This window comes from Dyella sp. EPa41 (assembly GCF_016586165.1).
Taxonomy (GTDB): Bacteria; Pseudomonadota; Gammaproteobacteria; order Xanthomonadales; family Rhodanobacteraceae; genus Dyella.
Window position 1 is genome coordinate 1 of sequence record NZ_BCPR01000038.1, and the last position, 45,424, is coordinate 45,424.

At 66.9% G+C, this 45,424-nt stretch carries 42 protein-coding genes and 1 riboswitch; of the genes, 18 read left to right on the top strand and 24 right to left on the bottom strand.

The window, feature by feature from the left end; translation table 11 throughout:
- Nucleotides 1-484: 484 nt before the first annotated feature.
- Both JMF82_RS13035 and JMF82_RS13040 read right to left on the bottom strand, forming a co-directional pair.
- Nucleotides 485-697, bottom strand: a complete 213-nt coding sequence (locus JMF82_RS13035) for a hypothetical protein (RefSeq protein ID WP_201314999.1) — start codon at nucleotides 695-697, stop codon at nucleotides 485-487.
- A 119-nt stretch (nucleotides 698-816) separates the two neighbouring features.
- Nucleotides 817-1,014 (bottom strand): rubredoxin, encoded by a 198-nt coding sequence (locus tag JMF82_RS13040; protein ID WP_201315000.1) that lies wholly within the window; start codon nucleotides 1,012-1,014, stop codon nucleotides 817-819.
- Nucleotides 1,015-1,108: 94 nt separating this feature from the next.
- On the opposite strand from JMF82_RS13040, the gene thiE reads away from it, so the two are divergent.
- The 4 genes from thiE to JMF82_RS13060 all read left to right on the top strand — a co-directional run bounded on the left by thiE (nucleotide 1,109) and on the right by JMF82_RS13060 (nucleotide 4,581).
- Nucleotides 1,109-1,732, top strand: coding sequence for a thiamine phosphate synthase (gene thiE, locus JMF82_RS13045; RefSeq protein ID WP_201315001.1), 624 nt, complete (start codon nucleotides 1,109-1,111; stop codon nucleotides 1,730-1,732).
- 8 nt (nucleotides 1,733-1,740) lie between these two features.
- Nucleotides 1,741-3,027, top strand: a complete 1,287-nt coding sequence (hemL, locus tag JMF82_RS13050) for a glutamate-1-semialdehyde 2,1-aminomutase (RefSeq protein WP_201315002.1) — start codon at nucleotides 1,741-1,743, stop codon at nucleotides 3,025-3,027.
- Nucleotides 3,028-3,031: 4 nt separating this feature from the next.
- Nucleotides 3,032-3,637: an HAD family phosphatase gene (locus JMF82_RS13055; protein WP_201315003.1), complete on the top strand. Its 606-nt coding sequence runs from the start codon at nucleotides 3,032-3,034 to the stop codon at nucleotides 3,635-3,637.
- A 68-nt stretch (nucleotides 3,638-3,705) separates the two neighbouring features.
- Entirely contained in the window at nucleotides 3,706-4,581 is an 876-nt protein-coding gene (locus JMF82_RS13060; protein ID WP_201315004.1) for an ion transporter, read from the top strand.
- Nucleotides 4,582-4,780: 199 nt separating this feature from the next.
- On the opposite strand, the gene JMF82_RS13065 is transcribed toward JMF82_RS13060, so the two are convergent.
- From JMF82_RS13065 to JMF82_RS13100, 8 genes are all read right to left on the bottom strand, one after another.
- On the bottom strand, nucleotides 4,781-6,016 hold the full coding sequence (locus tag JMF82_RS13065) for an acetylornithine transaminase (protein WP_201315005.1): 1,236 nt from the start codon (nucleotides 6,014-6,016) through the stop codon (nucleotides 4,781-4,783).
- A gap of 781 nt (nucleotides 6,017-6,797) precedes the next feature.
- The gene (locus JMF82_RS13070; protein ID WP_201315006.1) at nucleotides 6,798-8,138 is read right to left on the bottom strand and encodes a sigma-54 dependent transcriptional regulator; all 1,341 of its coding nucleotides are present in this window, start codon (nucleotides 8,136-8,138) and stop codon (nucleotides 6,798-6,800) included.
- Between the two features lie 281 nt (nucleotides 8,139-8,419).
- Complete coding sequence (locus tag JMF82_RS13075; protein ID WP_201315007.1) at nucleotides 8,420-8,839, bottom strand: VOC family protein; 420 nt, start codon at nucleotides 8,837-8,839, stop codon at nucleotides 8,420-8,422.
- 29 nt (nucleotides 8,840-8,868) lie between these two features.
- Nucleotides 8,869-9,294, bottom strand: a complete 426-nt coding sequence (locus JMF82_RS13080) for an HIT family protein (RefSeq protein WP_236585460.1) — start codon at nucleotides 9,292-9,294, stop codon at nucleotides 8,869-8,871.
- 2 nt (nucleotides 9,295-9,296) lie between these two features.
- Nucleotides 9,297-10,115 carry an NAD(P)-dependent oxidoreductase gene (locus JMF82_RS13085; RefSeq protein WP_201315008.1) on the bottom strand — a complete coding sequence of 273 codons (819 nt, stop codon included), beginning with the start codon at nucleotides 10,113-10,115 and terminating at the stop codon, nucleotides 9,297-9,299.
- A 174-nt stretch (nucleotides 10,116-10,289) separates the two neighbouring features.
- On the bottom strand, nucleotides 10,290-10,892 hold the full coding sequence (locus JMF82_RS13090; protein WP_201315009.1) for an LON peptidase substrate-binding domain-containing protein: 603 nt from the start codon (nucleotides 10,890-10,892) through the stop codon (nucleotides 10,290-10,292).
- 138 nt (nucleotides 10,893-11,030) lie between these two features.
- Nucleotides 11,031-12,419 carry a UDP-N-acetylmuramate:L-alanyl-gamma-D-glutamyl-meso-diaminopimelate ligase gene (gene mpl / locus JMF82_RS13095; protein ID WP_201315010.1) on the bottom strand — a complete coding sequence of 463 codons (1,389 nt, stop codon included), beginning with the start codon at nucleotides 12,417-12,419 and terminating at the stop codon, nucleotides 11,031-11,033.
- Nucleotides 12,420-12,500: 81 nt separating this feature from the next.
- The gene (locus JMF82_RS13100; RefSeq protein WP_201315011.1) at nucleotides 12,501-13,085 is read right to left on the bottom strand and encodes an adenylate kinase; all 585 of its coding nucleotides are present in this window, start codon (nucleotides 13,083-13,085) and stop codon (nucleotides 12,501-12,503) included.
- Between the two features lie 226 nt (nucleotides 13,086-13,311).
- Here JMF82_RS13100 and JMF82_RS13105 point away from each other — a divergent pair, with 226 nt between their 5' ends.
- On the top strand, nucleotides 13,312-13,749 hold the full coding sequence (locus tag JMF82_RS13105; RefSeq protein ID WP_201315012.1) for a VOC family protein: 438 nt from the start codon (nucleotides 13,312-13,314) through the stop codon (nucleotides 13,747-13,749).
- Nucleotides 13,746-15,014, top strand: coding sequence for a 6-phosphofructokinase (locus tag JMF82_RS13110; RefSeq protein WP_201315013.1), 1,269 nt, complete (start codon nucleotides 13,746-13,748; stop codon nucleotides 15,012-15,014). Before JMF82_RS13105 ends, JMF82_RS13110 begins: the two co-directional genes overlap by 4 nt.
- Before the next feature lie 3 nt (nucleotides 15,015-15,017).
- On the opposite strand, the gene JMF82_RS13115 is transcribed toward JMF82_RS13110, so the two are convergent.
- The gene (locus tag JMF82_RS13115) at nucleotides 15,018-15,785 is read right to left on the bottom strand and encodes an alpha/beta hydrolase (RefSeq protein ID WP_201315014.1); all 768 of its coding nucleotides are present in this window, start codon (nucleotides 15,783-15,785) and stop codon (nucleotides 15,018-15,020) included.
- A gap of 167 nt (nucleotides 15,786-15,952) precedes the next feature.
- Here JMF82_RS13115 and JMF82_RS13120 point away from each other — a divergent pair, with 167 nt between their 5' ends.
- The 5 genes from JMF82_RS13120 (at nucleotide 15,953) to ppa (ending at nucleotide 22,367) form a co-directional block, all read left to right on the top strand.
- Nucleotides 15,953-16,342, top strand: coding sequence for an RcnB family protein (locus JMF82_RS13120; protein ID WP_201315015.1), 390 nt, complete (start codon nucleotides 15,953-15,955; stop codon nucleotides 16,340-16,342).
- 204 nt (nucleotides 16,343-16,546) lie between these two features.
- On the top strand, nucleotides 16,547-18,595 hold the full coding sequence (locus tag JMF82_RS13125; RefSeq protein WP_201315016.1) for a sodium-translocating pyrophosphatase: 2,049 nt from the start codon (nucleotides 16,547-16,549) through the stop codon (nucleotides 18,593-18,595).
- 174 nt (nucleotides 18,596-18,769) lie between these two features.
- Nucleotides 18,770-20,821 carry a prolyl oligopeptidase family serine peptidase gene (locus JMF82_RS13130; RefSeq protein WP_236585461.1) on the top strand — a complete coding sequence of 684 codons (2,052 nt, stop codon included), beginning with the start codon at nucleotides 18,770-18,772 and terminating at the stop codon, nucleotides 20,819-20,821.
- Between the two features lie 56 nt (nucleotides 20,822-20,877).
- Nucleotides 20,878-21,714, top strand: a complete 837-nt coding sequence (locus JMF82_RS13135; RefSeq protein WP_201315018.1) for a 2OG-Fe(II) oxygenase — start codon at nucleotides 20,878-20,880, stop codon at nucleotides 21,712-21,714.
- A gap of 116 nt (nucleotides 21,715-21,830) precedes the next feature.
- Nucleotides 21,831-22,367: an inorganic diphosphatase gene (ppa, locus tag JMF82_RS13140; RefSeq protein WP_201315019.1), complete on the top strand. Its 537-nt coding sequence runs from the start codon at nucleotides 21,831-21,833 to the stop codon at nucleotides 22,365-22,367.
- Between the two features lie 51 nt (nucleotides 22,368-22,418).
- Here the strand turns inward: ppa and JMF82_RS13145 are convergent, their stop codons facing one another.
- From JMF82_RS13145 to JMF82_RS13160, 4 genes are all read right to left on the bottom strand, one after another.
- Nucleotides 22,419-22,616 carry a hypothetical protein gene (locus tag JMF82_RS13145; protein WP_201315020.1) on the bottom strand — a complete coding sequence of 66 codons (198 nt, stop codon included), beginning with the start codon at nucleotides 22,614-22,616 and terminating at the stop codon, nucleotides 22,419-22,421.
- Nucleotides 22,617-22,673: 57 nt separating this feature from the next.
- Nucleotides 22,674-23,258, bottom strand: coding sequence for a ferritin-like domain-containing protein (locus JMF82_RS13150; RefSeq protein ID WP_201315021.1), 585 nt, complete (start codon nucleotides 23,256-23,258; stop codon nucleotides 22,674-22,676).
- A 224-nt stretch (nucleotides 23,259-23,482) separates the two neighbouring features.
- On the bottom strand, nucleotides 23,483-25,360 hold the full coding sequence (gene thiC, locus JMF82_RS13155) for a phosphomethylpyrimidine synthase ThiC (protein WP_201315022.1): 1,878 nt from the start codon (nucleotides 25,358-25,360) through the stop codon (nucleotides 23,483-23,485).
- Nucleotides 25,361-25,501: 141 nt separating this feature from the next.
- Nucleotides 25,502-25,596: riboswitch (TPP riboswitch) on the bottom strand.
- Nucleotides 25,597-25,677: 81 nt separating this feature from the next.
- Complete coding sequence (locus JMF82_RS13160; RefSeq protein WP_201315023.1) at nucleotides 25,678-26,328, bottom strand: TetR/AcrR family transcriptional regulator; 651 nt, start codon at nucleotides 26,326-26,328, stop codon at nucleotides 25,678-25,680.
- 98 nt (nucleotides 26,329-26,426) lie between these two features.
- Between JMF82_RS13160 and JMF82_RS13165 the strand changes: the two genes are divergently transcribed.
- The 3 genes from JMF82_RS13165 (at nucleotide 26,427) to JMF82_RS13175 (ending at nucleotide 28,942) form a co-directional block, all read left to right on the top strand.
- Nucleotides 26,427-26,762, top strand: coding sequence for a hypothetical protein (locus JMF82_RS13165; RefSeq protein ID WP_201315024.1), 336 nt, complete (start codon nucleotides 26,427-26,429; stop codon nucleotides 26,760-26,762).
- A gap of 165 nt (nucleotides 26,763-26,927) precedes the next feature.
- Nucleotides 26,928-27,587 (top strand): protein-L-isoaspartate O-methyltransferase, encoded by a 660-nt coding sequence (locus JMF82_RS13170; RefSeq protein WP_201315025.1) that lies wholly within the window; start codon nucleotides 26,928-26,930, stop codon nucleotides 27,585-27,587.
- A 26-nt stretch (nucleotides 27,588-27,613) separates the two neighbouring features.
- Nucleotides 27,614-28,942: a TolC family outer membrane protein gene (locus JMF82_RS13175; RefSeq protein WP_201315026.1), complete on the top strand. Its 1,329-nt coding sequence runs from the start codon at nucleotides 27,614-27,616 to the stop codon at nucleotides 28,940-28,942.
- Between the two features lie 71 nt (nucleotides 28,943-29,013).
- On the opposite strand, the gene waaA is transcribed toward JMF82_RS13175, so the two are convergent.
- Nucleotides 29,014-30,279, bottom strand: a complete 1,266-nt coding sequence (gene waaA / locus JMF82_RS13180) for a lipid IV(A) 3-deoxy-D-manno-octulosonic acid transferase (protein WP_201315027.1) — start codon at nucleotides 30,277-30,279, stop codon at nucleotides 29,014-29,016.
- Nucleotides 30,280-30,415: 136 nt separating this feature from the next.
- Between waaA and lpxL the strand changes: the two genes are divergently transcribed.
- Nucleotides 30,416-31,333, top strand: coding sequence for an LpxL/LpxP family Kdo(2)-lipid IV(A) lauroyl/palmitoleoyl acyltransferase (gene lpxL / locus JMF82_RS13185; RefSeq protein ID WP_201315028.1), 918 nt, complete (start codon nucleotides 30,416-30,418; stop codon nucleotides 31,331-31,333).
- A gap of 28 nt (nucleotides 31,334-31,361) precedes the next feature.
- On the opposite strand, the gene JMF82_RS13190 is transcribed toward lpxL, so the two are convergent.
- The 6 genes from JMF82_RS13190 to JMF82_RS13215 form a co-directional block, all read right to left on the bottom strand.
- The gene (locus tag JMF82_RS13190) at nucleotides 31,362-32,150 is read right to left on the bottom strand and encodes a glycosyltransferase family 2 protein (protein ID WP_201315029.1); all 789 of its coding nucleotides are present in this window, start codon (nucleotides 32,148-32,150) and stop codon (nucleotides 31,362-31,364) included.
- The gene (locus JMF82_RS13195) at nucleotides 32,147-33,418 is read right to left on the bottom strand and encodes an O-antigen ligase family protein (RefSeq protein ID WP_201315030.1); all 1,272 of its coding nucleotides are present in this window, start codon (nucleotides 33,416-33,418) and stop codon (nucleotides 32,147-32,149) included. The genes JMF82_RS13190 and JMF82_RS13195 overlap by 4 nt, the downstream gene beginning before the upstream one ends.
- A gap of 227 nt (nucleotides 33,419-33,645) precedes the next feature.
- The gene (locus JMF82_RS13200) at nucleotides 33,646-34,773 is read right to left on the bottom strand and encodes a glycosyltransferase (protein WP_201315031.1); all 1,128 of its coding nucleotides are present in this window, start codon (nucleotides 34,771-34,773) and stop codon (nucleotides 33,646-33,648) included.
- 96 nt (nucleotides 34,774-34,869) lie between these two features.
- A complete protein-coding gene (locus JMF82_RS13205) occupies nucleotides 34,870-35,076 on the bottom strand; it encodes a zinc-finger domain-containing protein (RefSeq protein ID WP_038623211.1) in 207 nt (68 codons plus the stop codon).
- Nucleotides 35,077-35,286: 210 nt separating this feature from the next.
- Complete coding sequence (locus tag JMF82_RS13210; RefSeq protein WP_201315032.1) at nucleotides 35,287-35,880, bottom strand: YceI family protein; 594 nt, start codon at nucleotides 35,878-35,880, stop codon at nucleotides 35,287-35,289.
- A 55-nt stretch (nucleotides 35,881-35,935) separates the two neighbouring features.
- Nucleotides 35,936-36,529 carry a malonic semialdehyde reductase gene (locus tag JMF82_RS13215; RefSeq protein WP_201315033.1) on the bottom strand — a complete coding sequence of 198 codons (594 nt, stop codon included), beginning with the start codon at nucleotides 36,527-36,529 and terminating at the stop codon, nucleotides 35,936-35,938.
- A gap of 135 nt (nucleotides 36,530-36,664) precedes the next feature.
- Here JMF82_RS13215 and JMF82_RS13220 point away from each other — a divergent pair, with 135 nt between their 5' ends.
- Nucleotides 36,665-37,642, top strand: a complete 978-nt coding sequence (locus tag JMF82_RS13220) for a mitochondrial fission ELM1 family protein (RefSeq protein ID WP_201315034.1) — start codon at nucleotides 36,665-36,667, stop codon at nucleotides 37,640-37,642.
- A gap of 30 nt (nucleotides 37,643-37,672) precedes the next feature.
- Here the strand turns inward: JMF82_RS13220 and glnE are convergent, their stop codons facing one another.
- Nucleotides 37,673-40,525 (bottom strand): bifunctional [glutamate--ammonia ligase]-adenylyl-L-tyrosine phosphorylase/[glutamate--ammonia-ligase] adenylyltransferase, encoded by a 2,853-nt coding sequence (gene glnE, locus JMF82_RS13225; RefSeq protein WP_201315035.1) that lies wholly within the window; start codon nucleotides 40,523-40,525, stop codon nucleotides 37,673-37,675.
- Nucleotides 40,526-40,734: 209 nt separating this feature from the next.
- Between glnE and JMF82_RS13230 the strand changes: the two genes are divergently transcribed.
- Both JMF82_RS13230 and JMF82_RS13235 read left to right on the top strand, forming a co-directional pair.
- Complete coding sequence (locus JMF82_RS13230) at nucleotides 40,735-42,624, top strand: LTA synthase family protein (RefSeq protein ID WP_201315036.1); 1,890 nt, start codon at nucleotides 40,735-40,737, stop codon at nucleotides 42,622-42,624.
- 223 nt (nucleotides 42,625-42,847) lie between these two features.
- Nucleotides 42,848-43,198, top strand: a complete 351-nt coding sequence (locus tag JMF82_RS13235; RefSeq protein WP_201315037.1) for a hypothetical protein — start codon at nucleotides 42,848-42,850, stop codon at nucleotides 43,196-43,198.
- A 90-nt stretch (nucleotides 43,199-43,288) separates the two neighbouring features.
- Here the strand turns inward: JMF82_RS13235 and JMF82_RS13240 are convergent.
- The coding region (locus JMF82_RS13240; RefSeq protein ID WP_201315038.1) for a TonB-dependent receptor at nucleotides 43,289-45,424 on the bottom strand (2,136 nt) is incomplete at its 5' end.

Consider the following 45,424-nt stretch of genomic DNA (forward strand, 5'->3'; position numbering starts at 1 on the left):
AAAAAAATTTGCTTTCGGGTTTTTGGAGGAACCCCGCGTCGGAGAGCGTCTCGACGGGGGAGGAAAATAATAGCGCCCCCATGAAACTCTGTGAAGGGGTGCCAGCGAACTTTTTTTCACTGCGATGACATGGCGAGCCGCCACTGCGCCCGCAAACGCCTATGTGCAGGCGTTTGCGATGACGTGGCAGCCCGCATGGTTATTGCTGTTCCTCGATATCGCGCCCGCACAGCACGGGCTTGAGGTGTGGTGGCGCCCTCCACGCAGATCCGCCAAGGAATCACGCCAACCGGGCGCGAACCCGCTGGAGACGCATCGCGCTAATTGCCCGTCGGGGAACGCCGCTTCTGCCTTCCGACAAGGCCAGGCACGGGTCCTGGACCGAGAGCACGCTTGTTCGCGGCACGTTGATGGGGCCAGGCGCGGGCGAACGAGCCATCGTGCAAGGCCGATTTCGCCCCGGCTGCCACGGGCCGGCCACACGCTAGGTGCCGAGGTTCCGTGCAGGCGCCGGTGTGAGGATCGGGGTGACGGTCGGCGATGAGCCCGCCATGGTGGATGCGGTGGGCGCGGCGCAGTGATTCGCGGCGGCCAGGTCGTGCCGGCAGGGGACGCCGACGTGGTACGGGACGAGCATGTCGGGACGGAGGTTTTCCAGGGCGTCCCAGTCGTCTTCGAACGGAATGAACTGCTGCATGGTGCTGCTCCTGCGTGGTTGCGCGCCGTCGTTGCCGGCGTGCAGGAGCTATCTAAGCAAACGGCCCGGTCCGTACGATGACGGAATCGGGCCGTTTGCGGGCAGCGCGATGAGCGAAATCAGTCGATTTCGATCATCTCGAAATCGTCCTTGGTCGCGCCGCAATCCGGGCAGGTCCAGGTGTCGGGCACGTCCGCCCAGCGCGTACCAGGCTCGATGCCTTCCTCGGGCACGCCCAGCGCTTCGTCATAGATGAAGCCGCAGACGACACACATCCACTTGCGAAAGGTCCCGGTTTCGTTGGTGCTCTGATTCATCGCTGGACTGCTTGATATGGAGAATAAGAGGCGCATTCTCGCAACTCCCCCGCCGATGCGAAAGCGTACGGCCCCGTTTTTCAGGATGGAACCGATGCATTCCCAACTCAGAGGCCGCGGCCTGTATGTGATCACCGACGGCCCGCGGCCGGACCTGCTCGAGGTCGTGGCGCAGGCCCTGGCCGGCGGTGCCTGCGTGCTGCAGTACCGCGACAAGACCGGCGATCAGGCGCGCCGCCTTGCCGAGGCACGCGCCCTGCGCGCGCTGTGCGCCGCTCGCGGGGTCCCGATGATCGTCAACGACGACGTGCAACTGGCCCGGGCCGCCGGCGCGGCGGGCGTCCATCTGGGCGAGGACGACGGCGGCATCGCCGCCGCGCGGGCGGTACTGGGCCCGGAGGCGATCATTGGCGTGTCCTGCTACGACTCCGCCGAACGGGCCGGCCAGTTGGCGGCGGCCGGTGCCGATTACCTCGCATTCGGCGCGTTTTTCCCCTCACCCACGAAGCCACATGCGCGGCGCGCGTCGTTCGAGCTGCTGCGACAGACCGCCGCGTTGGGACTGCCTCGGGTGGCGATCGGCGGCATCACGCCGGACAATGGCGGCTCCCTGATCGATGCCGGCGCGGACTATCTGGCCGTGATTTCGGCCGTGTTCGGCGACCCGGACGTACGCGGCGCCGCCGCGCGTTTCACCCAACTTTTCTCGACGCATTGAGTGCCACGATGACCACCAACCATGAGCTTTTCCTACGCGCGCAGCAGCTGATGCCCGGCGGCGTGAATTCACCGGTGCGCGCCTTCAAGTCGGTGGGCGGCGAACCGTTCTTCACGTCGCGTGCCGATGGCGCCTACCTGTGGGACGTGGAGGGCAAGCGCTATATCGACTACGTGGGCTCGTGGGGTCCGATGATCGTGGGGCACAACCATCCGCAGGTGCGCGAAGCGGTGGAGCGCGCGGTGAAGAACGGCCTCTCGTATGGCACGCCCTGCCCGGCCGAGGTCACCATGGCCGAGACGATCACGCGCCTGATCCCGTCGATCGACATGGTGCGCATGGTCAATTCGGGTACCGAGGCGACCATGTCGGCGATCCGCCTTGCCCGCGGCGCCACGCATCGCAGCCTGATCGTGAAGTTCGAAGGCTGCTACCACGGCCATGGCGACAGCTTCCTGGTGAAGGCGGGCTCCGGCGCGCTGACCTTCGGCGTGCCGACGTCGCCGGGCGTGCCCAAGGCGAATGCCGACCTCACGCTCACCCTTCCCTACAACGACATCGACGCCGCGGTGCGCCTGTTCGACGAGCACGGCCACGACATCGCCGGCCTGATCATCGAGCCGGTGGCCGGCAACATGAACTGCATCCCGCCGAAGGACGGCTACCTGCAGGCCTTGCGCGAGCTGTGCACTAGGCATGGCGTGTTGCTGATCTTCGACGAGGTGATGACCGGCTTCCGCGTCGCCCTGGGCGGCGCGCAGGCGTACTACGGCGTGACGCCGGACCTCACCACGTTCGGCAAGATCATCGGCGGCGGCATGCCGGTGGGCGCCTATGGCGGCCGGCGTGACCTGATGCAGCAGATCGCGCCGGCGGGTCCGATCTACCAGGCGGGCACCTTGTCCGGCAATCCGGTGGCGATGGCCGCGGGCCTGGCCATGCTGGAGCTGATCCAGGCGCCGGGCTTCCACGATCAGCTCGCCGCGCGCACGCGCCTGCTCACCGACGGACTGCAGGCGATCGCCGATGGTGAAGGCATTCCCTTCAGCACGAATCGCGTGGGCGGCATGTTCGGCCTGTTCTTCACCCGCGAGAAAGTGGAGAGCTACGCACAGGCAACCGCGGCGGATACGGCGATGTTCAACCGTTTCTTCCACGGCATGCTGGAGCGTGGCGTCTACCTCGCCCCGTCGGCGTTCGAGGCGGGTTTCGTCTCCAGCGCGCACAGCGAGCAGGACCTTGCCGACACATTGGAGGCGGCACGCGGTGCGATGAAGGCGGCGCGCGCGGCATAAACGCATGCTCCGCTGCGTGCTGTTCGACCTGGACGAGGTGCTGGTCGACTACGATCGTTCGATCCGCGTCGGTCGCCTGGCGCAGCTCATCGACAGCACGCCGCACGCGGTTCACGCGGCCATCTACGAATCAGGCATCGAGGATGCGGCCGACCGCGGCGAGCTGACGCCAGAGGCCTATCTCGACGCGCTGGGCGCGCGGCTCGGGCGTACGCTCGGCATCGATGCCTGGACCACGGCGCGCCGCGCGGCGACTCGGGCGCGCCCGGAAGTCCTCGCGCTGGCCCACCGCCTCGCCCAGCGGATGTCGCTGGCCTTGCTCACCAACAACGGCGTGCTGATGGCGCGGCAGCTGCCGCAGATCGTGCCGGCGCTGTTTCCCCTCTTCGCGGGCCGCGCCTTCGCTTCCGCGGAGTTCGGCGCGAGCAAGCCGGATCCGCGTGTCTATGGCGCCTGCCTGGAGCGCCTGGGCGAGCTGCCGGAGGCGACGCTGTTCGTCGACGACAACGAGGCCAACGTCCAGGGAGCGCTGCTGGCAGGCCTGCATGCGCACCACTACCGGGACCTGGCTGGCCTGAACGCCGCATTGGCCCGCTTCGGCCTGCCCTGATTGCTTCGGCGTGACGGCGTCGCCGGCCGCGGCGTTATGCTGGTGCCATCGCGCGTGGGGCCCACAACATGAGCGTGCAGCCACGGTTTCCGTTCGACAGCGCCATCGCACCGGCGGCCCGGCAGGGCTGGCGAGCGCGATGGTTCCACGTCATTTTCGGCCACGACGACACCGCCTCGCGCCTGTTCGACCTGGTGCTGATAGTGGCGATCCTTGCCAGTATCCTGGTGGCGGTGCTCGATACGGTCGAAGACCTGCACGCACGGCTGGGCCGCGCGTTCGCCTTGCTGGAATGGTTTTTCACCATCGCGTTTACCGTGGAATACGTGGCGCGCCTGCTGGTGATCTCGCAGCCACGCCGCTACGCCTTCAGCTTTTTCGGCATCGTCGACCTGGTGGCGGTGCTGCCCACCTACCTGACCCTGCTCGCGGCCGGAGGGCAGCACCTGATGGTGGTGCGCGCGCTGCGCATCCTGCGCGTGTTCCGCGTGCTGAAGATGACCCGCTACGTGAGCGAGGCGGACCTGCTTTGGTCCACCTTCCTGCGCGCACGGCCCAAGATCCTCGTGTTCTTCAGCACCATCCTCACTCTGGTGCTGATCTTCGGCGCGTTGATGTACCTGATCGAAGGGCCGGAAAACGGCTACACCAGCATTCCCCGCTCGATGTACTGGGCGGTGGTGACGATGACGACGGTCGGTTTCGGCGACATCACACCGCACACCACGCTGGGGCAACTGGTCACGTCACTGATCATGCTCCTGGGCTATTGCATCATCGCCGTGCCCACCGGCATCTTCGCGGCGGAATTGGCGAGCGGCATGCGCGAGGCCAGGCAACGAACCCGGGTTTGCGTGCACTGCGAACTCAAGGAGCACCAGCCCGACGCGCGCTACTGCCGCGGCTGCGGGGCGCCGCTGCCGACGGATGAGAGCAACGACTAGGCCGGGCGAAGCCAGCGATGCGGCATCCCGGCGGCGGTAACGATGCGCCGCCGCGGCTCCACGGGCCTCAACCATGCGGAGTTGCCCACGGGTGGTCGAATGGTTGCAGGAGGTCACCCGGTGCGCGGAAACCCGACGTCACGATGACGATACGAGTCGGCGGCCGCGCACGGGTTGCGCCCCCGCAGGGCAGGAGGGCTTAGCCTGCGAGGTAGGCGCGCAGCGCGGTTTCGAGGCGCGCGAGGCCTTCGGCGAGATCCGCGTCGGTGAGGTTGAGCGGCGGCACGAAGCGCAGCACGTCAGGGCCGGCCTGCAGCACCAGCAGACCGTGGGCGGCGGCGAAATCGAGGATGCTGCCGGCCTTGCCCTTGTGCGCATCCTTCAGCACCGCGCCCAGCATGAGGCCGCGGCCGCGCACTTCGTCGAACAGGTCCAGCGAGGCATGGATGCGCAGCAGTCCGCTGCGCAACGCCTGCGATTGACGCACCACGTTCGCCAGCAGTTCGGGCGAGGACAGCTTGCGCAGCGCCACGCGCGCCACGGAGGCGGCCAGCGGATTGCCGCCAAAGGTGGTGCCGTGCGCGCCGAACTGCATGATCTCGGCGACCTTGGGGCCCGCCAGCATGGCGCCGATGGGGAAGCCGCATCCCAGCGCCTTGGCGAGCGTGACGATGTCCGGCTGCACCTCGTCCTGCACGTAGGCGAACAGCGTGCCCGTGCGTCCCATGCCGCACTGGATCTCGTCCAGCACCAGCAAGGCGTCGTGCTGGTCGCACAGTTCGCGCACGCGCTTGAGGAAACCGGGAGCCGCCGGCAGCACGCCGCCCTCGCCCTGCACCGGCTCCAGCATCACGGCTGCCACGTCGCCCTGCGCGAACGCCTCTTCCAGCTGCGCGACGTCGTTGAAATCGAGATAGCGGAAACCGCCGGGCAGCGGCTCGTAGCCTTCCTGGTACTTGGGCTGCGCGGTGGCGGTGACGGCGGCCAGCGTGCGGCCGTGGAAGGAGCCACGGAACGTCACGATGACGCGCTTGCCCGCATCGCGGCCTTGCGCGGCGGCCCATTTGCGCACGAGCTTGATCGCGGCCTCGTTGGCCTCGGTGCCGGAATTGCACAGGAACACGCGCTTGGCGAAGCCGGAGGCCTCCACCAGTGCTTCGGCGAGGCGCAGCGGCGGCTCGCTGTAGAACACGTTGCTGGTGTGCCAGAGCTTGTGCGCCTGCGTGGTCAGCGCTTCGAGCAGATCCGGATCCTGGTGACCCAGCGCATTCACGGCGATACCGGCGCCCAGATCGATGTATTCGCGTCCTTCCGTGTCCCACACGCGCGAGCCCTTGCCGTGGTCCAGCACCACCTCGCGCGGTCGATACACCGGCAGCCAGTAGCGCTTGCCGAGATCGATCAGGGATGAGGCGGACGGGTCTTGCGCGTGCATGTCGTACTCCAGGCATCGTCCGGGACGCTGCCATGTGGGGATGGGGACCGGGTTCGGGGAACGCCGCGGCGTGGTGCGGCGCGCCACGCATCCTAAGCCCTGTGCCCTCGCTTTGCACGGACGATGGCCGGCAAACGGCGCCGCGCAAGTGTCAACTTCCCCTGTTCGCTGTAACCCGGGTGTTACACCTGCTCGAAAACCGCGCAGCGGTGCGGCCTGCCAGCCTTCGCGGGCGCGCAACCGCCCTCGTTGATGTAACGCGCGCAAGACGCCCTCGAACAGCGTTTGGCCTGCACATGGCCATTTAAGCCCCCTTTTTGAGGCATACACGTGGTTGGCACGGCGCTTGCTGCGCTTGTGGTGTACAGGCGGGAAGCCAGCTGCGAAGACAAACCGGGCACCGTGGCATGGATAACCACGGCGGCGGACAGTCGACGCTCTTGGATGGCCCGGAGCATCACCGGCGCAGCCATCGCAGCTGGCAAGGGAGCCTCTCCTTTCCACCATTTCGAACGGGCACGTGGTTCGACGATCTTCCGCCGCAAGGCGGTCATGAGGGCGGTAACCCGGCAACCCCTGTGGCCGGGGCACCAACGGAAGCCCCCGGCCCGACCCCTGCGGGCCGGGGGCCTTCCTTTTCTGGTCATGGTGTTCCATCGCGGAGTGAGCGGCGGGTGCTTGCGGGTCAGGTGGCCGGGCGGGCGCCCAACCAGCCACGTTGAGCGAGCATCCGCCGCTCACTCCGCGCGCCGGCGCGTGCACCGGTCATCCCCGCACAGGTTCAGCGCAGCTCGTCGAGGGCGAGCTGGTGTTTCTTGCACAGCCGGTAGATGGTCACGCGCGATACCTTGAGCCGCCGGGCGCATTCGCTGACATTGAAGCGACTCTCGCGCAGGCACGCGATCACCGCGTCCCGCTCGGCCGCCACCCGCGTGCTGCCCAGGCTGGAGCGGGCCGCCTGCTTGGTGAGCACGTCGGCGAGATCCAGATCACTCACGCTGATCAGCGGGTCCTCCGCCACCACCGCCGCGCGCTGCACGCGGTTGAGCAGTTCGCGCACATTGCCGGGCCAGGCGAAATCGAGCATCGCGCGGCGTGCGCTCGCGCTGAAGGCGCGGGCCCGGCTCGGATGCAACTCGCGGAAGGCATCGAGGAAGCGCTGCGCCAGCAACACCACGTCGTCTTCGCGCTCACGCAGCGCCGGCATGCGCAGGCGCAACACGTTGAGCCGGTAGTACAGGTCTTCGCGGAAACGGCCCTGCTCCACCGCTTTTTCCAGGTCGACATGCGTGGCCGCGAGCACGCGCACATCGAGCTTGATCAACTGGCTGCTGCCCACGCGCTCGAGCGTGCCTTCCTGCAGGAAGCGCAGCAGGCTGGTTTGCGCATCGGGCGGGAGGTCGCCGACCTCGTCGAGAAACACGGTGCCACCGGCCGCCGATTCGAAATGGCCGATGCGGCGCGCGTTGGCGCCGGTGAACGCGCCACGCTCGTGGCCGAACAATTCCGATTGCACGAGGTTGGGCGGGAGCGCACCGCAATTGATCGCCGCGAACGGACGGTCCGCGCGCGCCGACAAGCCATGCAGCGCCCGCGCCGCCACTTCCTTGCCGGTGCCGGTTTCGCCGGTGATCAACACCGGCAACTCGACCGGCGCGTACTTGCGGATGCTGGCGACGACCGCGCCGATGGCGGCACTGCGACCCGTTACGCCGATGTCGCTGGGTTCGGCCGCGCGTGGCTGGTCGCCACCGATGCGCGCCAGCGCTTCAACCAGCCGGTCGACGTCCACGGGGGTGGCGAAGTATTCGATGCTGGCTTCGAGCACGCGATCGATCAGCGGCTCGTGCCCGGGCATTTCAGGGGGAATCAGCGCCACCCAGGGCAGCCAGGGGTGGTCGGCCATCAGGTGGGCCATGGCCTGGATCGAGGCGGGGTCGCCCTGCCTCAGGTCCGCCAGCGCCACGACGGTGTCGTTGTTGCGCATGCCCACGCCACCCTGGGTATTGGCATCGGCGACGCGAATGATCCAGCCCGCTTCGGCCAGGCCAGCACGTTCCTCGCTGGCAGGCTGTCCGAACCAGACGACGCATCGTCTGGCCTCTTCCCTCAACACAGCCATGGCTTCCTCCCCTTCCCCTGATAGAGGGTTACAGGTTCCGGCCGGTCGTAGCCCTGTCCGCTGGCCACCCCCCGGTTACCACGCCGTCGCGCAACGCTAATCCGCGACTGCTACAGGAATGTGATATGCATCACACAATATACAACCGGGGCGCCGGGAGTCACCCCACAAACGATGCAGGCGTGTTCGGACAGAAGCGGGAGCCCTGGTCATCGGCTAGCACCAATGGCCTAGGGCCGGCCCGGGGAAGCGGCGCCGTCTGGCGCGAAGCTGACGATGGCCTACCAGACGCCGGTATTGGGCATCGATGCCCATGGCTCCTGCGGCGGCAGGTGGCCGTCCTGCAGCAACTCGACGGAGACCAGGTCGGGCGAGCGCACGAAGGCCATGTGGCCATCGCGAGGCGGGCGGTTGATGGTGTAGCCCATCGATTGCAGGTGGGCGCAGGTGGCGTAGATGTCGTCGACCTGGAAGGCCAGGTGCCCGAAGTTGCGGGCGCTGCCGTAGTCCTCGGTGGAACCCCAGTTGTAGGTCAGCTCCACCTCGGCGTCCGGCGAGCCCGGCGCCGCCAGGAAGATCAGCGTGAACTTGCCCGCGTCGTTCTCCATGCGGCGCATCTCCTTCAGGCCGAGGCCTTCGCAGAAGAAGCGCAGGCTGGCATCGACGTCTCGAACGCGGATCATGGTGTGGAGGTATTTCATGGTGTGCTCCTGGCGCCGGGGGCGCGCCGTCAAGGGGAAAGAAAAGGGCGGATGCGCGCGGCCAGGGCATCCAGCGCCTCACGCGATGCGGGAGCGGGCGGGCGGCCGGCGTAGACACGCAGCAGGCCATCGCCCACGCGCCGCGGCTGCACATGCAGATGGAAGTGCGGCACCTCCTGCCCGCCCGCCGCGCCATTGGATTGCCACAGGTTCAGCCCGGCCGGCTGCAACGCCGCGCGCAACGCCTTCGCCACGCGCACGCCCAGCCGCATGACCTCGCCGGCCAGCCCAGGCTCGATGTCGAAGATGGTTTCCACGTGCTGGCGTGGAACCACCAGCACATGCCCTTCGATCGCCTGCCGCAGATCGAGAAAGGCCAGGGCGTGGTCGGTCTGGGCGACCACGTTCGCAGGCAGGCGACCCGCGGCGATCTCGCAGAAGGGACACGCCGCCACGATCAGTCCAGGAACAGGTCCGGCAACAGCGACTTTGTCGGGTCCATCGCATAGGACGACAGGTCGGAGACGCCGGCGGCGCGCAGCACGTCCTCGTCGATGAGGAACTGGCCCGCGAAGCCCTTCGCCGTCCGCGTGAGCACGGCATGGGCGGCATCCGCGACGATCGTCGGCTTGCGGCAACGATCCAGCGGCACGCCCGGAATCATGTTGAGCGCATCGGTGGCGATGATGGTGCGCGGCCACAGCGCATTCACGGCCACGCCCTGCGGGCCGAATTCGGCGGCGAGGCCCAGCGTCACGAAGCTCATGCCCATCTTCGCCAGCGTGTAACCGGTATGCGGCGCCCACCACTTGGGATCGAGCGACGGCGGCGGCGCCAGCGTGAGGATGTGCGGGTTGGCGGACTTCAGCAGATGCGGCATGCACGCCTGCGCGCAGAGGAAACTGCCGCGAGAGTTCACCTGCTGCATCAGGTCGAAACGTTTCATCGGCGTGTCGAGCGCACCGGCCAGCCAGATCGCGCTGGCGTTGTTCACCAGGATGTCGATGCCACCGAAGGCCTTCACGGTGGCGGCCACGGCGGCGTGCACTTCGTCCTCTTCGCGAATGTCGCACTTGATCGGCAATGCCTTGCCGCCGGCGGCTTCGATCTCCGCCGCGGCGCTATGAATGGTGCCCGGCAGCTTGGGATTGGGCACGCTGCTCTTGGCCGCGATGGCGATGTTGGCGCCGTCGCGCGCCGCGCGCAGCGCAATGGCCAGGCCGATGCCGCGCGAGGCGCCGGTGATGAAGAGGGTCTTGCCGGCCAGGCTGGTCATGAGGTGTGCGCCTTGTTCGGGGAACACCCAGTGTAGGAGCGCACCCAGCGCGCGAAAAGCCCGTGGCGTCGTAGCGCTGAAGCGTTGCCGTGTTGCGGCGAATGGGGTCCGAGGCACGACCCATCGCCGCGGTCGCGCACCGGATGCGCTCCGGCGGAAAGGCAGGTGGGTGGATCAGGCGCGCTGGAAGCGCGGCAGGATATCGCGCAGTTCGGCCAGCCGGCGCAGCGGGTCGGTGATTTCCAGCATGCGTTGGCGCTCGTCGTCCTGCAGCGGCAGCAGTTCGGCCAGGCGGAACCCGACCCAGCCGGCGTCGTCGTACCACTGGCGCGGCGCGTGGCGCCACTGCGGCGCCATGGAATCGACCAGGCGTTCGAGAATGGACGGAAGCAGCGCAAGCTCGACCGGCACGTCGTGCGTGGGTTCGGCGGGCCACAGCTCCACGTCGCCACGCACCAGTCCATCGGAACGTATGCGCGTGCGCGCGACGCGAAACCGCTCCGTGCCCTCGGCGAGGATGCCCAGCAGGCCATCTTCACGATTGTGGAAATCGATGATCCGCGCGAGCGTGCCCACCGCCGCGGGCCTGGCCGGTGCGCCGGCTTCCTTGCCCTCGAGAATGAGGCACACGCCGAACGACGACCCCGTGCGCGCGCATTCGCGCACCATGTCGAGATAGCGCGGCTCGAAGATGCGCAACGGCAACTGGCCACCGGGATACAGCACGGTGCCTAGCGGAAACAGCGGCAGGTCGAGGTAGGGCGTCTGGGCTGCCATGGGGCCAGTCTAGCGGGTTCAACCCATTGCCGAGCCCCTGTAGGAGCGCACCCAGTGCGCGAAAAGCCTACGGAGCGGCGACGACCTGACGCTGCGGTCGCGCACTGGGTGCGCTCCTACAGAGAGCGCGTGGGCGACTCAGGCTTCGAGCGCTTCGGCGAAACGACGCGGGGCGCCTTCGAAACCGCCGTTCGACATGAAGACCACGTGGTCACCGGGGCGCACCTGGTCGCGCAGTGCCGCGATCAACGCATCAACCGTCGGCACCGTGCTGCCGCGGCCGTTCAGTGCGCCGGTCACGCGGCCCGCATCCCATGGCAGCTCGGGACGATGCAGGAACACCACCGCATCGGCATCGGCCAGCGAGGGCGCGAGTGCCTCGGCGTGCGCACCCAGGCGCATGGAATTGGAACGGGGTTCCAGTGCGACCACGATGCGCGAGGCGCCGACCTTGGCGCGCAGGCCGGCCAGCGTGGTGGCGATCGCGGTGGGGTGATGCGCGAAATCGTCGTAGACGCGCACGCCACCCGCCTCGCCCACTACTTCCATGCGGCGCTTGACGCTCTGGAACCCGGCGAAGGCCGGCAGCAGCGCGCGCGGATCGGCGCCGGCGGCCGCAGCCGCGGCGAGCGCGGCCAGCGCGTTCATCACGCTGTGGTTGCCCAGCAGCGACCAGTGGATCTCGCCGAGCAGTTCGCCCTTGCGATGCACGCGGAACGCGGAGCCATCGGCCGCGAGCAATTCCGCCTGCCAGTCGCCCTGCCCGATGCCGAAGGTTTCCACCGGCGTCCAGCACCCCATGGCCAACACCTCGGCGAGGTGATGATCGTGCGCGTTGACGATCAGGCGCCCATTGCCCGGCACGGTGCGCACCAGGTGATGGAACTGGCGCTGGATCGCCGCGACGTCGGGGAAGATGTCCGCGTGGTCGTATTCGAGGTTGTTGAGGATGGCGATGCGCGGCCGGTAGTGCACGAACTTCGAGCGCTTGTCGAAGAACGCGCTGTCGTACTCGTCGGCCTCGATGACAAAGGGCGCGCCGGATGAGGGTTCGGCATCCGCCATGCGCGCCGTTCCACCGATGCGCGCGGAGACGTCGAAATTGCCGGGCACGCCGCCGATCAGGAAGCCGGGCGACAGGCCCGCGCTTTCCAGCAGGTGCGCCAGCAGGCTGGTCGTCGTGGTCTTGCCGTGCGTGCCGGCCACGGCCAGCACCTCGCGGCCCGGCAGCAGCGTCTCGCCCAGCCATTGCGGACCGGAGATGTAACGCAGCTGCTCGTCGAGCATGTATTCCACGGCGGGGTTGCCGCGCGTCATCGCGTTGCCGACCACGACGAGGTCCGGCGCGGGCTGCAGGTGTTCGGCCTGGTAGCCGTCCATCAGCCGGATGCCGAGCGCCTCCAGCTGCGTGCTCATGGGCGGGTAGACGTTGGCGTCGGAACCTTCGACGGTGAGCCCGAGCTCGCGCGCCAATGCGGCGACGCCGCCCATGAAGGTGCCGCAGATGCCGAGGATGTGCAGACGCATGCTAGACCTGTTCGCTTGTAGCGGCGGGCACGGCGACGCCGGCCCTGAAACCATCGGGCCGCCTTGCGGCGGCCCGGAAGATCAACCGTTGGCGGCGGCCGACTCGTCGGCCAGCGCGCGCTTCACGCGGGCGGTGACTTCGTCGAGCTCACCCACGCCGTTGACGACCTGCAGCTTGCCGCGGCGCGCGAAGAAATCGGCAACCGGCGCGGTCTGCTCGGCGTAGACCTTGAGGCGGTCACGCACGACCACCGGATCGTCGTCCTTGCGATGTTCCGCGGCAAAGCGGATCTCGCAGCGGGCGATGATCGCTTCGTTCGGCACGTCGAGCTTCACCACGGCGTCCAGCGGCTGGCCGATCTTGGCCAGCAGGTGGTCCAGCGCGTCGGCCTGGGCCAGGTTGCGCGGATAACCGTCGAGGATGAAGCCGTTCTTCACGTCGTCCTGCGAAAGACGCTCTTCGAGCATCGCCAGCAGGATGTCGTCGGAAACCAGCTTGCCGGCATCCATGACCGCCTTCGCCTTCAGGCCCGTGGGCGTGCCCGCCGCGACGGCCGCGCGCAGCATGTCGCCGGTCGAGATGTGCGGGACGCCGAGTTCCACCTTCAGACGCGCGGCCTGGGTGCCTTTGCCCGAACCGGGCGGACCAAGTAGGACGAGTCGCATAGTGCTCCAGAGGTATCCGCGGGCCACCGCTGCACGGAGGCCCCGCGAAAAGCGGAAAAGTAGCGTGCAAATTAGCTTCTGCGCTGGGTTCCGTCAAACGAGACCCCTTGCCCGAACCTGCCAAGTCACTGTTGCGAAACGAGTTGGCGCTGACACCCGGTTGTCACGAAAAGACGCGCGCCGGGGGATTTAAGCTTGCGTGATCCTTCACGCGAAAGAGACAGGCATGACCTCGCCACGCATCCACATCGTCACGCTCGGTGTCAGCGACCTGCAAGCCTCCCGCCGCTTTTACCAGGCACTGGGCTGGCAACCCTCGGCCGCCAGCAACGAGCACATCGTCTTCCTCAAGGGCGGCGCCGGCGTACTCGCCCTGTACGGGCGCGCAGCCCTGGCCGATGATGCGCTCGCCGATGACCAGCCGACCGGCTTCGCCGCCGTCACCCTGGCTCGCAACGCCCGTTCCAAGGCCGAGGTCGACAGCTGGTTCGCCGACGCCGTTGCGGCAGGCGCGCGCCCGGTCAAGCCGCCGCAGGAAGTGTTCTGGGGCGGCTATTCCAGCTACATCGCCGACCCGGACGGGCACCTGTGGGAATTCGCTTTCAATCCGTACTTCGTGTTTGATGAGCACGGCAACCTCGCCCTGCCGGATGAAAGCCCATGACATTAGCCTCCCAGTCCCAAGGTCGCTTGCTCTACGCACAGTCCGGCGGCGTTACCGCCGTCATCAACGCCACGGCGGCCGGCGTGATCGAAGCGGCGCGCGCGAAGGGCGTGCAGGTCTATGCCGCGCGCAACGGCATCCTCGGCGCATTGCGCGAGGAACTGATCGACACCGGCAAGGAAACCAAGGCGGCCATCGCCGCGCTTCGCCATACGCCGGGCGGAGCGTTCGGCTCGTGCCGCTACAAGCTGAAATCGCTGGAAGCGAACCGCGCCGAGTACGAGCGCCTGATCGAGGTGTTCCGCGCGCATGACATCCGCTGGTTCCTCTACAACGGCGGCAACGACTCCGCCGACACCGCGCTGAAGATCTCCCAGCTCGGCAAGGCGATGAACTACGACATCCGCTGCATCGGCGTGCCGAAGACGGTGGACAACGATCTCGCCGTCACCGATTGCTGCCCGGGCTTCGGCTCGGTGGCGAAATACACGGCGGTGTCCACGCTGGAAGCGAGCCTGGACGTGGCCTCGATGGCCGATACCTCGACCAAGGTGTTCATCCTCGAAGTGATGGGTCGCCATGCGGGCTGGATCGCCGCTGCCGCAGGCCTCGCCGGTGAAGGCGCCGATGCGCCGCCGCACATCATCCTGTTCCCCGAGCGCAGCTTCGACGAGGCCGCCTTCCTCGCCAAGGTGAAGGCCACGGTGGAACGCGTGGGCTGGTGCACCGTGGTGGCCTCCGAAGGCCTGCTCAACGCCGAAGGGCAGTTCCTCGCCGAGGCGGGCACGCGCGATGCATTCGGCCATTCGCAGCTGGGCGGCGTGGCGCCGGTGCTGGCCGCGCTGGTGAAGGAAAAGCTGGGCTACAAGTACCACTGGGCGTTGCCCGACTACCTGCAGCGCTCGGCGCGCCACCTTGCATCGAAGACCGACGCCGACCAGGCGTATGCCGTGGGGAAAGCCGCCGTGGCGTACGCGCTGGCCGGCATGAACGCGGTGATGCCGGTGATCGTGCGCACCAACGATGCGCCCTACCGCTGGAAGATCGAGCCCGCACCGCTGGCGAAGATCGCCAATCGCGAAAAGAAGATGCCGGCGAGCTTCCTGACCCGCGACGGCTTCGGCATCACCGCGGCGGCACGACGCTATCTCGCGCCGCTGATCCAGGGCGAAGCGCCCCTGCCCTACGGTAAGAACGGCCTGCCGCAGTACATCGCGCTGAAGAACACCGCAGTGACGCGCAAGCTCGAGCCCTTCGCGCGCTGAGGGTCAACGCAGGAAGCGATCCAGGCTCACGCGATAGTCGGCGTAGTCCTGGATCGTGTTGTGCCCCGCATCGGCCACCACCTGCAGCATGGGTGGCTGGCCGAAGGCCCGGACCAGCGCCTTGGTTCGCACCGCCGGAATCACCTCGTCCTGCTCGGCCTGGATGACCAGCACCGGGCAGCGGATGGCGCCGGCATAGCGCCACGATTCGAAGCGTTCGCGCATCAGCGCATTCACCGGCACCCACGGGAAATAGCCGGCGGCCACGCGCACCAGGCTGTCGAACGGCGTCACCAGCACCAGTCGCTCGACCGGTCGCCGCGCCGCCAGCTGCACGGCAACGCCGCTGCCCAGGCTGCGCCCGAGCACCGCGATGGATGAGAAGTGCGGTGCCAGCTGGTCAAACAGGGCGAGTGCATCGCCGACCAGGGCCGTTTCGCCGGGGGTTCCCTCGCTGGCGCCGTAACCCCGATAAGCCACGAGATAGACCGTGCGATCGGGCAACCAGCGCGCGAGATCGGCCCGTGAATCCTCCACGCGCTCGCCGTTGCCGCCGAAGTACAGCAGCGCCTTGCCGCGACCGGGGTTCATCACCCAGCCGCGCAGCTTCACCCCGTCGTGCAGCAGCTCGAAATCCGGCGCCTGGCGCACCTGCCATGACGCCTCCGGGTGGTAGACCTGTTGGCGTTGGCCCAGGTACAGCGACACGCACAGGCCGCCGTAGAGCAGGATGAACAACGCCGCCAACACCAGCACGACCCGCACGAACATGAGCCTCTCCTGTCGCCAGCTGACTGGCCGGTTCACCTGGATGAGCGATGGCTGAAAGCCCGCGGGCCGGGAACCGGAAAGCACGCCCGGCGTTCAGACGCATCTTCCTACGATGCGCTCGCCTGACCAACGCCCCTGGCGCTGACGGCACCACCGAGGAGGTTGTGATGAAGACCCTTATCCGCGTGTTCGTAGCCCTGGCCCTGCTTGCCGGCAGCGGCGCTACCCTGGCCGATCCGTGGCACGACCACGACCGCCGGGGACATGACCGCGACGATCACCACGAGCGCGATCGCTGGCACGGCCGCGACGAGGGTCGACGCGACCGCGATCGCCACGACCACTGGGAACGCCGCTACTACAGTGACCGCCACTACTATGGCCACCCTCGCTGGGCACGTGGCTACCGCTACGACGGCCCGATGTATATCGTGAACGACTACAGCTACTACCGCCTGGCGCCACCGCCGTACGGCTATCGCTGGGTGCGCGATGACGGCAACTACCTGCTGGTCTCGATCGGCGACAACATGATCCTGGACATGGTGATCCGCTGATCCGCGGACACCGGGCCAAACCGGGGCGGCACCGCGAGGTGCCGCCTTTTTTGTGCGCCAGTGCCGCAGCGCGTTGCGTCGCACAACACGACTGTCGTGATCCTCTGCCTATACTCGCCCATGACCGCCCGCAAGGGCGGCCGCCGTGTCGGGATGCCGGTGGCGGATCCCGACGATGTGGTTTCCACCCATGGGGAGGCTCCGATGCTGCAGCAGTATGGCTTGTGGATCGTGCTGGCATGTGCGGTCCTGGCGGTTCTTTACGGCGCGCTGTCCGTGCGCTGGATCTTGGCTAAATCGCCGGGCAACGCACGCATGCAAGAGATCGCTTCCGCGATCCAGGAAGGCGCGAAGGCATATCTCAATCGCCAGTACGCCACCATCGGCGGCGTCGGTGTGGTGTTGTTCCTGATCATCGGCTTTGCGCTGGACTGGGGCACCGCGATCGGTTTCGCGATCGGCGCGATCCTGTCCGGCGCCACCGGTTACATCGGCATGAACGTGTCGGTGCGCGCCAACGTGCGTACCGCCGAGGCCGCCCGTGGCGGACTCGCGGCGGCACTCAACGTGGCGTTCCGTGGCGGCGCCATCACCGGCATGCTGGTGGTCGGCCTCGCCTTGCTCGGCGTCACCGCGTACTACGCCGTGCTCATGCATTTCGGCTACGAGACCATGCATGCGCTGCATGCCCTGGTGGGCCTGGCCTTCGGCTCCTCGCTGATCTCGATCTTCGCGCGCCTGGGCGGCGGCATCTTCACCAAGGGCGCCGACGTGGGCGCCGACCTCGTCGGCAAGGTGGAAGCCGGCATTCCCGAGGACGATCCGCGCAACCCGGCGGTGATCGCCGACAACGTGGGTGACAACGTGGGCGACTGCGCCGGCATGGCCGCCGACCTGTTCGAGACCTACGCGGTGACGCTGATCGCCACCATGCTGCTGGGCGGCGTGATGGCCGAGCAGACCGGCAGCAACGGCGTGCTGTTTCCGCTGGTGCTGGGCGGCGTGTCGATCGTGGCATCGGTGATCGGTACCTTCTTCGTGAAGGCACGCGGCCCCAAGATCATGAACGCGCTGTACGCCGGCGTGGCGGTGTCGGCGGTGCTTGCCGCGATCGCGTTCTGGCCGATCACCAGCCAGCTGATGGCCGATTCGTCCTACGGCGTGGGCCATCTCTACGGCTGCGCGTTGATCGGCCTGGTGCTCACCGGGGCGATGGTGGTGATCACCGAGTACTACACGGCCACCGAATACAAGCCGGTGCAGCACGTGGCGCAGGCGTCCACCACGGGCCACGCGACCAACATCATCGCCGGCATCGGCGTGTCGATGAAGTCCACCGCGCTGCCGGTGCTGGCCGTATGCGCCGCGATCTGGGGCGCCTACCAGCTGGCCGGCCTCTACGGCATCGCCATTGCCGCGACCGCCATGCTCAGCATGACCGGCATGATCGTGGCGCTGGATGCCTACGGTCCGATCACCGACAACGCCGGCGGCATCGCCGAGATGGCCGAGCTGCCGCCGGAGGTGCGCGGCGTGACCGATCCGCTCGACGCCGTGGGCAACACCACCAAGGCGGTGACCAAGGGTTACGCCATCGGCTCGGCCGGCCTCGCCGCGCTGGTGCTGTTCGCCGACTACACGCACAACCTCAACCAGCACCTGAACCTCACCGACTTCCGCTTCGATCTCTCCAACCCGTACGTGATCATCGGCCTGCTGATCGGCGGCCTGATCCCGTACCTGTTCGGCGCGATGGCGATGGAAGCGGTGGGCCGCTCGGCCGGCTCGGTGGTGGAGGAAGTGCGCCGCCAGTTCCGCGAGATCAAGGGCATCATGGAAGGCACCACCAAGCCCGACTATTCGCGCGCGGTGGACATGCTGACCAAGTCGGCCATTCGCGAAATGCTGGTTCCCTCGCTGCTGCCGGTGCTGGTGCCGGTGATCGTGGTGTTCGGCTTCAAGTGGCTGGGTGGCGCGGAAGCCGGCGCGCAGGCGCTGGGCGGCGTGCTGATCGGCACCATCGTCACCGGCCTGTTCGTGGCCATCTCGATGACCACCGGCGGCGGCGCCTGGGACAACGCCAAGAAATACATCGAGGACGACCACTTCGGCGGCAAGGGCTCCGATGCGCACAAGGCGGCGGTGACCGGCGACACCGTGGGCGATCCGTACAAGGACACGGCGGGCCCGGCGGTGAATCCGCTGATCAAGATCATCAACATCGTGGCCCTGTTGCTGATTCCTCTGCTGTGAGAGGAACGCGCCCGGTCACCTCGATGGTGATCGGGCGAACCCGCGTGGCACGTTTGCCCCCTCTCCCCTCAAGGAAGAGGGAAATAGCCGCGGTGACCTCATCAAGAAGGAACTTCCATGGCACCCAAGCCCTCCCTGTGGCTGACCCTCGCCCTCGGCCTCACACTCAGCCACATGACGCACGCAAACGACGCCATCGCAACACCCTCCAAGGATCCAAACCTCTGGCTGGAAACCATCGACGGTCCCAGGCAACTGGATTGGGTCAAGCAACAGAACGCGCGGACGGTGAAGCAATACGCCGACAGCGCCCAGTTCAGGCAACTCGATGCACGCATCCTGGAAGTGCTCGACTCGCACGATCGCATTCCCATGGTCAGCAAGATCGGCGACCACTACTACAACTTCTGGCGCGACCAGGATCATCCGCGCGGTCTGTGGCGCCGCACGACGCTGGAGGAATACCGCAAGGACCAGCCCGTTTGGGAAGCCGTGATCGACCTCGACGCCCTCGGCAAGGCCGAGAACGAGAACTGGGTGTGGCACGGCGCCTATTGCCTGAAGCCTGAAAACCAGCGCTGCCTGGTCGCGCTCTCGCGCGGTGGCGCCGATGCCAGCGTGATCCGCGAATTCGACCTGCCCACCAGGCAGTTCGTGAAGGATGGCTTCGTACTGCCCGAGGCGAAGACCGATATCGCCTGGAAGGACAGGGACCACATCTACGTCGCCACCGATTTCGGCCCCGGCTCGATGACCACCTCCAGCTACCCGCGCATCGTGAAGGAGTGGAGGCGCGGCACGCCGCTCGCCAGCGCGGTGACCGTGCACGAGGTGAAAGACGACGACATGAGCGTGTCCGCTTTCCGCGACCAGACGCCAGGCTTCGAACGCGATTTCGTCACGCGCCAGATCGCCTTCTACGACAGCGAGACGTTCCTGCGCGGCAGGGACGGCAAGCTCACGCGCATCGACGTGCCCACCGACGCGAACACCGGCGTGCACCGCGAGTGGCTGCTGATCGAACCGCGCAGCGACTGGCATGTCGGCGGCAAGACCTACAAGTCCGGCTCGCTGCTGGCGGCGAAGTTCGACGACTACATGGCCGGCAAGCGTGAACTCACCGTGCTGTTCGAGCCCACCGCCAGCACGGCGCTGGACGGCTATTCGTGGACGCGCCACCAGCTGATCCTCAACGTGATGGACAACGTGGTGAACACGTTGGAGGTGCTGACGCCGCAGCCCGGCGCCTGGAAGCGCGAAAACCTGGGCGGCGCGCCAAAGCTCTCGACCATCGCGGCCGCCGCGGTGGACGAGGACGAGAGCGACGACTACTTCCTCACCGTCAGCGGCTTCCTGCAGCCCACCACGCTCTACCTGGGCACGCTGGGCCAGGGCGAGGCGCAAGCGATCAAGCACAGCCCGAGCTTCTTCGATGCCTCGAAATACGGCGTGAGCCAGCACTTCGCCACCTCGAAGGACGGCACGCGCGTGCCGTATTTCGAAATCGCGCCGAAGAGCCTGCAAGCGAACGGCAAGAATCCCACCCTGCAATACGGCTATGGCGGCTTCGAAGTCTCGTTGCAGCCGGCCTACAGCGGCAGTGTCGGACGCGCGTGGCTGGAGAAGGGCGGCGTCTATGTCGTGGCGAACATCCGTGGCGGCGGCGAATACGGTCCGCGCTGGCACCAGGCCGCACTGAAGGCGAACCGCCTGCGCGCCTACGAGGATTTCGCCGCCGTGTCCGAAGACCTGTTCACCCGCAAGATCACCTCGCCCGCCCATCTCGGCGCGATGGGCGGCAGCAACGGCGGCCTGCTGATGGGCAACATGCTGACGCTGTATCCGCAGCTGTACGGCGCCATCGTGAGCCAGGTGGCCCTGCTCGACATGCAGCGCTATACGCATCTGTCGGCCGGCGCGTCCTGGATCGCCGAATACGGCGACCCGGACAAGCCGCAGGAATGGGCCTGGATCAAGACCTTCTCGCCCTACGCCAACGCCACGGCCGGCAAGAAGTATCCGCCCGCGTTGTTCACCACCTCCACGCGCGACGACCGCGTGGGCCCCGTGCATGCGCGCAAGATGGCCGCCAAGCTGGAGGCGCTGGGTTACGACACCAGCTTCTACGAGAACATCGAGGGCGGCCACGGCGCGGCGGCGGACAACAAGCAGGCGGCCTTCATGAGCGCGCTGGGCTATACCTACCTGTGGGATCACGTGAAGTAATCGCGCTCCCTGCGTAACATGGTGTGCCAGCCTGAGCTGGCGCACTCTTTGCCCCGATGAGCCATCACACGATTCGTCCCGAGCTTCGCGAGTGGATTCTCGCCACGGCCCGTTCCGGCCATAGCCTCAGCGACCTGCTGAAGCTGATGAAAGATGCCGGCTACGGCGGCGAGCAGAGCCGCCAGATGGTGGCCCGCGTGCTCAACCTGCCGCTCGCCACGGTCATGGCGGCGGGCAAGCCGGGTTCCAGCGGACGACGCACGCGCCATCCCGAACCGCCGCAACAGACGGTCGACGGCCACACGCTGCGTGTCACGGTAAGCACCGACAAGCCTGTCGTGCGCGTGCTGGAAAACATGCTCACCGCCGACGAATGCGAAAGCCTGATCGCGGAGGCGAAGCCACGCCTGCAGCGTTCGCAGACCGTCGATGTGGAAGGTCGCCACCAGACCGACGAGCGGCGCACCAGCCAGGGCATGTTTTTCCGCATCGGTGAAACGCCCCTGGTGCAACGCATCGAGCAGCGCATTGCCGATCTGCTCGCGATGCCGGTGAGCCACGGCGAGGGCCTGCAGATCCTGCATTACCAGCCAGGCCAGGAATACGAGCCGCATTTCGACTGGTTCGATCCCACGCAACCCGGCTTCAGCGCCGTCACCGCGCGTGGCGGCCAGCGCGTCGCCAGCGTGGTGATGTACCTCAATACGCCTGAGGAAGGCGGCGGCACCGGCTTTCCCGGCATTGGCCTGACCGTGACCGCGATGCGCGGTTCGGCCGTCTATTTCGCGTATGAGACCGGCGACCAGGCCTCGCTGCATGCCGGACTGCCCGTGATCAAGGGCGAAAAATGGATTGCCACCAAATGGTTACGCGAGCGGCCCTACCAGCCCTGAGCGCCCCGCCGGCCCCAGCCGCCCGCTGAATTTCCCGCCCGGCGCTGCTGCGATGCACCAGCGTTTTGCCTTATCCTTGCAAGTCTTTGCTTTTGACTACGCCAAGGATCAAGCCCATGGGTCTGCACCTCGTCTCCGCCGGTCGCAAGGTTCCGGACGAAATCAACGTCATCATCGAAATCCCCAAGGATGCCGAGCCCGTCAAGTACGAGGTGGAGAAGGAAAGCGGCGCGATCTTCGTCGACCGCATCCTGTCCACGCCGATGCGCTATCCGTGCAACTACGGCTACGTGCCGGGCACGCTGGGCGGCGACGGCGATCCGCTGGACGCGCTGGTGATCCTGCCGCTGCCGCTGGTGCCGGGCTCGGTGATCCGCTGCCATCCGGTGGGCATGCTGAAGATGACCGACGAGGCCGGCAGCGACGAGAAGCTGGTGGTGGTACCGGTGGAGAAGATCTTCGCGGGCTACGCGCACATCAAGGACATCAAGCAGGTGTCCGGTCACTGGCTGGAACGCATCGGCCACTTCTTCGAGCACTACAAGGATCTGGAGAAGGGCAAGTGGGTGAAGGTGGAAGGCTGGGTCGGCGCCGACGAGGCGAAGGCCGAGATCACCGGCGGCATCCAGCGCTACGAAGCCGACAAGGCCTGATCGCTCTTGACGGAAACGCGCCACCTCGAGGGTGGCGCGTTTTTTTGTGCCTTACTCCGACGCGCCGGCCTGCGGCGACGCGGCGGCCGAAGGTTGCGCAGCCGCGGACGATGCGACCGGTTGTGGCGTATCGAACACCGTCATCCACCACATCAGGACGCAGGCCAGCAACACGGCGATGGACAGCGCCGTCAGTACGACGCGCAGTATCACGTGGCCCGTGCGGGCCTCAGGGTTCGACATCGGCATGATGCCTCTCCGGTTGGACAGCTCCACTCGGTAACGCGGCAGCGCGCGAATGGCTGACTAGTGCTTCGTGCGCTTCTCCGGCCGCGGCTTCGCCGGTTCGCCCTTCTTGCCCAGTTCGTCCAGCAGCGTCGCAAGATCCTCCGCGTGCTCCTCTTCCATCGCGAGGATGCCTTCCATCAAGCGCCGCGTGGTCGGGTCGGCCGTGCCGAGGTAGTTGACGATCTCGCGATAGCTGTCGATCGCGATGCGTTCGGCCACCAGGTCTTCCTTGATCATGTCGACGAGATCATCGCCTTCCACGTAGTCGGCATGACTGCGCGAGAGCAGTCCGTCGGGCGAGAAATTCGGCGCGCCATCGAGCTGGGTGATGCGCTGCGCGATCAGGTCCGCGTGCCCCTGCTCTTCATTCGCGTGCTCGAGGAACTCGGCCGCCACGCTCTTGGCATGAATGCCCTTCGCCATGTAGTAGTGATACTTGTAGCGCAGCACGCACACGATCTCGGTGGCCAGCGCTTCGTTGAGAAGCTTGATCACGGTTTCGCGGTCGGCGGTGTATCCGGCGGTGATCGCACCCTGGTCGATATGCTCGCGTGCGCGCTTGCGGATGGTTTCGATGTCGCTGAGAAACGGCTTGGCTGCCATGGCGTGCCTCACTATGGACTGGCTGGGCAATGGCCGGACCGTAGGCGGCAGCGCGCGAAACGCAGGTGAAAGCGGCAACAACGGTTCAGGCCGCTCTTGGATGGCACGCACGCCCGGAGCGGCGTCCTTGGGGAAGCGCGCCCTGTGCGCGACAACCGGCGAAGCGGCAAGCCGCCATGCCGCAGTCGCGCACAGGGGTGCGCTTCCACAGAGGGGCCCGAGGGTTATGCCTTGTGGTAGACCTCGGAACCTTCGGCGCGGAATTGCGCGGCCTTCTCGGCCATGCCCTCTTCCAGCGCCTCGGCCTCGCCCGTGCCGTGCTCGGCCGCGTAGTCGCGCACGTCCTGCGTGATCTTCATCGAGCAGAACTTCGGGCCGCACATGGAGCAGAAGTGCGCGCTCTTGTGCGCGTCCTTCGGCAGCGTCTCGTCGTGGAACTCCTTCGCCTTCTCCGGATCCAGGCCCAGGTTGAACTGGTCCTCCCAGCGGAATTCGAAGCGCGCCTTGCTGAGCGCGTTGTCACGCACCTGCGCGCCAGGATGACCCTTGGCCAGGTCCGCGGCGTGCGCGGCGATCTTGTAGGCGATGATGCCGTCGCGCACGTCCTGCTTGTTGGGCAGGCCCAGGTGTTCCTTCGGCGTCACGTAGCAGAGCATCGCGGTACCGAACCAGCCGATCATCGCCGCGCCGATGGCGGACGTGATGTGGTCGTAGCCCGGCGCGATATCGGTGGTCAGTGGCCCCAGCGTGTAGAACGGAGCCTCGTGGCACTTCTCCAGCTGGCGATCCATGTTCTCCTTGATGAGCTGCATGGGCACGTGGCCGGGGCCTTCGATCATCACCTGCACGTCGTGCTTCCACGCGACCTGGGTCAGCTCGCCCAGCGTGTCCAGCTCGCCGAACTGCGCCGCGTCGTTGGCGTCCGCCACGCAGCCCGGGCGCAGGCCATCGCCGAGACTGAAGGACACGTCGTACGCCTTCATGATCTCGCAGATGTCTTCGAAGTGCGTGTAGAGGAAGTTTTCCTTGTGGTGCGCCAGGCACCACTTGGCCATGATCGAGCCGCCGCGCGAGACGATGCCGGTGACGCGCTTGGCAGTGAGCGGCACGAAGCGCAGCAGCACGCCGGCATGGATGGTGAAGTAGTCCACGCCCTGCTCGGCCTGCTCGATCAGCGTGTCGCGGAAGATGTCCCAGGTAAGGTCCTCGGCGACGCCGCCCACCTTCTCCAGCGCCTGGTAGATCGGCACCGTGCCGATCGGCACCGGCGAGTTGCGGATGATCCACTCGCGCGTCTCGTGGATGTGCTTGCCGGTGGAGAGGTCCATCACCGTGTCGCCGCCCCAGCGGATCGACCACACCAGCTTCTCCACCTCCTCGGCGATGCCGGAGCTCACCGCGCTGTTGCCGATGTTCGCGTTGATCTTGGTGAGGAAGTTGCGGCCGATGATCATCGGCTCCGCTTCCGGATGGTTGATGTTGGCCGGGATGATGGCGCGGCCGCGCGCCACTTCATCGCGCACGAATGCCGGCGTGATCAGCTTGGGCAGCGCGGCGCCGAAGGACTGGCCCGGATGCTGGTTGAGCAGCGCGCTGCCATGCAGGGCCTCGATGCGCTGGTTCTCGCGGATGGCGATGTATTCCATCTCCGGCGTGATCAGCCCCTGGCGCGCGTAGTGCATCTGGGTGACGTTGGCGCCGGCCCTGGCACGACGCGGCGCGCGCGTGGCGGTGAAGCGGAACGCATCGAGCTTGTGGTCGGTGGCGCGCTCGCGGCCGAAGGCGGAGCTCAGCCCGGCGAGCTGCTCGGTATCGCCGCGCTCGGCGATCCACGCGGCGCGCAGCGCCGGCAGGCCGGTGACCAGGTCGACCTTGTAGCCGGGGTCGGTGTACGGGCCGGAGGTGTCATAGACGGTGATCGGAGGATTGGCCTCGCCGCCGAACAGGGTCGGCGTCTGCGCCTGGCAGATCTCGCGCAGCGGCACCTTCAGGTCAGGACGGCTGCCCTGCACGTAGATCTTGCGCGAGCCCGGGATCGGGCGCGTCACGGCTTCGGAGAGTTCCTGCGCGGCACGCGCGAGGTCGGTGGGCAGGGCATTCATCGGCAAGTCGTCCGGGGGGTCGAAGCGGTATCCCCGAGGGGACGCGCTTTTGTTGGGGATTCCGCACAGGGACGTGCGGGGTGTTGCGAACGGATTCGCATACCAGCAACAGAAGCGACGGCGCCGGACGCACGGACTCAAGTGCCGTGCGGCGAAGCTCCCTACAGCGGTACTAGCCGCATCAGGTTCGAAGGGACTCTCTCAGCCGGCTGTTGCCGGCACCCCCGCTTCAAGGCGTCTATTTGAGCACGAAGCGGGGTTGGTCGCGAGTGCGACAACGGCAAGCGGCCCAAGCCGGACGCTGCCGTAGGCGGGAATCAGCGCGGCAGGTAGGCGCGCAGGAACATATCCACGCCATCGCGAGCGGTCTGTTCCAGCTCGGCGGCGTAGGACTGGGCGCACTCTTCGCAGCCGAACATGCGGCGCATGAGCATCTCGCCCTTGATCAGGGAGGTGAACTGGCCGGCGGCGCGCGAGACGTTGGCGATGTCCAGCTTGCCGTCGTCAACCGCCTGTTGCAGCAGGCGTTTCATCAAGGCGTGGCCGCGCTCGGGGCCTTCCTCCCACAGCAGCTTGCCGTAGCGGGGGTTGCCCTGGCGGCAGTCGCTGAGGATGGCCCGGAAGGTACCCACGTTCTGCACGTCGCAGTCCAGCCGCACGTGATGCAGGGCAATGCGTTCCAGCGTCACGCGGATGTCTTCACCGGTGACGTATTGATAGGTGTCTTCGGGCAGGAGGTCCTGGATGCGCGCGCGGATGACCTCGCGGAACAGGTTGTCCTTGTCGCCGAAGTGGCTGTAGACGGTGAGCTTGGAAACACCCGCCTCGGCGGCCACGGCATCCATGCTGGTGCCCGCAAAGGCATTGCGGATGAACAAGGCCTTGGCGGCCTCCAGGATCGCCGCGCGCTTTTCCATGTCCTTGGGACGGCCAGGTCCCTGAGGCTTGGTCTGCGGGATCGTGCTCATGGCTATACCTTCGAAAATGGCTTCACAAATGAATAACTGCCGTTTAGTATACGGGACGGTTTAGTTATTTTCCACGGCCACGATACACGGCTTTCCTCATGTCCTCCACTATCGCAGAACTTTCCCTCAGTCCGGCATACCGTCTCGCCCAGCGTGCGATGGCCTGTTGGCTTGAGCGCGGGCAGGTCGGCGCCCGCCAGGCGGCCTTTGCGGCCCGCTCGGCACTGGCTGGCCTGGATCCCACCGAACGTGGCCGGCTGGCGCGCTGGCTGGCCTGGCTGGCCGTTGCCGCGCAGAGCCATGGCGAGGCATCCCCCCTGGGTCGGGTGCGTCGCCTTGACGCGACCTTGCACCAGACGGTGGAAGATGCCCTCGCCCGCCTGCCGGCGGACATGCTCGGGGCACCCTTCCAGTTTCATCGCCGCAGCGCATGAGTGTCCGCGGACACCGCGCCACGCATGACTTCCGTCAACCAAGCGCGGTGACTTCCGGCACTTCGTAGCATCAGGGGCAGGCCGCAGGCTTTGCACATTGTCGGAAAGTGGCTAAGCGCTTATGATTTTTAGCCTTTTTTTCGATCCGATCAGGACGTAAGCAAGATGGCAATGAACTTCGATCAGGCGCGGGTCAACATGGTGGAAAACCAGGTGCGCCCCTGGGAGGTGCTGGATGCACGCGTGCTCGACGTGCTCGGCAGCGTGCGCCGCGAGGATTTCGTTGCCGCCGAGCATCGCCAGCTGGCCTTCGCCGACCTCGCCCTGCCGCTGGGCCACGGTGAGGTGATGATGAAGCCGGTGGTCGAGGGTCGCGTGCTGCAGGCGCTGGAACTGCTGCCGACCGACCAGGTGCTGGAAATCGGCACGGGTTCGGGTTTCCTCACCGCCTGCCTCGCCAAGCTGTCGGCCGGCGTCACCAGCGTGGACATCCATGCCGACTTCATCGCCACCGCCGGCGACCGCCTGGCACATGCCGGCATCGCCAACGTGAAGCTCGAAGTGGGCGAGGCCGTGTCGGCCTGGCAGCCGAATGGCCTGTTCGATGCCGTGGTGGTGACGGGCGCGGTGTCGCAGATCCCGCAGCGTTTCCTGTCCTGGCTCAAGCCCGGCGGCCGCCTGCTGGTGGTGCGCGGCGAGTCGCCGGTGCAGCACGTCCTGCTGCTTACCCATGAAGGCAACGGCCGCTACCGCGAAGAGTCGCTGTTCGAAACCGACCTGCCGTACCTGAAGCACGCCGAACCGCCGCGTCGCTTCGTTTTCTGACCCATTCCCCAAACATGAGGCAACCCATGCGCTTGAAGCTTCTGACCCTTGCCCTGGCCCTGTCGGCGCTCCCGCTGGCCGGCCACAGCGAGGACTTGCTGGATGCATACCGAGAAGCCCGCGCCAATGATCCGGTGCTGTCGCAGGCGGAAGCTACCCGCCTGGCTACCGGTGAAGGCGTCAACCAGGCGCGTGCGGTGATGCTGCCTCAGCTCAATGGCGCCTACAGCCTGACCCAGCAGTCCACGGGCAGCAACCTCGCCAACGGCACCATCCAGGGCCAGGGCCATTCGCGCACGCGCGCGCTGTCGGCCACCCTGGACCAGTCCATCGTCGACCTGAGCCAGTGGGCCAACCTGTCGGCGGCCCACTCGCAGGCGTCGGCGCAGGATTCGACCTACGAAGCCTCGCTGCAGAATCTCTATGTTCGCGTCACCACCGCCTACTTCAGCGTGCTTACCAGCCAGGATGCGCTGGTGTTCGCCAAGGCCAACGAAGACGCCTACAAGGAGGCCTACGACCAGGCCGACCAGCGTTTCAAGGTGGGCCTCTCGGCGGTGACCGACGTGTACCAGGCCAAGTCGTACTACGAACTGGCCAAGGCACAGACCATCGCCGCCCAGAACACCCTCAACGACGCCAAGGAAGCGCTCACCCAGATCACCGGCAAGCCGGTGACCGAGCTCAAGAAGCTGCGCGAGGACCTGCCGCTCGCTCCGCCCAATCCGTCCGATCCGGATGCCTGGGTGCAGTCCGCGCTGAAGACCAACGCCACCATCCAGGCCGGCCAGTACAGCGTGCAGGCGGCCGAGCACACCATCGACGCGGCACGCGCCGGCCACCTGCCGACGCTGAGCGCCTCGGTGTCGCGCGGCAAGGACACCACCTGGTTCGAGAACGGCAGCTCCAACCTCCGCGGCAACGGCGACTACGGCACCACGGTCGGCCTGCAGGTGAACATCCCGATCTTCTCGGGCGGAGCCACTCAGTCGAAGGTGCGCCAGTCGATCTACCAGCGCGACGAAGCGCAGGACTCGCTGGAGTCCACCCGCCGCCAGGTGGTGCGCGACACGCTGAACTTCTACCGCTCGGTGCTCGCCGGCATCAGCCAGGTGGAGGCCAACAAGGCGTCGGTGGATTCGGGCCAGAAGGCACTCGAAGCGACGCGTGCCGGCTTCGACGTCGGCACCCAGACCATGCTGAACGTGCTCAACGCGATCCAGACCCTGACCCAGGCCGAGAGCAGCTACTCGCAGTCGCGCCACCAGCTGGTGCTCGACCAGCTGCAGCTCAAGCAGTCGGCCGGCTCGATCGACCTGAAGGACATGGAGATGGTCAACGCGATGCTGCAGTAACCGCGCATCGACGTATCCCCAGAAAAAGGCCGGGCGATGCCCGGCCTTTTTTTGTCTCGAAAGATCGGCGTCTATTCCTGCAGCAGGCGGTCGATCATTCCCATGACGCGCTTGACGGCTCCACGCTCGCTGTCGAACACGATGCGCGCCACCATGCCCATGCGGTCACGTCGCGGCTCGTCACGCAGCAGCTGCAGCACCTGCGTGCCGAGTTCCTCGGCGCTGTTGACGCGCGTGGCGCCGCCTTCCTGGATCAGCGTGAGGGTGATTTCCTCGAAGTTGAAGGTGTGCGGCCCCACCAGCACCGGCGTCGACAATGCCGCCGGCTCCAGCACGTTGTGGCCGCCGATCGGCACCAGGCTGCCACCCACGAAGGCCAGGTCCGAGGCGGCATAGAACGGCATCAACTCGCCCATCGCGTCGATCACGAACACCTGGTGCGATGCCGAGGGCACGCGATCGGCGCTGCGCGTGCCGACCGTGAAGCCAAGGCTGCGCGCCGAGTTCTCCACCAGCTTGAAGCGTTCGGGATGGCGCGGCGCGATCAGCAGCAGTGCATCGGGCCAGCGCGTGAGCACTTCCAGGTGCGCTTCCAGCACCGGCAGCTCCTCGCCTTCGTGCGTACTGCCGGCGATCCATGCGGGCCGCAGGCGGCCCCACTGATGGCGCAGCTCATCGCCTTTCAGCTCGGCGTCGTAGGGCACCGGCATGTCGAACTTGAGATTGCCGGTCACCACGATCTTCTCGGGATCGGCGCCCAGTTCGCGATAGCGCGCGGCATCGGTGCGCGACTGCGCGGCGATCTGGCTCACGCAACCCAGTGCGCGGGCAACCAGGCTGCCCATCGGCTTGTAGCCGCGCAGCGAGCGCTCCGACAGGCGCGCGTTGACGATCATCAGCGGGATGCCGCGGTTGCGGCACGCGAAGTAGAGATTCGGCCAGATCTCCGTCTCCACGATGATCGCCAGGCGCGGGCGCACGCGACGCATGAAGCGTGTCACGGCGAACGGCAGGTCGTAGGGAAGATAGACGTGGAACACGCTGTCGCCGAACAGCTGGCGCACGCGCTCGGACCCCGTGGGCGTTACCGTGGTGACCACCAGCGGGGCGTTCGGGTAATCGTTGCGCAACGCCTTGATCAATGGCTCGGCGGCATTGACCTCGCCCACCGACACCGCATGCACCCACAGGCTGCCGGCAAAGCCCGGCGCCTCGAAGAAACCGAAGCGCTCGCGCCAGCGCTTGTGGTAGTCGCGGTAACGCACGCCGCGCGCCAGCAGGCGCAGCACGATGATCGGCGTCACCAGGTACATCGCGAGGGTATAGAGGTAGAGCAACGGCCGGCCCTTGGATGCGGTGCGCCAGTATATCGGCTAGTCGTGGCGCGCCGTCCCCGCGCCTTTTCGCCTCCCGCCTTGACCTGCGCGGCTCGCCTCGATTTGGCTAGTTCCCTACAATCGCGCGATGCCCGGCATGTCCCGCCCCTCTTTCACGCGCTCCCTGCTCGCTCCTCAGCACTGGCCAGGCTGGCTCGGCGTCGGCGTGGTATGGCTCATCGCCCGCCTGCCCCGCCCCTGGCTGATGGGCCTGGGTCGTTTCCTGGGCCAGCTGGTGCAACGGGTGCCATCGCCGCGCCGGCATATCGCCGAGGCGAACATCGCGCTGTGCTTTCCGTCATTGCCGAAGGCCGAGCAGGCCGAGCTGGTGAACGCGCACCTGCGCGACATCGGCCTGATGATGGTGGAGTTCGCGCTCGGCTGGATGGGCAGCGAGCGTGCCATCGCCGACGTGCCCGTCACCGTCGAGGGCCTGGAGCACCTGGAAGCGGCGCGCTCGCAAGGCAAGGGCGTGCTGCTGGTGGGCGGCCACTTCTCCCATCTGGAACTGTGCGCCCGACTCGTGTCGCAGCGCATCCGCATTTCCGGCATGTATCGCAAGATGGATTCGGCGGCGTTCGAATGGGCCGTGCTGCGCGCGCGGCTGGACTACGCCGAGGCCATGTTCGACAAGGACGACATCCGCGGCACGGTGAAGTACCTGCGCAACGGTGGCACGCTCTGGTATGCGCCGGACCAGGACATGCGCAGCAAGGACAACGTCTTCGTGCCGTTCTTCGGCATACCGGCGGCCACCATCACCGCCACCCACCATCTGGCCCGCCTGTCCGGCGCGCTGGTGATCCCGTTCTTCCATCGCCGCCTCCCGGGCAATGCGGGATACGCGTTGCGGCTGGGCGCACCACTGCAGGATTTCCCCAGCCGCGATCCGCTGGAAGACACCGCGCGCGTCAACACCTGCATCGAGGACATGGTGCGCGCGGCGCCCGAGCAGTATCTATGGGTGCACAAGCGTTTCAAGACGCGGCCGGAAGGAAGCCCTTCGGTCTACTGATCCGACAGACGTGATGGAGCAGCGCACTTCACCGCTTGGTCCGACGTGCTTCCCGTGCCTTGCGTGAGGCGAGTTCGCGCGCCTCATGCAGCTTCGCGTACTTGAGGAACGCATAGAACGCGCCGGTGACGCTGGCGATGAAACCGGCCCAGCCATTGAGGAAATAGCGCTTGCCGATGTACTGCCGCAGGAAGAACACCGGCGGATAGAACACCATGCGCAGGCCGGTGAAGCGCTGCCGCTTGCGCAGCTTGTACGCCACCATGCCCGTTGTATAGCGATTGATCTTCTCCACCCGCGTGGCGATGTCGCCATCGCCATCGTTGACGAAGTCCGCGCGCCACAGCGTCTTCACCGGGCCACGCACTTCCACGGCGGAGTGGACCTCGACGTCGTTCATGCCGCCACGGCGCCGATCGAACAGCCGCAGGTGGCCGTTGCGCCAGCTCCAGCGGTGCTGCACGGTCCAGAACATGCGCTCGCGCCGCGGCAGGCGGAAGCCCGCATGACGCGGCGCGGTCAGCGCCTGCTCGATTTCCTCGCGCGTACCGGCGGAGAGGATCTCGTCCGCATCGAGGTTGAGGATCCAGTCGTGGCCTGCCATGTCGTAGGCACGCTGCTTCTGCGGTCCGTAATCGTCAAACGGGTGGATGGCCGTGCGCGCGCCGTGCCGGCGGGCGATGGCCAGCGTGTCGTCGGTGGATCCCGAATCGAGCACGATGATTTCGTCCGCCCAATCGACCTGGCTCAGACAGGCATCCAGCGTATCGGCGTTGTTGTAGGTGATCACCACGACCGACAGCGGCTCGCGCTTCATGCCGGCGCCTCGTCGCTACGCGGAAGCACGAACAACGCCGCGCACCACAGACCCAGCAGCCAGGCAAACAGCAGCCCCCACCACGCCGAATAGAAAGCGAGGTGCGTGTTGAGCGGAAACAGCATCACCGCCAGCGCCAGCGTCACCGGAAACGCGCGCTCCCGCGCGGCGGCACCGACGCGCCGCCATGCCTTCACCGCCGCAACGATCGCCGCGAGCCAGCACAAGAGGCCCAGCGAGCCGGTTTCGGTCAGCACTTCCAGCACCCATTGATGCGCATGGCAGGCGCCCTCGCCCACGCCGCAGGCTTCCTCGCTTACGACGAAATGATCGTTGGGCGGCGCGTAGGTCGGGTACGCGTTGCGGTAAGCGCGCACACCGACGCCATTGATCGGATGGCCTTCGAACATGGCGATGCTGGTGCGCCAGATATCCAGGCGGCCGCTGGTGGCCCAGTCGAGCGACTCGCCGGTGCCGTGGACCGCCTGCAGCGTGCGGTCCATGCGCTGCTGGAATCGCTCGGAGGTCTTCCATGCCACGCCGCCGCCCGCGAGCAGCACGGCAAGGCCCACGCAGGCCACCGCCAGGAAACGTCCCGGTGACCGGACGACATGCCATGCGTAGCCCACGCCTGCCAGCAGGTAGCACAGCCAGGAGGCACGGGAACCCGACATCAGCACCGGCCCCAGCAGCAACACGAAAGCGATCAACAGCCCCTTGGTGCCCCATCGCTGTCGCGCGGCCCACAGCACGAAGGGCGACAGCACCGACAGGGTCGGGCCAAGCTTGAGGTTGGCGGCGCCGAAGATGCCGGAGATGCGTTCCGGTTCGGCGCGTCCGGCCAGGCTCCAGCCCGTGAGCGCCTGCACCCACGCATCCACCGCCCAGAACGCCGCCACTGCGGCGACGGCGACATACAGCGCGTCGAGCTTTTCCGCGCGGCGGATCGCAAAGCATGCATAGAGGCCCAGCGCCACATAGCGCAACAAGGCCGCGACGGTCGACCAGCTCTTGCCCGGTGCCAGCGAGTCCACCGACGACAACAGCGCGGCGCCCACATAGGCGGCCAGCAGCCACAGAAGCAATCGCGCGCCGGCGTGCTCGCGCAACGCGGAAGGATGTCGCGCAAACAACAGCACCGTGCCGATCAGGCAGAGGAAAGTGCCCAGTTCCGAGCTGCGCCCGAACGGCAACAGGGCGATCACCAGCCAGAACGGCAGCAGGGGCGAACGCAGGGCGGCCTTCAGGGAAGCAGTGAATGGACTCATGCGGGCATCGGCTGGTTAAGGCAACACTGATCAAGTATCGCCGTCGTTACCCGCCCTGTCTGTTCGCAGGTCACAGGGCCGATGGCGAAGGCAGACTGGCCGTCTGTCGAGCCAGCGGACCGAAGGCCTGCGGACAGACAGGGCGGGCCCCACAGGTTGAATGCAAATGACGGGGTGTTGCCTTTGGGCCCACGCATTGTAGGTGAGCCGTGCGCCGATCCGGCCGATCAGGCCGCGGTGAGTTCGTCGTAGAGCGCCAGCGTGGCCTGCTGCATGTCACTGAGGCGATAGCTCTGCAGCATGGGAATCGGCGGCGCCACGCGCAGCAGCTCGGCGGCGCGTTCGACCAGTCGCTCCTGGTCCGACGGCGGCACGCGGCCGGCGGGGTACAGCTCGGCCAGCAGCTCGCCCACGCCGCCGTGCGCATAGCCCAGCACCGGGCGGCACAGCGACAGCGCCTCGATGACCGTGCGGCCAAACGATTCCGGCTTGTTCGACAGCTGCAGCACCAGCGAGGAAATGGCGTAGATGTCACGCACGTCGGCGCGCGGCGGTGTAAGCACGACCTGCGACTCCAGCCCGCGGCTGCGGATCAGTTCACGCAGCTCCGCCACGTAGGCCTCGCGCCCCGGCTCGATCACCCCCAGCAGCAGGAGACGCACGTCGATGCCGCGGCGCTTGAGCTCGGCCACCAGCTCGATGGCGTCGTGGTGCCCCTTCAACCGGGTGCCGCGACCGGGCAGGGTCAGCAACGGCGCCCCGACCAGCGCGGGAAACTCGGCGAAGAAGGCTTTGTGCCAGCCATCATCGGGGCGATGGCCGTACGGGAAGGCGTCCGGGTCGATGCCGCGGGGAATGACGCGCACGCGCGAGGGCTCCAGCCACGAGTAATGGCTCAGCATGTAGTCGCGCAGCGTCTGCGATACCGCGATCACGCGCTCGCCACGCAGCAGGATGGAGCTGTAGCGGCCCGGCGTGTTGAGCCCGTGCACGGTGGTCACGAAATGCGGCGAAGGCTTCAGCCCCTTGATCGCCCACCAGCCCACCCAGGCCGGCAGGCGCGAGCGGGCATGCACGATATCGGGCTTGAGTTCGCGCAACACGCGACGCAGCGCGCCCACTTTCATGAACGTGCCCAGCGACTTGCGGCCGATGTCCAGGGTGATGTGCCGGCTGCCCTCGGCCTCCAGCTGCGACACCAGGCGACCTCCGGCGGAAATGACCACCGACTGATGACCCGCCGCCACCAGCGCGCGCGCGATTTCCAGCGCAGAACGCTCAGCGCCGCCCGATTGCAGGGCGGGGATCAGCTGAACGACGGTCAGAGACCTCGCTGGCGTGGCGACTGCTGACATGATGGGTTCGTAAGGTGCCTTCATCCCTAGAGGCAAGCAGCAATCGTGCCTAAACGCATCCGGACGACAGTTTCAAATGAAACCATCCGGGGAAAATCAGTCGCGCAGCACGTAATGCGCGCCGCAATAAGGACATGTGGACTCGCCGCCATCCTCGACGACCGGCAGATAAACCTTCGGATGGGAATTCCACAGCGCCATGCCGGGCATCGGGCAGGACAGCGGAAGGTCCGCGCGCGTCACTTCGTAACGATTTTCGGCATTCGCCGGGATCAACGGGGCAGCCGCAGGGGAAGGCGACATGGGGTAAAACTCCATCAGGACACCGGATCGGGCATGTTAACAGGCGGACTGCGCGCCGAGGTGGCCGCGACCTCCCGATGGTCGCAGGCACGACCCATGCGGCCGCGGACGCGCCGAGCCATCGGCACCCTCATGGCATCGCACGACCATCGGCGGAAACGAAAAAAGCCCGCGCCATGACAGCGCGGGCTTTCCGGAAACCGGCCAGGCTTACTTGGTGGCGTCGGTCTTCGGCACGGAGGCCTCGGTGGTGATGCGCACCTTGATCTCGTCGCTGACGTTGGGCACGTAGGCGCCCACGCCGAAATCGGAACGCTTGAGCGTGGCCACGGCGTCGAAGCCCACCGTCGGCACCTTTAGCATCGGGTGCTCGCCGCTCTTGTTGAGCGTGGCGTCGAGCACCACCGGCTTGGTCACGCCATGCACGGTAAGGTCGCCCGTCACCTTGTACTTGTTGCCGCCCACCGCCTGCACCTTGGTGCTCTTGAAGGTGATGCTCGGGTACTTGTCGGCATCGAGGAAGTCCGGCTTCTTCAGGTGCTCATCCAGCTTGGACACGTGCGTGTCGAGGTCGGCCAGCGGCAGCGTGACGTCCACCGACGACTTGGCCGGATCCTTCTCGTCGAACACCAGGGTGCCCTCGCCCAGGCCGAGGTTCGCGGTCGGGTTGGAGAAGCCGAAATGGTTCCAGCTGAACAGCACGAAGGTGTGGCCCGGGTCGAGCTTGTAGGTGACCGGGGTGGCCTGGGCGGTAACGGCAGCGCCGAGCAGGCCGGCGAGAACGAGGTAACGAAGTGCACGCATGTAAAAATCTCCTAGGGGTTTTGTGGGGACTGCGCGAAACGGAAGAGCCGAAGGCTCAGGCGATGCGGCAGGCCTCGTCGAAGCTCAGACGCGGGCTGCGCGGGAACAGGTCACGGCTGGCGTCGCCATAGCCGATGTTGATCAGGAAGTTGGACTTGATGGTGGTGCCGGCGAAGAACGCCGCGTCCACGCCGGCATTGTCGAAACCCGACATGGGGCCGCAATCCAGGCCGATCGAACGGGCCGCCATGATCACGTACGCGCCCTGCAGGGTGCCGTTGCGGAAAGCGGTGGTGTCGATCAGCGGCTGGTTGCCGAAGAACCAGCTGCGTGCGTCGGCGTGCGGAAACAGCTGCGGCAGCTTCTCGTAGAACTCATGGTCGGTCGCCACGATGGCGGTGACCGGTGCGGCCATGGTCTTGGCGCGGTTGCCTTCGGACAGGAACGGCGAGAGCCTTGCCTTGGCCTCCTGCGACTTCACGAACACCACGCGCATCGGCGAGGAGTTGGCGCTGGTCGGCCCGAACTTGGCCAGTTCGTAGAGCTGGTGCAACTGCTCGTCGCTCACCTCTTTCGGCAACCACGCGTTGAAGGTGCGTGCGCTGCGGAACAACTGGTCGAGGGCGGCCTCGGAAAGCTTCTCGCTCATGGGTATCCTTCGGTTCACGACGCGCCACCGGTGGCGCAACAACCGTCAGTGTAAGCGCGGGCGCGGCCAAACAGGACCCAGGCAAATGAAACGAACTGTGCTGCCCAGGGAAACAATGCCGCAGGTCACAGACCCATGCTGAAGCTGCATGGCGATTGCTGGGTGATCACCGACGCGGCCGCCGGCAACCAGCGCCAGGCGCTGGCGCTGGCCCAGCGGCTGGAGATGCCGGCGCGCCATTGGCAGCTGGAACCACGCGCGCCCTGGTCGTGGCTGTCGCCCCGGCTCACCGTCGGCGCGCTGTCCGCGCTTTCATTCGCGCAACGGCAACAATTTGCGGCGCCGTGGCCCGCGGTCGCCATCGGTTGCGGCCGCCTGTCGGCGCTTTATACGCGGCTCCTGCGCAAGCTGAGCGGCGGACGTTGCTACACCGTGCAGATCCTCGATCCACGCATCGACCCCGCGCAGTGGGATACGGTCATTGCGCCTCGCCACGATCAGCTGTCGGCCCCCAACGTGCTGCAGCCCCTGGGCTCCCTCAATCCGGTCGACGATGCCTGGCTGCAGGACGGACGTGACGCCGATCCGGGCTTCGGCGAATTGCCGCAACCGCGCGTCGGCGTGCTGCTGGGCGGCCCACGCAAGGGCGTCGCGTTCGACGAAGGCTACGTCACGCGGCTTGCCGACCAGTTGCTGGCGCGCCAACACGACGAGGGCGGCAGCCTGCTGGTGCTTGCGTCGAGGCGCACGCCGCGATCGCTGATGACGTTGATGCGCCAGCGCCTGTCCGGCATGCGCGGCCTGATCTGGTCGGGGCAGGACGATGGCGGCAACCCGTATCCGGGCGTGCTGGGCTGGGCCGATCGCCTGGTGGTCACGCCCGACTCGGTGAACATGCTGTCGGAAGCGTGCGCCGTCGGATGCCCGGTGCAGACGTTCGTCGTCGGCTCCTTGCCGACCAGGCTGGAACGCTTCCATCGCGCCCTGCGCGACACCGGTCGCCTGCATGGTCTGGACACGACCACCTTCGCCCAGGTCGAACCCTTGCGCGAGACGGCCGCCATCGCGGCGATCCTGCGCGAGCGCATCGCGGCGCGTCAGCTGCAGGACTGAATTTGCGCCGCACCGGTCCGCGCGCGCGCGTCAGAAGGCGAAGCCCAGTTCGATCGAGACCTCCTGCACCTGCCCCGACAAGCGTTCCAGCTCGGCATCGCGTGGCGCGATGCGCGAGCGCAGGTCCAGCGTGCAGGCCAGCGCGCGATGCAGCAACACGGCATGCGCCTCGGCAAACAAGCCCGCCTGGCGACCATCGAGCAGGCCTACGTTGCGGCACGCTTCGATCAGCGCGGCGTTGGCCGTGGCGTTGAGCAGCGACGGGTGCTCGGAGGCATGCGCGAGCACCAGGCCCTGCAGCGCAAACTCGATGTCGAGCAAGCCGCCCAGCCCCTGCTTGATGTCGAACTGGATGTCGTCCGAACGGTCACGCTCCGCACGCCAGCGCTGGCGCATGCTGCTGACTTCCCGCAGTACCGACGCGCGATCGCGCGGCACCGCCAGCACTTCGCGGCGCACCGCGGCGAGCTCCGCATGCAGCGCGCTGTCGCCGGCAATCGGGCGCGCGCGCAGCAAGGCCTGGTGTTCCCACGTCCACGCACGGCTCTTCTGGTAGCCGGTGAAGGATTCGAGACTGCTCACCAGCAGGCCCTTGGAACCGTCCGGCCGCAGTCGCGTGTCCACTTCGTAAAGGCGCCCCGCGCGAGTGAGCACGGTCAGCCAGTTCATCACGCGCTGCGCCAGTCGCTGGTACCAGCGCGAGCCTTCCATCGAACGCGCGCCGTCGCTCATCGCATGCGCGCGCCTGGTGTCGTATACGAACACCAGGTCGAGGTCCGACGCGAAGCCAAGTTCCTCGCCGCCCACGCTGCCATAGCCGAGCACGGCAAAACCGGAGCCCTCGCCGGGCAAACGCCCGTGCTGCGCGGCGAGTTCGCGTTCCGCCAGCGCCGTGACGGCGATGACGATGGATTCGGCAAGCACCGCGAGGCGGCGCGCCGTGGCCACGGCGTCGGCGCGGCCGTCGATGAAGGCCAGGCCCAGGCGAAACGCCACGCTGGCCTTGAATTCGTTGATGCGCTCGAGCTCCGCCTCGGCCTCGCGCTCGTCCAGCGTGGTCAGTACGCGGGCGATTTCCGCGCTGATGTCGGCACGCTTGAGCGGCAGCTGGTCGATGCGCGGATCGAGTACGTCGTCGAGCAGCAAGGGCTGCGCGATCACGCGCTCGGCGAGGAACGCGCTTTCGGCAAACAGTCGCGCCAGGCGCAGGCGCGCCGCGGGCTGCTCTTCCAGCAAGGTGAGATACGAGGAACGACGCGCCACCGCCTGCACCAGCCGGCACAGGCGCAGCAGGCACGGCACCGGCGCGGCGCTGTCGCGCGCCACGGTCAGCAACTGCGGCATCAGGCGATCGAGCTGCTCGCGCGAACGCTGCGACATCGCCCGCACCGAGGCGGCCTGTGAAAGCTTCTGCAAGGCCTCGGCCACCTCGCCACCCGGTGTGAAGCCGGAGGCCTCCATCGCGGGGGCGTCCAGCGTGTCGACGCAGGCGCGCTGCCACAGCGCCACGCCTTCCACCGGTGCGCTCGCGGTACGCCCGCCTTCGGGCATCAGCACTTCGGCGAATTCCTCGCTGACGTGCGCGCGATGCATGGCCAGCTGCGCTTCCAGTTCTTCCCACGAGGCGTGCCCCAGACCAAGCGCGATGCGCTCACGGCTCAAGGCGTCCTCGGGAATGTCGTGCGTCTGCGCGTCGCGCAGCATCTGCACGCGATTCTCCACGCGGCGCAGGAAGACATACGCTTCGCGCAATGCGCGTGCACGTGCCGTGCTGATGTGGCCGCGCGCCTCGCAGGCCGTGAGCGCCGGCAGCAGGCCACGCACCCGCAGCGATGGCTCGCGGCCGCCGCGGATCATCTGCATCAGCTGCACCACGAACTCGATCTCGCGGATGCCGCCCGGGCCGAGCTTGAGGTTGTCGGCGAGATCCTTGCGCGCGACTTCGGCATCGATCAGCGACTTCATCTCGCGCAGCCCGGCGAACGCGGTGTAGTCGAGGTATTTGCGATAGATGAAGGGCCGCAGCAGATCCTGCAGCTCCTTGCCGCCGTTGCGGTCGCCCGCCACCGGCCGCGCCTTGATCCACGCGTAGCGCTCCCAGTCGCGTCCTTCGCTCTGGTAGTACTGCTCCATCGCCGAAAACGGCAGCGCGAGGCGGCCGGCATTGCCGAACGGACGCAGGCGCAAGTCGACCCGCGCGCAGATGCCGTCGACCGTGGGTTCGTTGAGCAGGCGCACCAGTTGGCGCGCGAGTCGCACGAAGTACTCGCTGTTGTCGAGCGAGCGGGCGCCGTCGCTCTGTCCGCCATGCGGGTAGGCCAGCACCAGGTCGATATCGGAGGAGAAATTGAGCTCGCTGCCACCGAGCTTGCCGAACCCCATCACCACCATGCGCTGCAGCTCGCCTTCGTGGCTGCGGCTGTGCCCGTAGCGCACGGCGAGCGCCCGCTCGGACCAGCCGAGCGCCGCACCCAGCAGCATCTCGTAGAGCACGCTGGTCGCCGACAGTGTCTCGGGCAGTTCGTCCAGTCCATTGATGTCGCGGAATACCAGGCGCAATGCCTCGGCGTGACGGAACTGTCGCAGTCCGGTGAAGCACGCGGCTTCGTCCTCGGGCAGCTTCAACGAGTCGATGCGGGCACTCGCGTCACCGCTCGAACGCAGTCGCTCCAGCCCTTGCGGCGAAAGCAGGTGCGGCTGGCGGGACCATACGTCGAAGGCGAAATCGCTGGCGAGCAGGGTGCAGCGGATGCGCTCGGCGACGCCGGCATCGTCATGCAGCGGCACCCCGAGCGCGCGGCAGCGCGCGGCCAGTTCACTGTAGCGGTCGTCGATCAGCGCACGCAGCGCCGGCGATTCCTGAGGCCTGTGGAGAACGGTCATCCGCGGATTGTGCCGTACTGGCGGGTGCGCTGCCGACTGCTTGCCGGGCCCAGCATGACGCCCCGATGACCGCGGGCAAAGGCCGCGGCGTGTTGACCTGGACGTGTTTGTGCGTGCAACTGCCCGTCGTCGCACAACAATTGGTTCATATCCGGACCATTACAGTACGATGTCCGAGGCATGACAGCCATCTGCAGGATGCCAGGACGATGTCTGCGACTCCTTTTGCACCGTCGGCGCGCTCCATCGCCTTTCGCCTGGCGTATATCGCGTGCCTGGCGGTCATTTTCATCCTCGCCACCGGCCTGATCGACGGCGGCGCCGGCGTGGGTTCCACCCAGGCCATCACGCAGCCGATTTTCCCGATCGCCAACGCCCTGCCCGGCCTGCTGCTGGCCACGCTGCTGCTCGTGTTGTCGCGGCGCCCGCTGCTCTCCTTCGGCATCGCCTTCGTCCTCGAAGCGCTGGTCTACGCAGTCAACGCGCTGAAGGTGAGCAACCTCAATACGCCGCTGATGCCGGCCGACTTCCGCATGCTGGGCCAACTGCGCCGTGGCGGCCTCAAGCTGCTGGGAAGCTATCTGCCGGCGAGCCCCTGGCCTTACCTGGCGCTGCTGGTGGCCGTGGGCATCATCGTGCTCGCATGGCGCAAGGAAATGCCGCTGTTCGCGCGCCGCACGCGCGGCCGCCGGTTGATCTGCGGCACCGCGCTGGTGCTGCTGCTGGGCACGCTGCTGGCCGGCATGCCGGGCTGGACCCGGATCTATGGCGGGCGGCACCTGTGGCTGGAGCCGTGGTCGGCGCAGGCCACGGCCGAGCATTCCGGCCTGGTCAGCTCGCTGGTGATGTTCCACCTGCACCAGGGGCATGCACGCAAGAAGCCGGACCCCGCCGCCGCGCAGCAGTTGATCACCCGCGCCGATCCGGGCCTGCGCGAACGCCTGCAGGCGGCCACGAACCCGGGCGAGCGTCCCGATATCGTCGTGGTGCAGAGCGAATCATTCTTCGACCCGTCGATCATGAAAGGCTACGAGGACGTCGACCTCACGCCGAACCTGCACCGCCTGGCGGCCGAGGGCGAGAGTGGCGCGCTGCACGTACCCACCTACGGCGGGGGCACCATCCGCACCGAGTTCGAAGTACTTACCGGTCTGTCGTTGCGCTACTTCGATGACCTGCAGTTCCCCTATCTGCAGATGAGCCACAAGGTCGTGCCCAGCATGGTGCGCGTCCTGCGTTCGCATGGCTACGAGACGGTCGCGCTGCACGGCAACGACCCGGGCTTCTGGAACCGCAACACGGCGTTCCGCGCGATTGGCTTCGACCGTTTCGTCTCGCGTTCGTCCTTTCCCGCGCTCGCGGCGATGGATGGCCAGTACATGGCCGACAGCGCGATGACCGACGAGATCATGGCGCAGCTGAAGGATGCGGGGCCGCCGCAGTTCCTGTTCGCCATCAGCATCGAAGCGCACGGTCCCTACGACGTGCCGCCCGCCGACGCCGCGCAACGCGACGCGATACCGGTGCCCGGCGGCGTCACCGGCAAGAACAAGCTGGAGCTGCAGAACTACCTGTACCACATGCAGCATGCCGACCAGGAACTCGGCCGGCTCGCCGAACTGCTGGCCCATCGCGAACGCCCCACCCTGCTGCTGTTCTACGGCGACCACCTGCCGGCGCTTACCGATACGTACAACGTCACCGGCTTCGTGGACGGCAAGGACATGCTGAGCCAGGCCGGCGTGTGGCTGCTGGTGGATCCACGCAACCCGACCGCGGCGAAGCAGGAGTCGCTTGCGTCATGGATGCTGCCGGGCCGGCTGCTGGAGCAGGCCGGCGTACGCGACGACGCCTACTTCGCGCTCACCCAGGTGATCGCGCCACAGCTGGCCGCACTCACTCGCGCACCGGGTGCGCCACCCGCCAGCGAAGACCACGACGAGCAGACCGCCGACAAGGACATGGCCAACGTCGCCCTGTTGCGCATGAAGGGCAAACTCGATCCGCTGCTGCCGCATGCGGAAGTGCAGACCGCCCAGGCGAGGGGCACCCATGTCGACAGCCTCGAGCAAGCCGAGCCCGCCGGCGTGCAGCAGTAACCGTATGGACGTCCAAACGGATTGAGTCGGGCGGCCGTTTCCCGCGGAAAACAAGTAGGGAACGATCCCGCCGTGGCACGCCACGCAGCGCGGATTCAGCGATCTGTCTGCCGGCTTAAGGGAGCCGGTTTCGTTCAGGTTCGGTAGAGCGAATTCCGTCTAGCTTGGATTCCAGCCGCGAAGCAACGCCTTCGTCGGCATTCCCACACTGGAGGTTTTCCTCATGCGTAAGACCATGCTTGCCGCTCTCATCGTCACCGCTGCTTCGGTCCTGGCCGTGCCCGCGTTCGCCCAGAACGCCGCCGCCTCGGCGAAGGTCGAAGCCAGCGCGAACACCGCGGCAGCGCAGGACGCCGCCGGCAAGACCGTCGACCAGACGGCCGCCATGACCAGCAAGGTCGCGGACAAGACCACCGCCACCACCGAGAAGACGGCCGACAAGGCCGCCGCCACGGCGGACAAGGCGACCAGCAGCACCGAACACGCAGCGCACAAGGCCGGCAAGCACGCCTCGCACAAGGCGAAGGCCGCCACCGACGCCAAGGTCGAGGCAGGCGCGCAGACGGGCGGCTGATCTCCAGCGGCAGTCACGCAATGAAGATCCCGGGAGCACCGCTCCCGGGATTTTTTTATGCCCGGCATCGGCCGTCGCGCGGCGATCCGCTCAGAAGTCGTAGCTGCCCGACAGCAGGTAGCTGCGTCGCGTGCGCAACGGCACGAACGTCTCGTTGAAATCGTCGGCAATCAACCGTCGCGCGAAAAGATTCTTCACGCCGAGGGTCACGCCCCAGCGATCGGCACGATAGGAAATATTGGCGCCTGCTTCCGCCTGGCCCGGTGTCGCGTAGTAGGTGGCGTAGTCTAGGCTCTGCCCGAGCGAACGCCCGCGCGCCATTACGCCGCCGGCCACGCCCCAGCCACGCAGCGGGCCACCCTGGAACCAGTAACTCGCCCACAGGTTGAAGCGCTGGCGTGGCGCGCCGGTGGGCATGGAGCCATCGTGGTTGCTGATCAAGGCATGGGTGTAGCTGCTGCTGAGGTCCAGCCCCGGCGCCACCTCGCCGGCGAACTCCACTTCCACGCCGCGGTTGGTCTGGCCGGGCCCGAAGCTCGCGAAATTCGGCGGCTGCTCATCCACCAGCAGGTAGCTGTGGTCGAGCGTGATGCGATACAGCGACACCGTGAGGCGCGCACGCTCGTTGAACAGGTTGAACTTGGCGCCCGCCTCCAGCTGGCGTGAAAGCGCCGGCACCAGTGGACGTCCGTTCTCGCCGAGATAGGACACCGGCTGGAACCCGTTCGAGGTGCCGCCGTACAGGGCAATGTCCGGCGTGAGCTTGTAGACGAGGCCGATGTTCGGCACCCACTTGGTGCGGCGTGGCGTCCACGGGTTGCCATCGACGTCTTCGGTCGACACTTCGTAGCCGGCGCGCCGCAGCGCCAGCAGCATCTCCCAGTGCTCGCCCCAGGCCAACTGGTCCTGCAGGAACAAGCCGCTGTCCACCGACCACGGGGTGCCGCCCAAGGGCTGGTTGTCCTGCGGCTGGATCACCGACGCGACGATCGGCAGCTGGCGGCTGCTGAACAGGTTGTAGACCCCATCGTCATACGCGTGGACATAGTCGTCGGAATGACCGATGCGCGAGCGCGCGTAGTCGGCGCCGAGCGTCACCGTGTGTTGCAGCGACCCGGTATCGAAGCTGCGGATCAGGTCGTTCTGCAGCGAGTAGTAGGTGTCGTCGTAGCGGTAGGCCTCGGCCACGGCCGAGGCGTCGCCATTGGCCATCGGGTTGTACAGCGTCCAGCTGTGCTGGTTGTTTCGCTGGCGCACGTATTGGCCGCGGCTGCGCCACGTCCAGTTGTTGCCTACCTGCTGGTCGAGCAGGTAGTAGAGGCGGTCGGTCTGGTAGTTGGCGAAGTCGCGCGGGTTGCCCGGCAGGAGCCCATCCGGCGATGCCGTGGAAAGCGAGTCACCCAGAAGCACCACGTGGTCGGGAATCGGCAAGCGGTTGACGATGCGTTGCATGCCCACCACCAGATCGGTGGTGTCGCCCTGCCAGCCCAGGGCGGGCGCGAGGTAGGCATTGCGCCGGTTGAGATAACCCTGCGGCGAGCGGTAACCGTAATCGCCCGACACCACGAGTCGATACGTGAGGCCGGGCGCATGCCCCAGCGGGCCGGCCATGTCCAGGCCGGCCTGCACCTGGCCTTGTTCGCCGATCATCGCGCTCAACTGCTGCACCGGTACGCTTTGCGGCTGCTTGATGGTGACGTTCACCAGGCCGCCGAAGTTGCTGCCGGTGGTGTCGCCCAATACCGATTGCGGCCCCTTCAGTACTTCGACGCGCTGCACGCCGATCAGCGGCGGAAAATCGCCCGATCCGGCGATGCTGTTGGGCATGCCGTCGGTAAGCCCATTGCCGGTGTAGAAGCCGCGGATCTGGAACAGTGGCAGGCCATCGGAGCCTTCCACGTACTGCACGCCGGCCACGTTCCGTACCGCATCGGCGACGGTGAGCAGCTGCTGCGAGTCCATCAGGCCGCGCGTCACCACGCTGACCGATTGCGGCACGTCGATGAGGTCGGCGTCGTTGCGCGCCGCCATGCTGTTGGACGTCCCCATGAAGCCGGCATCGCGTCCCACCAGCGCAATGGCTTCCACCGGCATGAGGTCCTTGGCGGCGGCGGGTGCCCTGGATCTGTCGAGGGCGGCGCGGGCATCAGGCTTCTCGCGAGGCTTCACCACCACGGTGCCTGCCTGCGTAAAGCCGTATTCGAGACCGGTGCCTTGCAGCAGGCG

Excerpts from the sequence above, each read along its gene's own strand:
- JMF82_RS13035 (WP_201314999.1), bottom strand. The coding sequence starts at position 697 with ATGCAGCAGTTCATTCCGTTCGAAGACGACTGGGACGCCCTGGAAAAC.
- JMF82_RS13040 (WP_201315000.1), bottom strand. The coding sequence starts at position 1,014 with ATGAATCAGAGCACCAACGAAACCGGGACCTTTCGCAAGTGGATGTGT.
- thiE (WP_201315001.1), top strand. The coding sequence starts at position 1,109 with ATGCATTCCCAACTCAGAGGCCGCGGCCTGTATGTGATCACCGACGGC.
- hemL (WP_201315002.1), top strand. The coding sequence starts at position 1,741 with ATGACCACCAACCATGAGCTTTTCCTACGCGCGCAGCAGCTGATGCCC.
- JMF82_RS13055 (WP_201315003.1), top strand. The coding sequence starts at position 3,032 with ATGCTCCGCTGCGTGCTGTTCGACCTGGACGAGGTGCTGGTCGACTAC.
- JMF82_RS13060 (WP_201315004.1), top strand. The coding sequence starts at position 3,706 with ATGAGCGTGCAGCCACGGTTTCCGTTCGACAGCGCCATCGCACCGGCG.
- JMF82_RS13065 (WP_201315005.1), bottom strand. The coding sequence starts at position 6,016 with ATGCACGCGCAAGACCCGTCCGCCTCATCCCTGATCGATCTCGGCAAG.
- JMF82_RS13070 (WP_201315006.1), bottom strand. The coding sequence starts at position 8,138 with ATGGCTGTGTTGAGGGAAGAGGCCAGACGATGCGTCGTCTGGTTCGGA.
- JMF82_RS13075 (WP_201315007.1), bottom strand. The coding sequence starts at position 8,839 with ATGAAATACCTCCACACCATGATCCGCGTTCGAGACGTCGATGCCAGC.
- JMF82_RS13085 (WP_201315008.1), bottom strand. The coding sequence starts at position 10,115 with ATGACCAGCCTGGCCGGCAAGACCCTCTTCATCACCGGCGCCTCGCGC.
- JMF82_RS13090 (WP_201315009.1), bottom strand. The coding sequence starts at position 10,892 with ATGGCAGCCCAGACGCCCTACCTCGACCTGCCGCTGTTTCCGCTAGGC.
- mpl (WP_201315010.1), bottom strand. The coding sequence starts at position 12,419 with ATGCGTCTGCACATCCTCGGCATCTGCGGCACCTTCATGGGCGGCGTC.
- JMF82_RS13100 (WP_201315011.1), bottom strand. The coding sequence starts at position 13,085 with ATGCGACTCGTCCTACTTGGTCCGCCCGGTTCGGGCAAAGGCACCCAG.
- JMF82_RS13105 (WP_201315012.1), top strand. The coding sequence starts at position 13,312 with ATGACCTCGCCACGCATCCACATCGTCACGCTCGGTGTCAGCGACCTG.
- JMF82_RS13110 (WP_201315013.1), top strand. The coding sequence starts at position 13,746 with ATGACATTAGCCTCCCAGTCCCAAGGTCGCTTGCTCTACGCACAGTCC.
- JMF82_RS13115 (WP_201315014.1), bottom strand. The coding sequence starts at position 15,785 with ATGTTCGTGCGGGTCGTGCTGGTGTTGGCGGCGTTGTTCATCCTGCTC.
- JMF82_RS13120 (WP_201315015.1), top strand. The coding sequence starts at position 15,953 with ATGAAGACCCTTATCCGCGTGTTCGTAGCCCTGGCCCTGCTTGCCGGC.
- JMF82_RS13125 (WP_201315016.1), top strand. The coding sequence starts at position 16,547 with ATGCTGCAGCAGTATGGCTTGTGGATCGTGCTGGCATGTGCGGTCCTG.
- JMF82_RS13130 (WP_236585461.1), top strand. The coding sequence starts at position 18,770 with ATGACGCACGCAAACGACGCCATCGCAACACCCTCCAAGGATCCAAAC.
- JMF82_RS13135 (WP_201315018.1), top strand. The coding sequence starts at position 20,878 with ATGAGCCATCACACGATTCGTCCCGAGCTTCGCGAGTGGATTCTCGCC.
- ppa (WP_201315019.1), top strand. The coding sequence starts at position 21,831 with ATGGGTCTGCACCTCGTCTCCGCCGGTCGCAAGGTTCCGGACGAAATC.
- JMF82_RS13145 (WP_201315020.1), bottom strand. The coding sequence starts at position 22,616 with ATGCCGATGTCGAACCCTGAGGCCCGCACGGGCCACGTGATACTGCGC.
- JMF82_RS13150 (WP_201315021.1), bottom strand. The coding sequence starts at position 23,258 with ATGGCAGCCAAGCCGTTTCTCAGCGACATCGAAACCATCCGCAAGCGC.
- thiC (WP_201315022.1), bottom strand. The coding sequence starts at position 25,360 with ATGAATGCCCTGCCCACCGACCTCGCGCGTGCCGCGCAGGAACTCTCC.
- JMF82_RS13160 (WP_201315023.1), bottom strand. The coding sequence starts at position 26,328 with ATGAGCACGATCCCGCAGACCAAGCCTCAGGGACCTGGCCGTCCCAAG.
- JMF82_RS13165 (WP_201315024.1), top strand. The coding sequence starts at position 26,427 with ATGTCCTCCACTATCGCAGAACTTTCCCTCAGTCCGGCATACCGTCTC.
- JMF82_RS13170 (WP_201315025.1), top strand. The coding sequence starts at position 26,928 with ATGGCAATGAACTTCGATCAGGCGCGGGTCAACATGGTGGAAAACCAG.
- JMF82_RS13175 (WP_201315026.1), top strand. The coding sequence starts at position 27,614 with ATGCGCTTGAAGCTTCTGACCCTTGCCCTGGCCCTGTCGGCGCTCCCG.
- lpxL (WP_201315028.1), top strand. The coding sequence starts at position 30,416 with ATGTCCCGCCCCTCTTTCACGCGCTCCCTGCTCGCTCCTCAGCACTGG.
- JMF82_RS13190 (WP_201315029.1), bottom strand. The coding sequence starts at position 32,150 with ATGAAGCGCGAGCCGCTGTCGGTCGTGGTGATCACCTACAACAACGCC.
- JMF82_RS13195 (WP_201315030.1), bottom strand. The coding sequence starts at position 33,418 with ATGAGTCCATTCACTGCTTCCCTGAAGGCCGCCCTGCGTTCGCCCCTG.
- JMF82_RS13200 (WP_201315031.1), bottom strand. The coding sequence starts at position 34,773 with ATGTCAGCAGTCGCCACGCCAGCGAGGTCTCTGACCGTCGTTCAGCTG.
- JMF82_RS13205 (WP_038623211.1), bottom strand. The coding sequence starts at position 35,076 with ATGTCGCCTTCCCCTGCGGCTGCCCCGTTGATCCCGGCGAATGCCGAA.
- JMF82_RS13210 (WP_201315032.1), bottom strand. The coding sequence starts at position 35,880 with ATGCGTGCACTTCGTTACCTCGTTCTCGCCGGCCTGCTCGGCGCTGCC.
- JMF82_RS13215 (WP_201315033.1), bottom strand. The coding sequence starts at position 36,529 with ATGAGCGAGAAGCTTTCCGAGGCCGCCCTCGACCAGTTGTTCCGCAGC.
- JMF82_RS13220 (WP_201315034.1), top strand. The coding sequence starts at position 36,665 with ATGCTGAAGCTGCATGGCGATTGCTGGGTGATCACCGACGCGGCCGCC.
- glnE (WP_201315035.1), bottom strand. The coding sequence starts at position 40,525 with ATGACCGTTCTCCACAGGCCTCAGGAATCGCCGGCGCTGCGTGCGCTG.
- JMF82_RS13230 (WP_201315036.1), top strand. The coding sequence starts at position 40,735 with ATGTCTGCGACTCCTTTTGCACCGTCGGCGCGCTCCATCGCCTTTCGC.
- JMF82_RS13235 (WP_201315037.1), top strand. The coding sequence starts at position 42,848 with ATGCGTAAGACCATGCTTGCCGCTCTCATCGTCACCGCTGCTTCGGTC.